Raw genomic sequence first — 55597 nt, forward strand, 5'->3', positions numbered from 1 at the left:
ATCATCCCGCCTGGCGAAGCGATCACGCTCTACCGGCAGGGTGACTGGTTCGACCTCTGCCGCGGCCCGCACCTGCCCTCCACGGGCAAGCTGCCGAAGGCGTTCAAGCTGATGAAGATGGCCGGCGCGTACTGGCGGGGCGACTCGAAGAACGAAATGCTCCAGCGCATGTACGGCACGGCATGGGCGAACGAGAAGGACCTGAAGGAACATCTCCACCGCCTCGAAGAAGCGGAGAAGCGCGACCACCGAAAACTCGGCCGCCAGCTCGACCTCTTCCACATGCAGGAAGAAGGCAGGGGTATGGTCTTCTGGCACGAAAAGGGTCTGACGCTGTGGCGCGTCATCGAAGCTTATGTGCGCCGCCGTCTCGAAGCCTCGGGCTATGTCGAGGTGCGCACGCCGCAGGTGCTTGACCGCACGTTCTGGGAAAAGAGCGGCCACTGGGACAAGTACCGCGAGAACATGTTCGTCTGCGAAACGGCCGAAGAAGAGACGCTCTCCCTGAAGCCGATGAACTGCCCGGGACATGTGCAGATCTTCAAGTTCGGCCAGAAAAGCTACCGCGACCTGCCGCTTCGCATGGCCGAGTTCGGCGCGTGCCACCGGTACGAGCCGTCGGGCGCGCTTCACGGGCTCATGCGCGTGCGGGCCTTCACACAGGATGATGCCCACATCTTCTGCCGCGAAGACCAGATCGAGGAAGAGACGGCGAACTTTATCAAGTTGGCGTCGTCCATCCATGCCGATTTCGGGCTGGAGCGCGATCACATCTCGCTCGGCACGCGCCCCGAACAGCGGGCAGGTTCCGAAGAGTTTTGGGACAAGGCCGAAGCGCAGATGCTGAACGCGGCGCGCGCCGCAGGCGTCGAGCCCGTCATCGCAGACGGCGACGGCGCCTTCTACGCGCCCAAGCTCGACTTCCAGCTGAAGGATGCCATCGGCCGATCATGGACGTGCGGCACGATCCAGCTCGACTACGTGCTGCCTGAACGTCTCGGCGCCGAATACATCGCCGAGGACGGACAGAAGCACCGCCCGGTGATGCTGCACCGCGCGATCCTTGGCAGCCTCGAGCGCTTCATCGGGGTCTTGATCGAGAACTATGCCGGGGCTTTCCCGATGTGGCTGGCGCCTGTTCAGGTCGTCGTGGCGGCGATTTCGGATGCGGCGGCGGACTATGCCGAGGAGGCAGCTGCCGAGCTGCGCAAGGCAGGTCTCCGTGTCGAAGTCGACAAGCGCAACGAGACGATCAACTACAAGGTCCGCGAGCATTCTCTGCAGAAGGTTCCGGTGATTGCCGTCGTCGGCGCACGGGAAGCGGAGGAGCGCAAGCTGGCGCTGCGCCGGCTCGGCTCCAACGGCCAGCAGATCATCACGTTGGACGAGGCGCTGGTTTCGCTGGCTGATGAGGCGCTGCCGCCAGATCTGAAGCGGGCGCGCTGAGACGCATACGGTGACAAGGCGCGGGGGCGGCGAGTAGGGTGCTCGGGCAATGAATTACGGGCCTGTCATCGCCGCCGCCTTCTTGCTCTGGCCCGTCATCGCGGCGCTGGGCGGGCAGGGCTTTGCGCCGTTGCTCGGCCTGACCGGGATTGCCGCCCTGTTCCTTGCCCGCCCGCACCTGACGCCGCCGCTGTTCGCGGCGCTCGGGTTTGCCTTCATTGTCTGGGCGGCCGCCAGCGAGTTCTGGGCGCCGGGCAATCGCCAGCTGATGTCAGGCAGTCTGACCGACGGCTCATTCTCAGTCGAATCGCGGGGGCTGTCCTTCATCGTGATCGCGCTGACCTCCGCTCTGACAATCGCAGGCACGCTGCGGGCGGCGCCATCGCCGCGCGCGTCGGGCATCGTCGCGGCGATGCTTGGTGTCCAGGCCGTGCTCGTTGTGCTGTCGCCTTACTTGTCGGGCTTTGTCCTTTCGGCCGTGTACGGAGAGGATGTGAAAGGCCTCCACGAAGGTGCTCAGAATGTGGGTCGCGGCGCCAACACCCTGGCGTTGGGCCTGCCGTTGCTGCTGCCTATGCTGGTGTTCGGCTGGAAGGTTCCGGGCGCGGTGCTGGCGGCGGCGCTGGCACTGGGGGCGGCCATCGCCTACAGGCTGCTCGGCTCTGATTCCGCACTGTTCGCCATCGGCGGGATGGCGTTCGCAATGGCTCTGGTGGCCGTCATGCCGCGCACCGGGTTCCGCTGGCTGTTCGGCGCCATCGCCGGCTACATCGCCGCAGCGCCCGTGCTGTTTGCCGCCCTCATCCGCGCGCTCGACGTCATCGCTCCGAACCTGCCGGATTCTTTCCGCTCCCGGCTCTGGTCCTGGGAGATCGTCATCGGACGGATGACGGATGCACCGTTCCTCGGGCACGGTCTCAACGCGACGCGCGGCTGGACGGAGACGTTCCAGACACGCCCGGACTGGCTTGCACAGTTGCCGGACTTCTGGGCGGGCTACCGGATCGTGCCGGGCCATCCGCACAACATGGCGCTGCAGATCTGGGCCGAGACCGGCATGATCGGCGCTGTGCTGGCGGCGCTCGGGCTCGTGGCGCTGGCCTTCCACCTCCCGCGCCCGAGCGAGCTGCGCCCGGAGATACGCTACGCGGCGGCGGGTCTCGCAGGTTCGGCCATCGCAATCTTCAGCTTTGCGTACAGTGTCTGGAATGAGGGCTTCTGGGCCTCCCTGGCGCTGGCAACAGCCGCCATTGTGCTCTGGCACCGTACGCTGGGGGAGCGGGACGCGTGAGCGGCTCGGTTGCCGCGCTCGTTGTCAGCTACCATACGGGCCCGCGCCTTGTAGAATGCCTCTATGCATTGAAGGGTGATCCGGATGTCAGCGAGATTGTCATCACCGACAACGGAAACCCTCCGGCCATGCAGGCATGGCTGGAACGGTTTGTCGCCGCAACGCCGAATGCCAGACTTGTCCGCTTGAACAATCCAGGCTTCGGAGCAGGGATCAATGCAGCCGCGCGGCTCGCGGCGAGCGACTATCTTCTCGCGATCAATCCGGACTGTGTTATCCGGCGCGGCGCACTGCAGCCGCTGATCGCAGCGCTGAACGGCGCGCCCGCGCCCGCCATTGCCGGCGGGCGGATCTTTGACCTCAAGGGCAGGGAAGAGCGCGGCGCCCGGCGCAAGACGCTGACGCTGGCCCGCGCCCTCGGGATTGGCCGCTGGACGCTGGAGCATGAGCCGCTGCCACCGGGCCCCATCGGCGTCGGCGCCATCTCCGGCGCTTTCTTCCTGATGCGGACGAAAGACTTTCAGATGCTGGGCGGCTTTGACGAAGGCTACTTCATCCATGTCGAGGATGTGGACCTTTGCCGCCGCGCGATTGAGGCTGGCGGCGCGGTCATCTATGTGCCGAAGGCGGGCGCGCTGCACTATGGGTCAACCTCGGATGTGCCCTCGGCGTTCGTCACGCAGCACAAGGCAAAGAGCCTCGCGCGCTATTTCCGGAAGTTTGCGAAAGGGCCCTTCGAGACGTTGGTCGTGGCACTTGCTGTTCCGTTTATTGGCCTGGCTCTGAAACTGCGGCGATAGGGAAGACGCCCCGGCGCTTGCGCCGGGGCGCTTGTCAGTACACATCAGGCCTGCGCGGGGCGCCCGGCGCCGCCATACCAGTCGATGTTGCGCGTCACGAACATCGTCAGGCCTATGGCGGCAAAGCTGGCGAGTGCGCCGGCGAGCAACGCAAAACCTTCCGCCCGCATCAGGCTGTAGAGCAGGGCGTAGATGCCGGTAAGGATGACGAGGGCACGCAGGCCATAATGCGCCGAACGGAACACGCTCATCGCGTAGGCCGAAGTCAGCAGCACCGTCATCGTCGCGGCGGCGGCGAAGGCCGGGTCAAAGCCGAAGCGTTCGGCGAAGGCGAGCAGCAGGAGATAGAACACGGCCTGCGCCAGGCCGACGAGGATGTACTGCGCCGGGTGGGCCCGTGCGCCGCTCATCACTTCCAGCAGGAAATACGCGAGGAAGACGAGGCCGACGAACATCGCGCAGTATTTCAGGGCGCGCTCGACGCTTTGGTAGGGGTTGGCCTCGCGCATGAAGCGCACTCCCATGTCGCGTGCGCCATAATGCGTGACAGCGCCGAGGTCGAGATCGGCGCCTGCGCCGGGAATACCGCGCGCGAGATAGGCAACCCGCCACTCTGCCTCAAAACCGTCCGCAGACTGACCGGAGGTATGCGATAGCGGCAATACCCCGCCATTGAAGCTCGGGTCGGTCCAGTTGCTGGTCATGCGCATGCGCGTGTCTTTGGCGAACGGGCCGACGGCGAAGCGTTCTGCGCCGGTGAGGCGGAGGTTGGCGGTGACGTTTATCGGGCCCTGCGCCACATCAAGACCGCCGACACGCGCGCCCGCCAGCGCCACGGCGGCACGCGGCGCGATGGCGAAAGCGCCGGGCTCGGCGCGGTTGGCATCGACCGGCTCAAGTACAAGCGGGCGTCCGTTGAGGCTCACCTCCGCAGCGTCGCGGATGCCGCGCGTGTCGCTGAGGCCGGTGAAGAGGCGGGCCTCGCTCCAGAGGGGTGTCGCATCGGACGGCACCGCGCCGCGCAGCGCCGCCGCATCGAAACGGGCGGAGAAACTCACCGACGCGTCAAACACCGGCACGAGGTAGAGCCCGCGCCGGCGTTCATCGACCTGCGTGTTCACGACAGCTTCGCCTTCTTCGGCATAGGCAATGGCGATGCCATAGGTCTTCTGACTGGGGCGCAGCGGATTGGGTGTGCGCTCGAACGGAACCGCCAGGACCGGTCCGAGGACAGATTGTTCGCCGCCGACGCCCTCGCTGACGGCAGCAGTGGCCTCGATCTGGCCAGTCGTGCGCTCGTGCACGATGCCGTAGACGAAGAGGGCAGGGATCGCCATCAGCAGCGCAAGGCCGCAGACGAGGATAAGCTTCAGGCCGGCGGAGCGCTGGGGCACGAGGCCGGACAGGGAAGGCGGCAATCGGCCCGCACCGTTTCCCGGCGAGGCAGTCGTAGGTTCTGACATGTTGTCTGTATCCTGATGAGTTGAGACATCGAGCCTCAGCCCATCGCCTGCCAGCGGGTCAGCGGCAGGGCGGCGCGGTGGCCACTTCGCGGACAATCTGGGAATCCTGAAGGCAGGCAAAGAAAAACCCCGGCCAAAAGGCCGGGGCTTTCCTTACGCGACACATCGTCAAACGCCGGAGCGTTTACACGAAGCCCTTGAACTTGTCCTTGAAGCGCGAGACGCGGCCGCCGCGGTCAAGCGACTTGCCCTCGCCGCCGGTCCAGGCCGGGTGCACTTTCGGGTCGATGTCGAGCACCAGGCGGTCGCCTGCCTTGCCGTAGGTCGATTTGGTCTTGTATTCGGTACCGTCCGTCATCACGACCGTGATGAAGTGGTAATCAGGATGGCCTTCTTTTTTCATGGCCTTGGCCTCTTTCCTTGGTCTGGTCAAATCGGGTTGACGCACCCGGGTGCGCTGGCATGTCTCAGCCTGAAATCGAAGTGGGCCGTATATGTGAAAGCCCAAGGCGCCGCAAGAGGCGCCGGCAGGGATTTGGCGGCTGCACCGGGCCTCACAAGGGAGTAGAGCTGCCAGATGGCCGATTCGGGCACCCAGATCACAGATGACCGCCGCACGACCCTGCCGGAAGGCGGGGAGGCGCTCGGCCGGCCCAAGGGGCGCAGCCTGAAGCCGCTGGCGCTGCTGTGGCCCTATGTTCGCCGGCACTGGATCACGGTGAGCGTGGCGCTGGTCTTCCTGATTGCCGCAGCGGCTGTCAGCCTGGCGATCCCTATGCTGCTGGGCCGGGCCGCCGATGCGGGCCAACGTGCCGGCACCGATGCGGCTCAGCTGCTGGCCCTGATCGACGAGGCCTTTCTCTGGGTTTTTGCCGCGGCGGTAGGGGCAGGCGTGCTTGGCGCGCTGCGGTTTTACTTCGTCTCCCGGTTTGGTGAACGCATCGCGGCCGATCTGCGCCGCGACCTCTATGCCCACCTGCTGCGTCTTTCGCCCGCCTATCATGCAAAAATGCGTTCGGGTGAGGCCGTTTCCCGCCTGACGGCCGACGTCACCCTGATCGAGAACTTCCTTGGCTCCTCCGCCTCGCTGGCGGCCCGGACGCTGATCACAACTTTCGGGGCGCTAAGCCTGATGATTGCCGTCAACTGGCAGCTCGGGCTGACACTGCTGGCAATGCTGCCGGTGGCGATCCTGCCGGTCATGGGCATCGGGCGGATCATCCGGAATATGTCGAACCGCGCCCAGTCCCGCCTCGCCGATGCCGGGGCCGAAGCGGCCGAGACGCTGGACGCCATCGAACTCGTGCAGGCCTACGGCCGGGAAGACCGGCAGCTCAACGTGTTCGCTGAGTCCATAGAAGCTACTTTCGCTGCCGCCATGAAGCGCACCAGTGCCCGGGCGCTAATGATCGTCCTTGTGTCGGTCCTGTTGTTCGGCGGGTTCACCGGTGTGCTTTGGCTCGGTGCGCGGTCCGTCGCGAACGGCGAGATGAGCTTCGGCGATCTCGCCACTATGGTCATGTATGCAGCCTATGCCGGCTCTGGCCTTGGCATGCTGGCAGAAGTCTACGGTGAAGTGATGCGGGCCGCCGGCGCGGCCGATCGGGCTGCAGAAGTGTTGCGCGAGACGCCCGAGATCGCCGCCCCCGCACACCCGAAACCGATGCCGGACGCAGGCAAGGGCGCACTGTCGTTCGAGAATGTCAGTTTCCAGTATGGCGCCGGTGATGCCTCGGCGCTTGTGGACTTTTCGCTGGACGTCAGGCCCGGCGAGTTCGTCGCCCTTGTGGGGCCCAGCGGCGCGGGAAAGACCACGGTGTTTCGCTTGGCGCTGCGCCTGTTCGATCCGCAAGGCGGCGCAATCCGCCTCGATGGCGTGGCATCCACCGAAGCCGACCCGCGCGACTGGCGCCGCCGTTTCGCTTACGCGCCGCAGGAATCGGCGCTGTTTACCGGCACTGCGGCCGACAATATCCGTTTCGGCCGGGATGATGCAGACAACGCGATCCTCGAACAGGCTGCGCGCATGGCAGAAGCCATGGGCTTCCTGGACGAGAAGGAAGGCCTCGCCACGCCGCTCGGTCAGAAGGGGCGCAGCCTGTCGGGCGGCCAGCGCCAGCGCATTGCGCTCGCTCGCGCCCTGGTGCGCGATGCGCCCGTGCTGCTGCTGGATGAAGCAACCTCTGCGCTCGATTCCGAAAGCGAAGCCGCCGTGCGCCGTGCCATCGAGAATGCCGCCACCGGCCGTACGACCCTGGTGATTGCGCACCGGCTATCGACGGTGCGCCGGGCAGACCGCATCCTCGTCATGGAACATGGCCGCATCGTCGAGGAGGGCACGCACGATTCGCTCGTCGCCAAGGGCGGACTTTATGCGCGCCTTGCGGAACTTCAGTTCACGGAGCGATAGCGGCCTAATGCTTCCGACGGGCGCGGTCGAAGGCGCCATCGAGCGAGAAGGAAAAGGCCAGCGACAGGATCAGCGGCACCCAGATCGGAAGCGTGCCGATGCCTGGGGCTTCCACGGCCCGCGCAATATGATCGTCAACACACCACCACAGAAGCCAGAGCCACATAGTCACCTCCATGAAGCAGTGGCCCAATGCCCTGCTTCATGGAGATAAGAATGCGGCGCTGCTTCGCAAGCTGCTCTATTCGGCGGCCTGCAAAGCCGGCTGCGATCCGGCTTTTGCTGCCGCCGTGTTGAACTGCATCACGCCGTCTTCGATCGGCAGCTCACGCAGGTTCTTGCGGTCGGTAAAGTAGTTCTGGTGCAGCTTCCACGGCGCCTCGGTATGCTGGCGCGGGAACTGGTCCATAACCCGCTGGAAGTAGCCAGACGAGAAGTCCACAAACGGTTCGGTCTCATTCGGAAAGTGGGCGAGGTAGGGCATTGCGGAGGTCGCGCCCTTCTCGTCCATCAAGTTCAGGAGACGGCAGACGTATTCGCTCGTCAGGTCGGCCTTAAGCGTCCAGGACGCGTTCGTGTAGCCGAAGGTGACGGCCAGGTTCGGCACGTTCGATAGCATTACGCCCTTGTAGTTGAGCAGCTTGCCCGGATCGACCTTGGCCCCGTCGATGGAGACGTTGACGCCGTTCATGAAGATCAGGTTCAGGCCGGTCGCCGTGACGATGATGTCAGCCTCCAGCGTCTTGCCGGATTTCAGCAGGATGCCGGTCTCGGTGAACCGCTCGATATGGTCGGTCTCGACGCTCGCCTTGCCGGATTTGAGCGCGTTGAAAAGATCCGAGTCCGGAACAAGGCAGAGACGCTGTTCCCATGGATTGTAGACCGGGTTGAAGTGTTTATCGACGTCGAAATCAGGTCCGAGTTCCTCGCGCACCATGCCGATCAGGCGGTCGCGCGCCTTCTGCGGATTTTTACGGGTCTGCCCGAAGAAGAATTGCTGGAACAGGACGTTCCGCCAGCGGATGATATTGTATGCCCATTGGGCGGGAAGGATTTTGCGCAGGAAGTTTGCGGCGCCGTCCACGGCGGGGCGCGAGACCACATAGGTCGGCGAGCGCTGCAGCATCGTGACATGCGCAGCTTTGTCCGACATCGCGGGGACCAGCGTCATGGCGGTTGCGCCCGAGCCGATCACGACAACCTTCTTGCCGGTATAGTCGAGATCTTCCGGCCAGTGCTGCGGATGGACCATTTTGCCCTTGAAGGCCTGTTCGTTCGGGAAATCAGGGCGGTAGCCCTGATCGTACCGGTAATAGCCGCCGCACATGAAGAGGAAGCGCGCGGTCGTCTGGCTGCGCTCGCCAGTCTTCACGTTCTCGCTGGTCACGTGCCAGACCTGTTCGGCGTTCGACCAGTTGGCAGCAACGATCTTCGTGTTGAAGCGGATATGCTGGCGTACGCCGTACTCGTCGGCCGTCTCATTGACATACTTGCGGATCGACGGGCCATCGGCGATGGCCTTAGCCTCAGTCCAGGGTTTGAAGTCAAAACCCAGCGTATGCATGTCGGAGTCTGACCGGATGCCTGGGTACCGGAAAAGGTCCCATGTTCCGCCAATGGCGTCACGGCCTTCGTAGATACGGTAGGACTTTCCGGGGCTCAGCTTCTTGAGATGCACGGCAGCGCCGATGCCCGATAGGCCCGCGCCGATGATGAGAACGTCGATATCTGATTTTGTCATGGCGCGGTTCATACCGCGATTTTTTGCGCTTGGCAAAAAATCCTGACGGGGGCGTCAGGTTATATTGGCCTGGCGTCCGAAGGCCCCGGCGAGGCGCAATTGTTCACGCACCAGCGGCACAATGTCTTCATTGCCCGCCAGGATCGAGCCCGTCGACATGACGTTCCCGCCGTCGATCTCTGAGACGAGTCCGCCGGCCTCGCGCACCAGCACGATGCCGGCTGCAATGTCCCAGGATTTCAGGTTGCGCTCCCAGAAGCCGTCAAACCGGCCTGCGGCGACCCAGGCCAGGTCAAGCGCGGCTGAGCCAAAGCGGCGGATGCCGGCGCAAGCGGGCGTCATGGCCAGCATTTCGCGCGCAAAGGCTGTGTGCGCCTCTTCGGCCTTGCCATGCCAGGGCGTGCCCGTGGCAATGACGGAGTCCGACAGTTTCTTGCGGGCGGCCACCCGCAGCTTGCGCTGTTCCAGCCAGGCGCCTCGGCCGGTTTCAGCCCAGAAAATCTCGTTCTTGGCGACGTCGAACACGACGCCGGTCAGGAGCTGCCCGTCGCGCTCGAGTGCAATCGAGACCGAATAGTGCGGCTGGCCGTGCAGGAAGTTCAGCGTGCCGTCGAGAGGGTCGACGATGAAACGGTTGGACTTGTCGGTGCCCTCGACGATCCCGCGCTCCTCCATGACGAAGCCATAGCCGGGGCGGGCCTTCATCAGGTGCGTGTAGATCATCTCCTCGGCGCGCGTGTCGGCGTTAGAGACAAAGTCGGCCGGGCCCTTCCGCGAAACCTGGAGGTTTTCGACCTCGCCGAAATCACGCGCAAGGCTGCGCCCAGCGGCGCGGGCGGCGGCGATCATGACGGCGCCAACGGGGGAGGGTTTTGACATGAGAAATAGCTCTTGCGCGCTTTTTGGGCGGAGGCGGGGGCGTAATCCCTTGTGCTCGCAGGGTCAAGGCGCTGAGAGTTAACGGGGCTCCAGGTCGTCCAGCAGGTCGTTGAAGGCTTTCACGGCGGCCGCCGGTCCGTCCGGATGGTTCCAGACCCCGCCAGAGACGGCGATGAAGTCTGCTCCGGCCGTCACCAGCGGCGCAGCGTTGGCTACGGTGATGCCGCCGATCGCGACACACGGGATCACCATCGCGGCCTGCCAGATCTGCAGCAGTTCCAGTTCCGCCGGCAGGGTGCCTTCCTTTGTCTGGGTCGGATAAAAGGCGCCGAAGGCGACATAGTCTGCACCCTCCTCACCGGCCTGCATTGCCTTGTGATAGCTGTTCTTCGCGGTGGCACCGACAATCGCGTCAGGCCCGAGAAGGCTGCGCGCGGCCTTCACCGGCATGTCATCCCAGCCGACATGCACACCGTCGGCGCCTAGTTCCCTGGCCAGATCAGGGGAATCGTTGACCAGGACAGCGACACCCGCCTCCTGCGCGAGGCCGGTGACCGCGCGGCCAAGCTCGCGCGTTGCCTGGATATCTATCAGGCCATCCGCGCCCTTGAGACGAAGCTGCAGCGAAGCCACGTCGCCGGCGCCGAGCGCGGCGTCCAGCGTTTTTGCAAAGGCGACCTTATCGGCCACCTGCGGCGGGGTGATCAGGTAAAGGCGGGTGCGCGGGCGGGGTGGAGGGGGTGTGCTCATGGGCGCTGCCTCTGAGGCGGAGGGCGCCGGAAGTCAACGCCGCACACATCTTGGAAACATCAATCGAAAGTTCTATAACAGAACTCAAAGAGCGATCGGATCTGACCCATGTCGAAGAAGTTGCCCGTCCGGGTATTCCAGCCTGTCTTCGGATTGTTCATGGCAACCTTCATGAGCTTCCTCATGTCAGGAGCCATCACGGCGCTGAACATCGGTTTTCCGGCAGACTTCGTCGGCCGGTGGATGCATTCCTGGGGACTCGCCTTTGTGCTCGCCTATCCGGCGATCCTGATCGTCGGTCCGATCGCCAGGCGCCTTGCCTTGCAGTTCGTGGAATCGCCCTTCGCCGCGCCTGCACCGCAGGCTAGCCGGCCGGTTTGAAGATCCGCTTCGTGCTGGCGGGGTTCTTTGCCAGCGCTGCGCCGCGCCGCATTGGGCGGGGCTCCAGGTCGCCCTTGCAGTTCGGGCACACACCGTCCAGCGGGCCGTCCATACAGTCATCACAGAATGTGCATTCGAACGAACAGATGAACGCACCCGGCTCGTCGGCCGGAAGATCGCAGTCACAGCGTTCGCAATTGGGACGCATCTCGAGCATGGATCACTCCTTCCAGCGCCCGCGGCCTAGCGCAACTCTCAGAAGTCGAACAGGTCGCTCAGGAAGCTTTCGCGCCGGCGCTTGCCCTTCTTGTACTTCCAGTCGTCGTCATCATCGTGACGGTCCCGGAAGCGGCCCTCGTCGCGGAAATGCTCTGGCGGGTGAGCTTCCGGATGCGGGGCAGGGGCAGGGGCCGGCAGTACGCTCGCCGACCGGTCGATAATCTTGTCGAGTTCGCCCCGGTCCAGCCAGACGCCCCGGCATTTCGGGCAATAATCGATCTCGACGCCGGAGCGGTCCGCCATGATCAGGGTTTCACCATCGGCAGGACATTTCATTGGCGGATGCTCCGGAAGCAATAAAGGCGCAGCCCTAGCGCTGCGCCTTTTCAGATGGGTTGCCAGGCTCTGCCCGCAAGAGGCAAAATGTCCCTTCTCTATTGGCTTTTCGCCGCGTCGATGAGCTTCTGCTCATACGCCTGCGGCGACCAATCACGGCCCAGGAAATCCCTGACCAGTTCGGCAGCCGGCTTGTTCGAGCCTTTCGACAGAACGAGGTCTCGGTAGCGCAGCGCGGTTTCCTTGTCACGCAGGCCATTCTTCTGGAATTCGGTGAACAGGTCTGTCGAGATCGCAAGCGACCATTGGTAGGTATAGTAGATCGCCGAATAACCATCGAGATGGCCGAAGCTGGCATAGGAATGGGTGTCCGCCAGCCGCTCGAAGGGGCTGAGCGCGGCGGCGCGTTCTTCCCAGATTGCGCCGAAGTCAACCTCAGCCGGCGGACGATTGTAGTAGTTCAGCGAAACACCGGCGAGTACCAGCTGGCGCAGCGTGTTCACGCCGGTGCCGAACTTACGCGCGGCGTTCATTTTTCCGACAAGTTCGCGCGGGATCGTTTCGCCTTTGGCGTTTGTGGCAAAGGTAGCCAGCGTGTCGTAGTCCCAGACCCAGTTCTCCAGCATTTGCGACGGGGCTTCGATGAAGTCCCATTCGAGGCCGCCCATGTGCAGGGACGCAAATTCCGGATTGCCGGAGACCATCATGTGGATGAGATGACCGAACTCGTGGAGGAAGGTCTCTACCTCTCGGTGTTCCATCAGGCCGGTCGTATGGTCCCCGGCCGGGAAATTGCAGATGAGAGACGCCACCGGCACGCCCTCACGCGTCGGGCCCACGCGGATCGGAAAGGCTGCGGCGTGCTGGAACTTGCCCTCGCGCGGATGCATGTCGAGGAAGAAGCGGCCAACCAGCGCGCCATCCTTGTACATCTCGTGCGCCGTGACGCTCTCATGCCAGATAGGCGCATCTGCCCAGTCCCGGATCTCGATCTCGAACAGGTCTTCCATCATCGAGAAGATCCCGGAACGGACATTATTGTAGGCGAAGTACTGGCGCACTTCCTGTGCATTGAGCGCGTAGTCCGACACGCGGATCTGTTCGGAAAGGTAGCGGCTGCTCCATTCACCCACGCTTGTGGCGGCGGGGTTCATTTGCTTCTGCTTCTCGAGAAGACGGCTGTACTCGATGCGGGCCGCTTCACGGCCCGCGGCTTCGACTTTGGACAGGAAGGCGGCGGCCGCCTCCGGCGAGCCGGTCATCTTGTCTTCGGTGATATAGGCGGCCCAGTTCGGATAACCGAGCGTCTGTGCGAGTTCGTAGCGCTTCTCCAGCAGGCGGCGCAGCGGCGCCTCGTTCTCCGGCCAGGCGCGGTTGGCGGAGACTTCCATCAGGCGCTTGCGAAGGCTTTCATTGGGCGAATAGCTGAAGATCGGCCCCATGTCCGGTGTATCGGTTGTGATCGTGATCTTGCCGTCCTCGCCCGGCGGGTGCGCGTCGATATAATCCTGCGGCAGGCCTTCCAGTTCGGCGGCAGACTCGAGTTTGATTGAACCCTGGATTTCCCGGAGGTTTCGGTTGAACTCGAGGCTGATCTCCGAAAGCTCGGTGTTCAGCGCACGGACCTTGTTGCGTGTCGCCTCATCCTTGTCGACACCGCTGCGGCGGTAGTCGCGGAGGTTGCGCTTCAGAACGGTGGCTTCGCTTTCGCTCAGACCAGCCGGATCAATCGACACCAGCCGGTCATAGATCGGACGCGACAAGGAGATGTTGCTGAACACGTCTGAGAATTTCCGGATGCACTCTTCGCCCGATTTGCGGATCGCCGGATCAGGGTTGGTCTCTGAGACGATACTGGCCTCTCCGCTGCCGATAGAAACGCCCACAGCCGTCAGAGTGTCGAGATAGACGAGATCGGCTGCGCTCGCGGGGCTGGTCCGGGTCTCGAGCGTCCCAATCATGTCATTGACCAGCGAAATCGCGCTGTCGCAGCGGGTTGCGAACACCTCGGCGCTGGCGGGCGCCACGCCGAGTTCGGCCAGCATGGCGCTGGCGCGTGACTCAAGGCTCGGCGCCGCGACCAGCGTTGCACGATCGGTCGCCGTAACCGGGGTGGTGCAGGCCGAAGCCGTGAACAGTGCGAGCGCGGACGCCGCTGAGGCGATGCGGTGCAGTTTCATGGAGAACCCTCTGGATTGAACGCGAACGAAAATGCCCGCCATCGGAATGGCGGGCACTATGGCTTTTGGATTGCCGGTTCGTCCAGAGAGAAGTCCTACGACTTCGACGCCTCGCAGATCGCGTCGACCGTTTCGCCGAGCACGGCGTCAAACTCCGAATTGGCCTGTTTCGCTGAAAGGCCTTCGGTCAGGGCGCGCGAGAAGCTGGCGATGATGCCGGTGTTTTCGCCAAGCTTGCGGCACGCGTCCACGCGGCTGTAGCCGCCCGAGAGGGCGACAACGCGCATCACGCGCGGATGGTCGACCAGCGGCTTGTAGAAATTCGCCTTCGTCGGCAGTGTCAGTTTCAGCATGACCTGTTGGTTGGCGGGCAGGGCGTCGAGATGGTTCAGAATCTCGGCGCGCAGGATTTCCTCGGCCTCGGCCTTGTCCGCGATGGAGATTGTCACTTCCGGCTCGATGATCGGCATCAGTCCGTGCGCGAGGATCTGCTTGCCGATCTCGAACTGCTGCGCAACGACTGCAGCGATACCGGCCGGGTTGGCTGCGTCGATGACGGAGCGCATCTTGGTGCCGAAGATGCCCTTGGCTACGGCGCGGATAAGCAGCGCGTCGAGGCCGGTGATCGGCTTCATCAACTGTACGCCGTCCTTGCCGGCTTCAAGGCCCTTGTCGACCTTCAGGAAGGGCACAACGCTACGCTTGGTCCAGAGATATTCCGCGGTCGGAATACCGTCGATGGCGCCGTCCATGGTGCGCTCGAACAGGATCGCGCCAATGACCTTCTCGCCGCTGAAGGCCGGGGACTTGATGATGCGGGCGCGCATCTCGTGGATCAGGCCGTACATTTCCTCTTCGGTGGACCAGGCGCCTTCCTCGATGCCGTACTGGCGAAGCGCCTTGGGGGTCGAGCCGCCCGACTGGTCGAGCGCAGCAATGAAGCCGGCTTTCTGCGACATCTGCCGCGCCATTTCTGCATTGCCCACGATCATTACCGTATCCGTATTCGCCATTGTCCCAACCTTCATTTCGAATTTGTCTTCTCAACCATCACGCTGCCCGGCAGGGCTCAGACCCCTGTTACGCTTTGAAACAGGAAAATGGCCGGAATTTGGGCCATCGTCACAAAGCGGGGGGTGTCCGTCAGCGGATCTTTCAGATTGCACTATATTCAAGTGGCATGCCGGAAAAGGCAGACAACGTTGCCATGCCTCAATCGAATTGCAGTCTGGTGCCAGGGCGGCCTGGCCGGTCAGCTTTTCAGCGCTTCGACGCCCGGAAGGGCCTTGCCTTCCATCCATTCCAGAAAGGCGCCGCCAGCCGTGGAGATGAATGTGAGGTCATCGGCCACACCTGCATGGTGCATGGCCGCGACGGTGTCGCCGCCGCCGGCGACGGCAATCAGTTTGCCTGACTTGGCGCGCGCAGCGGCCGCTTTGGCGGCCGAAACGGTTGCCCTATCGAACGGTTCCAGTTCGAATGCTCCGAGGGGGCCGTTCCAGACAACGGTTTTCGCGACATCCATCGCTGTTGCCAGGATCGCCACAGATTGCGGACCGGCGTCGAGAATCATCTCGTCATCGGCGACCTCGTCCAGGCCGCAGACGCGGTGGTCCGCGTGCGCCTTGAACTCTTTCGCCACAACCACGTCGCGGGGGAGGAGGATGTCACAGCCGGCCGCCTTGGCGATGGCTTCGATTTCTTTCGCGGTCTCGACGAGGTCGCGTTCGCAAAGCGATTTGCCGACGGAATGCCCGCGGGCGAACAGGAAGGTGTTGGCCATGCCGCCGCCGATGGCGAGTGCATCGACCTTGGTGACCAGGTTTTTCAGGAGATCTATCTTGGACGAGACCTTGGCGCCGCCGACGATCGCCAACACGGGACGCTGCGGACGGCCGAGCGCCTTGTCCAGCGCGTCGAGCTCGACCTCCATATTCATGCCCGCGTAAGCCGGCATGATTTCAGCGAGCACGGCGGTCGTCACGTGCCGGCGGTGGGCGGCAGAAAAAGCATCGTTGACGAAGATGTCGCCAAGGCTGGCGATTTCCTTCGCGAGCTCCATGTCGCCTTTCTCCTCGCCTTTGTAGAAACGCGTATTCTCGAGCAGGATCACGCCAGCGGGCGGTAGCTGCGCAATTGCCTTCTTCACATGCTCGCCCTTGCAATCGGCTACGAAGCTGACATTCGCGCCGAGCACCCTGGCGAACGCACCGGCCACCGGGGCGAGGCTCATCTCAGCCACGCGCTCACCCTTGGGGCGTCCGAAGTGGGCGAGCAGGACGACTTTTGCGCCTGCCGTGCGCAGGGTCTGGACCGTGTCGACTGCCGCGCGCAGGCGGGTATCGTCCGTAACCAGACCATTTTCCATCGGTACGTTGAAGTCTACGCGAACCAGCGCAACCTTGCCCGTGAGATTGCCGGCGTCGGAGATGCGTTTGAAGGAAGTCATTGTTGTCTCCGCTCACTCCCTGCAAAACCAGGAGCTTCGCCGCGTTGCAGGGAGCTGCCGCTTACCCCCGCCCTCGCGGGGGGGTAAGCGGGCAGATGTGGACTAGATCAGCTTCGCCAGCGCGATGGCGGTGTCGGCCATGCGGGTCGAGAAGCCCCACTCGTTGTCATACCAGGTCATGATCGACACAAAGTTGCCGTCCATTACTTTCGTCTGGTCGAGGTGGAAGATCGACGAGCGGTCATCGTGGATGAAGTCCGACGACACGTTCGGCACGTCGGTGACGCCGAGGATACCTTTCAGTGGGCCGCTGGTTGCTGCAGCAATGATGGCACCGTTCACTTCCTCGACGGTCGTGTTCTTCTTGGCGATGAACTTCAGATCGACGACCGAGACGTTCGGCGTCGGCACGCGCACGGAGATGCCGTCCAGCTTGCCTTTGAGTTCCGGCAGCACGAGACCGACGGCCTTGGCGGCGCCGGTCGAGGTCGGGATCATCGACAGCGAGGCAGCCCGGGCACGGTAGAGGTCCTTGTGCATCTGGTCGAGCGACGGCTGGTCATTCGTGTACGAATGGATCGTCGTCATCATGCCCTTGTCGATGCCGACAGCGGCGTTCAGCACCTGCGCGACCGGGGCAAGGCAGTTTGTCGTGCACGAAGCGTTCGAGACAACGAGGTGCTCTTTCTTCATGTTCTGGTGATTGACGCCGTAGACGACCGTGATGTCGGCGCCGTCAGCCGGGGCCGATACGAGCACGCGCTTGGCGCCGGCGGAAAGGTGGGCCGAAGCCTTGTCCTTCGACGTGAAGATGCCGGTGCACTCCATTGCGATATCGACGTCCAGCTCGCGGTGCGGCAGGTCTTTCGGATCGCGGATCGCTGTCACAAGGATCGGCTTGCCGTTGATGATGATCTTGTCACCGTCGACTTTGACGTCGGCCGGGAAGCGGCCATGCACGGAGTCAAAGCGCAGCAGGTGGGCGTTGGTTTCAACGGGGCCGAGATCGTTGATCGCCACGACTTCGATGTCGGTGCGGCCATGTTCGATGATCGAGCGCAGAACGAGGCGGCCGATCCGGCCAAAACCATTGATAGCAACACGAACGGCCATTTTTTTCTCCTGTGAGGCGAGGTTACTCGCACGTTTTGCAGCCATTTACTGGCGCCTGCCCCCCGCGTCCACCCGCATTCCGTGCGGCACCGCGCCGCGAAATTGACGCAGGGGAAGGAGAAAGCTGCCTGAGCCGCAGCCTGCAAGTTCTGTGCAAGCCCTGCGGGTGGACAGGCGGGCCGGGCGCGACTAGTGCCAACCCTTGTAAAGGGCGCCGCATGACTGACGCAGACACCCAGGGAATGATCGGCGGCCGGCCGGTGCTCGACTGGCTGCTTTTCGGCGCACTGTCACTGGTTTGGGCAGGGGCCTACCCGCTCACCCGCCTGGCGGTGGGCAAGGGGCTGGACACCGGCCTTCCTGCCGAATGGGTCCTGCCGGGCCGGCTGTGCATCGGCGCCTGTTTCCTCTGGATTGTCCTCCTCGCCACCCGCAAACACCTGCCACCGCTCAGCGACCGCAGGCGGTGGGTCTCGATCGTCGGCATGGGCATAGTCGGCTCGGTCATCCCGTTCTTTTTCATCACCACGGCGCAGGAGACGGTGAATTCCAGCCTGGCGGCGCTCTACACGGCCGCCTCGCCGGTTTTTGTGGCCATCGGGGCCAACCTGCTTTTCGCTGAGGAAAAGATGACCGCCCGCACCGGGGTCGGTGTCGCGCTCGGCTTCATCGGTGTTGCGGTCCTGTTTGGTCCGGACGCGATGGCCGGCCTAGGATCGGCCAGCGCGGTCGCGCAGGTCTTCCTGCTAATCGCAACGCTCGCCTATGCGATCTCCACGCTGATCGCGCGCGGCGCCCCGCCGATGGACGCCATCGCCTTCGCCACCGGCTACGCCACCGTCTCAGCGTTGACATCGCTGCCGCTGGTTCTCACCGTTGACCCCGCCACTGTCAGCGCCACCTGGGTGAACTGGCTCGGCGTGCTCGGCCTCGGCCTCGGCTCATCCGGCATCGCGCAGGTGCTCTACATGACCCTGATCGCCAGGGCGGGCGCTACCTTTGTCTCGCTGAACGGCTATGCGATCCCGATCATCAGTGCCGGGCTCGGCTGGCTGTTCTTCCAAGAGGTCCAGAGCTGGAACGCCGTTGCGGCGTTCGTGCTCATCCTTGGCGGCGTCTGGCTTGCACGCAGCGGCGGCCGGGGCCGGCTTGCCGTTCAGCGATAGGCGGCCACCGATTCGCGGACTTCGCCGTCCGGGTCGAACAGGAACGTCTCTGCCACCAGTTCTTCCCGGTGGTTCGTGTACAGAAGGGTGACGGCGTCGCTGCTGGTCAGCACGTTCTCCAGTTCGAAGAAAAGCTCCGGTGAGCGCTCCAGCGCCTTCGTCCAATAGTCGCGCAGCGCTGCTTTTCCCGAGATCGACACTGCCCGCGTGCCCATCACCAGCGCAATACGCGGCGAATGGAACACGACTGCGTCCGAGTAGTGCGCTAGGATCCGGTCGATGTCGCGGTCATTCCAGGCCGACATCCAGGCCCGCGCAAAAGCTTCCGCCCTGGCCTTGTCCAGCATCCCTGTCTCCCTCTTCCGAATCAGCCGCCGACATCTTGCATCGCAGGCTCTGTGCGTCCACCGTAGGAGAAGGGAGGCAGGCTATGATGAGGCGCGGCGTTCAGATCCTGCTGGCGGTGTTCTTCCTCGTCGCGGGCATCCTGCATTTCCAGCTCGATGACGCGTTCGCACGGATCGTGCCGCCGATGCTGCCGTTTCCCGTCGCGATCGTCTGGATCACGGGCGTAATGGAGATTGCTTTTGCAGTCGCTCTCATCGCCAAATGGCGCCTGCCGCTGGCCGGCCTGCTTCTGTCGGCCTACCTGCTCGCCGTGTTGCCGGCAAACATCTATATGGCCATCGCGCAGATACCCCTCGGCGACACAGCTCTCAGTCCGGTCGCTCTCTGGGTGCGTGTGGCTTTGCAGTTCCCGCTGATCGCACTCGTACTGTGGTGCACCGGGGCGCCGCCGTTCCGGAAAGCTCCGGACACGGACGGCTAGTCTCCGGTTCAGCCCTGGCCGTTGACGGCCAGCACATCCTCGACCGTACGCAGGCCCGGTTTCGGCGCGGTGACGAGCACCGCCATGTTGCCAGGCAGGTGTTTGTTGTCGAGCATCTTCTCGTGGGCGAGCGGAATGTCCGCCCAGGGGAAGACTTCTGACATGCCGGGATCGATGCGGCGGTTGATCACCAGCTGGTTGGCCTCGGATGCCTGTTTGAGGTTCGCGAAGTGCGAGCCCTGTACGCGCTTCTGGCGCATCCAGAGGAACCGGGCATCCATAGTCAGGTTGAAGCCGGACGTGCCGGCGCAGATCACCACCATGCCGCCGCGCTTCACAACGAAGACAGAGACGGGGAAGGTCGATTCGCCCGGATGTTCGAATACGATGTCGACGTCTTTCTTGCCCGTGATGTCCCAGATCGCTTTGCCGAACTTGCGGCTTTCTTTCATGTAGTCCGCGAATTCCGGCCCGTTGACCTTCGGCAGCTGTCCCCAGCATTTGAAATCACTGCGGTTGATCACGCCCTTGGCGCCGAGGCTCATCACATAGTCGCGCTTGTCTTCTGATGAGACCACGCCGATGGCGTTTGCGCCGGTCACCGCGCAGAGCTGAACCGCGAAGCTGCCGAGGCCACCCGAGGCGCCCCAGACCAGTACGTTGTCTGCCGGGGCGAGAACGTGCGGACGGTGGCCAAACAGCATCCGGTAGGCAGTGGCGAGCGTCAGCGTGTAGCAGGCGCTTTCTTCCCAGGTGAGGTGTTTCGGGCGCGGCATACACTGGCGCGCCTGCACGCGGCAGAACTGGGCGAAGCTGCCGTCAGGTGTCTCATAGCCCCAGATACGCTGACTTGGCGACAGCATCGGGTCGCCGCCATTGCATTCCTCGTCATCGCCGTCGTCCTGGTTACAGTGGATCACCACTTCGTCACCAGGCTTCACACGGGTCACCCGCTTGCCGACGGCCCAGACGATGCCGGCGGCATCGGAACCTGCCACCTGGTATTCGTCCTTGTGACTGTCAAAATAGGAAATCGGTTCGCCCAAGGCGGCCCAGATACCGTTGTAATTGACGCCGGCCGCCATGACGAGAACAAGGACTTCGTCGGAATCGATTTCGGGAACGGGGACCTGTTCGACCTTCATGGCCGTCATCGGCCGGCCATGACGTTCTTTCCGGATCGTCCAAGCGTGCATCATCTTGGGAACGTGGAATTCGGGCGGGATTTCGCCGATACCGTAGATGTCTTTTGTGACCCGGCCTGCCGTTTTGGTCGCCATCACTTTCCTCCGTTATGATCTCTATACGCTGCCCGGCACTCTTTCGGTGACTTCACAGCCCTGATTGGCGCGGGCACAGTGGCAAGTGTCATGCCGCAGCGCAAGAAAAATGTTGCGGCGCACAAACCCGTCCAGAATCTGAGGCCCCGCATATGCCTGTCTGCCCCGTCGTCCATCTAAATGGATCGTTTTTGCCGCTCGGCGAGGCGCATGTGTCGCCGCTGGACCGGGGCTTCCTGTTTGCCCACGCCGCCTACGAGGTCACTGCCGTCTATGGCGGCCGCTTCGTTGACCTGCCGGGCCATATCGCCCGTCTCATCCGCACACTGGAGGGGATTGCCATCCCGAACCCGCATGATGCCGCCGGCTGGGAGGCGCTGCACGCGGAACTGATCGTACGCAACAGATTGACCGAAGGCCTCGTCTATCTGGAAGTCACCGGCGGCGCTTATGACACGCGTGATTTCGCCGGGCCGGAAACCTTCGTGCCGACCGTTTTCGCCTATGCCGACGAAAAGGCCCTGATCGGCGAGAAGGCCCGCGACGGCATCAGGGCCGTGTTCCTTAACGATACACGTTGGAAGCGGCGCGACATGAAAACCACGCAGCTCCTCTCCCAGGCGCTCGCCTACCGCGCCGCCAAGGCGCAGGGCGCAGAGACCGCCTTCATGGTCGAGGACGGGTTTGTCACCGAGGCCGCCTCTGCGAACGCCTGGATTGTCACCAAAGCCGGCGAGATCATCACCCGCGATCTCTCGCCCGCCATCCTGCCGGGCATCACCCGCACCGGCGTCATGGCGCTTCGGGAGAAGGGCGGCTTTACCATCACCGAGCGCGCCTTCACGCCGGACGAGGCGGCGGGCGCTGCTGAAGTCTTCACGACCTCCGCCGGCGCCATGATCGCCCCGGTCACGCATCTGGAAGGCCGTGCCATCTCCGGCGGCGTGCCCGGCCCGGTCACCCGCAGGATCCAGCGCCTCTATTACGAAGCAATGGGCGCCGATATCTCTTCGGCGGCGCCCTGGGCTCTGGAGCGCGCCTGAAGCATGGCGCGCGCCTTCATCGTAAGGATGAGGGTGGCGAGGACGAGCGTGATAGCGTTTGCCAGGATGATTGGCAGCGCCGCCTGCAGGACGCCGTAAGCCAGCCATGCCGCCACACCGATTGTGAAAAGCGCATACATCGCCAGCGAGATGCCCTCCGTCTTGCCGGTGCGCAGCACAAGCAAGGCCTGCGGCACGAAGGAAAGCGTTGTCAGGAAAGCGCCGACGAAGCCGAAAAGGTCTGACATGGCATGCGTTCCCCAAACAGCTCCCCAGCCGTAGCGAGGATCGCGGGCGGCGTCACCGTGGATCGTTGTCGAGGATTTCGCCCTCGAGAATGACGGTTTCGGCCGGCGCGCTGCGGGGTGGCGGGTGGCCGGGCTCGGTACGCATCGGGGCGAGGGACGCGCTCAAGGCGTTGGCGAGCAGGGCGCCGCCCGCCGAGAGGCCGATGACGGCGAGGTCCGGCCAGCCGAGTTCACGCGACAGTGCCGTGTCCCGGAACAGTGCCAGCACGCCGAGGGTAACCACGAACAGGCCCGTCAGCAGGCCGAACCGCGCGGCGAGGCCGGTCAGCAACGTGCCCGCAGTCGACGGGATCTCGATGCCCAGCGCCCGCCCGAACCGGCGCCGCTCGATCAGGCTCACCGCCAGCATCGCCCCGGCCAGCGCCGCGACCGAAAGCCAGCCGCGCTCGAGGATCGCCATCAGCACCGCGCCCAGCGGAAAGGCCGCCAGCGAGCCGGCCCGCAGCGAGATGGCCGTCTTGAGTGTGGCCACGGGATCGGGGGCAGGACGGGTCACGAGCAATGTTCCGGAACTGGAGCAGAAGGTTTGGTCAGGATGTCGGGGTTCGCGGCTTGCATTCAAGCCGGGTGCGGCACAGTTTTGCCGGGCCTTGCCAGCAGGCAGCCCCTCAGCCATGTTGCGCCGCACAAAAGGGGAGGCAAAGCCGGATGAGCAAGCCCGATACAAATTACCAGCACGCGCCCGAAGAACCCTGGATCTTCCGGACCTATGCCGGCCATTCGACCGCAAAGAAGTCGAACGAACTGTACCGTCTGAACCTCTCCAAGGGCCAGACCGGCCTGTCGATCGCTTTCGACCTGCCCACCCAGACCGCCTATGACGCCGACCACATCCTGTCGAAAGGCGAAGTCGGCAAGGTCGGCGTGCCGGTCAAACACCTCGGCGACATGCGCCTCCTGTTCGACCAGCTGCCGCTGGAGCAGATGAACACCTCGATGACGATCAACGCGCCGGCCGCCTGGATGCTGGCGCTCTACGTCGCCCTCGCCGACGAGCGCGGCGAAAGCCGCAAGAAGCTGCGCGGCACGACCCAGAACGACATCGTCAAGGAATACCTCTCCCGCGGCACCTATGTGTTCCCCCCGGAGCCTTCCCTGCGGCTGATCGCGGACATGGTCAGCTGGTGCTATGTCGAAGTTCCGAAATGGAACCCGATGAACGTCTGCTCCTACCACCTTCAGGAAGCCGGCGCGACACCCGAGCAGGAACTCGCCTACGCGCTCGCAACGGCGATCGCCGTGCTCGATACGGTCAAGGCCGGCGGGCAAGTTCCGGAATCAGACTTTGAGACTGTCTTCGGACGGATTTCCTTCTTCGTGAATGCAGGAGTCCGTTTCGTAACAGAACTCTGCAAGATGCGCGCCTTCGTCGACCTCTGGGAAGAGATCGGCCGCGAGCGCTACGGCGTTACCGATCCGAAGGCACTGCTCTTCCGGTACGGGGTGCAGGTGAATTCCCTTGGCCTGACCGAGCCGCAGCCGGAAAACAACGTTTACCGCATCCTCATCGAGGCGCTCGCCGTCACGCTGTCGAAACGTGCCCGGTGCCGCGCCCTGCAACTGCCGGCCTGGAACGAGGCCATGGGTCTGCCGCGCCCCTGGGACCAGCAATGGTCGCTGCGCCTCCAGCAGATCCTCGCCTACGAGACCGACCTGCTCGAGTTCGAGGACATCTTCGACGGCAGCCACGTCATTGACGCCAAGACGAACGAGTTGAAGGAAAAGGCCCGCGCGACACTGGCCAGGATTGACGCGCTCGGCGGGGCCAAGGACGCGATCGGCTTCATGAAGGAAAGCCTGGTCGGCGCGCATATCGACCGCATCCGCGCCATCGAATCGGGCGCCCTGAAAGTCGTCGGCGTCAACAGCTATACGGAAACGGAAGAGAGCCCGCTCGGCTCAGGCGACGGCGCCATCATGACGGTCGATCCCGCCGAGGAAGCCGCGCAGGTCCGCGACCTCAAGGCCTGGCGCGCCGGCCGCGACGGCAAGGCCGCCGAAGCCGCGCTCGCCGCCCTGCGCGCCGCCGCTGCCGAGAACCGCAACATCATGGAGCCGTCCATCGCCTGCGCGAAGGCGGGCGTCACGACCGGGGAGTGGGGCACCGTGCTGCGCGAGGTGTTCGGCGAATTCCGCGCGCCCACAGGCGTCGCGCTCGTCGTCGGCTCCGATGGCGGCGAAGACATCGAAACCGTGAAGGCCGAAGTCGCCCGCGTCTCGAAGGCACTCGGCCGTACACTGACCTATGTGCTCGGCAAGCCCGGCCTTGATGGCCACTCCAACGGCGCCGAGCAGATCGCGGCACGCGGCCGCGCTGTCGGCATGGAAGTCGTCTATGAAGGTATCCGCTTCACGCCGTCGGAAATCGCGGCGCAGGCGAAAGCGGCCAATGCACACGTTGTCGGCCTGTCGATCCTTTCGGGTAGCCACCTCGATCTCGTTCGCGAGACCATCTCGCAACTGCGCGCTGCCGGTCTCGGCGATGTGCCGGTCGTCGTCGGCGGCATCATCCCGCCGGAAGATGCCCGCGCGCTGAAACAGATGGGCATTGCCCGCGTCTACACGCCCAAAGATTTCAAGATCACGGAGATTATGAGCGACGTAACGAAGCTCGTCGAGAAGGCCTGGCTGGTAAAGGGCTAGGCGCCCTTCGCCAGTTCTGAAGCGATCCATTCATCAACGACCTTGTCGAGAATGCCGAGTGGCATGGCGCCGTTGCCAAGTACGGCTTCGTGGAACTGCCTCAGATCAAACTTGTCACCCAGCGCCGCTTCCGCCCGCGCCCGCGCCGCGAGGATCGAAAGCTGCCCCGTCTTGTAGGCCGTTGCCTGTCCCGGCCACACGACATAGCGCTCGATCTCACGCACGACTTCGTCTTCGGACTGCCCGGTCTTTTCCTTCATGTAGACGATGGCCTCTTCGCGCGACCATTTCTTTGCGTGCATGCCGGAATCGACAACCAGCCGCACAGCGCGGAACATTTCCGCCTTGAGCCGGCCAAGGTCCCCCAGCGCGTCTTCGTCATACATGCCCATATCGGTCGCGGCGATCCGCTCGGCGTACAGGGCCCAGCCTTCGGTATAGGCTGTGAACGGACTGAATTTCCGGATCATCGGCACGCCGGTGATCAGCTGCGCGGCGGAGATCTGGAAATGGTGGCCGGGCGCAGCTTCATGGTAGAGCAGGGTGGGCAACGTCCAGCGCGGATTGTCGGTGGTGGTTTTCTGGTTGATGTAGAACCGGCCAGGACGAGAGCCGTCCAGTGCGGGCGGTGTATAATATCCGCCGGCTGAAGAATCCTGCGAGTATTCCGGGACACGGACGATCTCCAGGGGTTGCGGCGGCAGGGTGACGAAGTAGTCGCCTGCCTTGGCCATCACCTGCTCGTTCAGTTGCACGAGGTAGTCCAGCATCTCCTGACGGCCGGCCTCATCATTGGTGAAATTGTGGGCCGGATCGGTCATCAGCGCTTCGACGCGTTCTGACTGCGTGCCCTCGGTCAGGCCGGCCGCTGCCAGGATGGCGCCGACTTCCGCCTCGATCCGCGCCACTTCCGACAGGCCAAGCGCGTGGATTTCCTCGGCGCTCATGTCTGTTGTCGTCTGTGACTTCAGCGCCGCAGCGTAGATCCGCTCGCCGTCCGGGATGCGCCAGATTCCGGCATCATGCGTGGCTTGCGCGCGCATGTCCTGCATCAGTGCAATCATCGCCTCGTAGCCCGGGATGACGCCGCTTTCCACCGCTTCGGTAGTGTCCGCCAACAGCGCGGCCTTCGTTTCGGCTGTCAGCCCTTCGACCTTGTCGAGGCGCGCCGGCAGGCTGGTGACCAGGATGTTCCCGTCAGCGCCACCTTCAATGAACGCCTTCATGCCGGCAATCGACTTGTCGATGACGAAGTCCGGCGGAATGACGCCGGCCGCGCGGTCGTCTTCGACACGCGCGCGCACCTCCTCCAGCACGCGGCCGAACTCCCGCACGCGGCTCACATAGCGTTCTGCGCTCTTTTTGCTGACGATCACATGGGTGTCCGTCAGGAACCGGGGCATGTCGACCGTCACCCCGGAAATCTGGTTCACGCGGTAACCGCCGTGTTCGAACTCCGCCTGCCGGATCAGCTCATCGAAGAACCAGGCGACGATTTCGTAGCTGAGCAGTTCCTGTCCCTTGAGGCCCTCGGGTCCGTACTTGTCGAGGCCCGCGCGGGCGCTGCGCAGCTTCGCCAGCTGTTTCTGTTCGCCCGCCTCGGTGTAATCGCCCAGCTTGCCGGAGTGGAAATCCAGCGGCGTGTTGTCGATCAGGCCCAGCTGCGTCATCAGCTCGGGCGTCTCCATCGCGAAGGAGATCGTCGCCTTGTTTATATAGTTGTTGATGCCGACCGGCTTCCACCAGAACCAGGTATAGAGGCCGAAGGCGGCAACGATCAGCAGGCCGAACAGCCCTGCGAGAATTTTCAGGAAAAGGCGCATGGATCAACCTCCGCAGGCGTTCGCGAGGCCTTGCCTAGCCTCTCTCTGCGCTGGCGTCACCCGGCAGCGTTCAATTGCCGGAAGCGGCGTCGCGGAAGGCCTGCAACATAGCCAGGGCCTCGAGCTGTTCAGGCGGCAGGTTATCCACCGGCGGGCAGCGCGGGTCGGTATTCTGGATCGCCTTCACCATCACCGGCGTCAGGGGGATCGGGTCGCAGCCATGCGTCTGCTCGCAGATCAGATCGAACTCCGGCTTCGCCTTCTCATGGCAGGCGAGGCAATTGCCGCCGAACTGGTTGACCACATCGTCCGCCCCGCGCACGCGGATCGTCGCGCCTGCAGCCGTCACGTCCAGCTCGAAGAATTCCCAGTCCCTGGTCGCCGCGTTGAAGCCTGCCTCGCGCTTGACCATCACTTCGCCGGGCACCAGCTGCACGACCGAACCAGCCGGATAGACCGATCCCGTTTCGGACTCGGCGGCGGCAATGGTGCCGTCAAGGTTGCCGAGCAGGTTGTCGACGAAGAAGCCGCGCACGGGGTGCATGTCGCGGATGCATTTGAAGTCGGCTTCGGTGGGTTCGAAGGGCGCAGGGGCAGGTGCCTCCGCGGCGGCCGCTTCCACCGGCGTTTCAACTGGCGCCGGTCCGGACTGGCCGCAGGCAGCCACTATCATGGCGCCTAAGCAGACAAAGACAGGACGCAGAAAGCGAGCAGTAACGGTCATGGTATTCCCCCCGGCATCACGCCTTGCCGCATCCGAAGCTACGCCAACGACCTTCGCCGTAAAGATGTCACCCGGCGTCAGCGCGTGCTGAACAGGCGGCCTTTTTCGGTAATCAGCACGATCGCCAGAGACACGGCGCCAAGCACCGCGAAGCCCAGCATCAGCGGCACGGTCGAACCATCGAACCGCGAGCCGATGAAAGCGCCGATCAGGGCCGAGGCCAGTGTGGTGGCAAAACCGTAAGCGGCAGAGGCCGTCCCGGCGATCCGGCCGAGCGGCTCCATCGCGAGCGCAGAGAAGTTGGAACCCATCAGGCCGAAGCAGCCGAACGCGAGCGCAAACAGCGGGAAGAACACCGCGAAGTTTTCGCCGAACAGCATCGTCGAGATCGCAAGGCCTGCCGAAATCGCCGTGAACACGATCAGCGCCGTATGGCTGATCCGGCGCATGCCGAGCTTCTCGACGAGACGCGAGTTCGTGAAGTTCGCCAACGCCATCACGCCCGCCACACCGGCGAACCAGTAGACAAACGTGTCGCCCTTTTCGAACACTTGGCGGAACACCTGCTCAGACGAGGCGATGAACGCGAACAGCGCGCCGAACACGATGCCGGAGGCGCACATGTAGCCGAAGCTCACCGGGGAGCGCAGCACGCTCATATAGGCGCCAAACGCGCTCGCGAGGTTCAGGGGCCGTCGGGCCGCCGCCGGGAGCGTCTCGGGCAGCCGGGCCAGCGTCCAGGCCAGCATGATGGCGCCCCAGATCGCCAGCCAGATGAAGATGCCTTCCCACGGCGCAAACAGCAGGATCAGCTGGCCAAGGCTGGGCGCGAGGATTGGCACGATCATGAAGATCGTCATCACCAGCGACATGAAGCTCGCCATCGCGCGGCCCGCGAACAGATCGCGCACCACCGCCGAAGCGACGATCCGTGCGCCGGACGAAAAGACGCCTTGCAGGAAGCGTGCGGCGAGCAGCAACCAGAAGTCATGGATCAGCACGCAGACAAGCGAAACGATGATGTAGCCGATCAGGCCGATGAACAGCGGCGCGCGCCGTCCGAACCGGTCGGTGATCGGGCCCCAGACAAGCTGCGGCGCGCCGAAGCCGAGCACGTAGGCAAAGATGATCAGCTGCTGGCGGTTGTCGATGGCCCCGCCTTCGTTGGTCAGCCCGGTCGCCGCCGCGATCTGCGACAGCGCCGGCAGCATGATGTCGATCGCCATGGCGTTCAGTGTCATCAGGCCCGCCACCATGCCGACAAGCTCCGCTTTGCGCATCCCGGTCGGGGGCGCCATTGCGGCAACGGTCGTTTCGGTATCGGCCATGAGGAAATGCGGTGTCCGGACGAATATGGAACGGCGCGTTCTGAACCCCTGAGGCGGCCTTGCCTAGTGCCGATTGGACATAGCTTGCATGAAAAAGCCCTGCGCCGGTGCGCAGGGCTTCGTCAGGTCGTCAGGTGCCGGATTGTCAGGCTGCCGGGCGCTGGATCGAGCCCGTGAGGTTGAAGATCACCTGGCTGGCATCGAAGTAGGCGACATCGTCCGGTTTCGGACCCTTGCCCATCACGATCTCGGCCGAGGCGACATAGCTCGTGCGCTCGCGGTACTCCGAAGGCCCGCCCCAGAAGGGATCATAGGCACCCCAGCGCGAGTAATAGGCCGGACCGGGATAATAGCGCCGGTAGGGATCATGGAAGTAGGCCGCGCGGGGGCCGAAATAACGGTAGTCCAGGTAGAAGTGATCGTAGAACGGATCATAGGCCGAGGGCGACCCGACCAGTCTGGTGGTCGCGTCCGTATCCCGGCGAACGACGCGGAAATGGTCATACCCGCTCTGCTTCGTCAGCTCTGCGGCGCGGTAGAGAAGGTAGGTTTCCACCGTCTTGCGGTCGGTCAGCGAGTTGCCCTCGAACTGGACCTGAAACCGGTTGTCCTCGATCTTCTGTTCCGAATAGCCGCTGTCACTGGCAGTCAGCGCCTGCTGGTAAGGCGTGGCCGTGGCGCAGGCGCCGAGCAGCGCCAGTCCGGCAAATGCGGCGGCAAGGGTGAGCCGTTTCATGAGGGCAGCCTCCGTTAGCTTCTATACCCTATCATGTGGCCACTCGAACCTGAATGCCAGCCAACAGGGGGCATCACTTTTGTGTGAGGCGCCGGGCGACGGCGCCGCTGTCGATGAACAACAACGCGACAGTCACGAGATAGATCCCGGCGACCGCCGCCGGAAGCACGGTAAACCGTCCCTCGGGCATGTATTGCCAGATACCGAAGGCGACGACCGCCCGCACGATCACGTGGAACAGGAAAGGCAGAGGCCGGCCATAGCTCCAGCCAAACACGGGCCAGTGCCCGGACATGCCAATGGCGAGGATCAGAGGCGTCAGCGCATTGAAGTTCCACATCGCGGCAATCGCCGTCGGCCAGAAGAGCAGCATCGCGCCCATCGCCATGAAGACGGCGCCCTGGTCGGGCACCTTCACTTTCATGAACCGGTTGCCGAAGATCGCCGCGAGGGCGACCGCCACCGGGAAGATCGCGCCGGACATCACCGCCGCCAGCAGCGACCAGTTGGCGGGATCCATCCGCAGGCCCAGCCAGGCCAGCACGCCCCAGTAAGCTGCGCCGGCCAGCGGCACAGGCCAGCCGCCCCGCGCTTCGGCATAGGCGGCAAGCCGTCCGGCTTTCAGGGCGGCATTGAGTTCGGCGACGGTCATGGGGACCTGATCCTTTCATGCAGACATCAACTTTGAAATACAAAGTTGTTTGCGAAAGATCAAGACCTGCGACCGGCGAAATTGCGCGGGCCGCGCCTCAGACGCCGACCGCCAGCATCGCCTTGTAGGCCGGACGCGCCGTCACCTTCTCCAGCCAGGCCTTCGTCGCCGGCCGGTTCGCGAGGCCGCCCTGCGCGTCGGTCATCACGATCTGGAAGCCCATCAGGCAGTCGGCCGCCGTGAACGTGTCCCCGGCAAAGTAGGGATGCTTCGAAAGGTGCGCCTCGATATACCCCCCAACCTTATCGCGCTCCCCGGCGATCATCTGCGCCACCGGTCCTTCGGTGATGCCCGCCATGCCCGTGTACAGTGCCAGCAGGCCCGGCAGGAACACGGCGCCCTCGGCCGCGTGGACCCATTCGAGGTAACGCGGGAAATCCGGCGAGTCCGGCTTCGGGTGAAGCTTGTGGCCGGAATCATGTTTCGCCAGCAGGTATTCTGTGATCGCGCCCGTCTCGGCGATTACGACGCTGCCATCCTCCAGCAGCGGGGACTTGCCGAGCGGGTGGATTTTTTTCAGGTCGGGCGGCGCGAGGCGTGTCGTCTCGTTACGCTTGTGATGGATGATCTCGTGCGGAACGCCCAGCTCCAGGAGGAGCCAGACGATGCGCTGCGAACGCGAAGCGTTGAGGTGGTGAAGTTTCAGGGCCATCGAAAATTCCTCTGTATCCGGACAAAAAAGAAGCGGCAGCTTTCAAGGGCTGCCGCTTCGGTCGATTTACGGGCGCGCCAGATCAGGCCGCAGCGTAGCCGATGACAGCTTTCACTTCGAGGAATTCCTCGAAGCCGTGCTCGCCCCACTCGCGGCCGTTGCCCGACTGTCCGTACCCGCCAAACGGTGCCGAGAAGTCAGGGCGTGCGCCGTTGACCTGAATCTGGCCGGCGCGAATACGGTTGGCGATCGCGTTGGCTTCCTTCTCCGGGCCCTGCACATAACCGGCGAGGCCGTAGACGGTGTCGTTTGCCATCGCCACGGCTTCATCCACCGTGTTGTAGGGCAGGATGCAGAGCACCGGCCCGAAGATTTCCTCGCGGGCGATGGTCATGTCGTTGGTCACATTGCCAAACACGGTCGGGCGGGCGAAGTAGCCCTTGTTGAAGCCCTCCGGGCGTCCCGGGCCACCGGCGACAAGGGTTGCGCCCTCTTCGATGCCCTTCTGGATCAGGTCCTGAACCTTCTGGTACTGGTTGGCGTTCGAAATCGGGCCGATGGCGCCCGGCGTCGCTTCTGCCGGCATCATCACCTTCACGGACTCTGCGGTTGCCTTGGCAATCGCGAGGGCCGCGTCATGCTGGTCTTTCTGCACGAACATGCGGCTCGGCGCGTTGCAGCTCTGGCCCGTATTGGTCATCATCGACATCACGCCGCTGGAGACGGCTTTGGTCAGATCGGCCGTCGGCAGAACAATGTTCGGGCTCTTGCCACCCAGTTCCTGCGCGACGCGCTTGACAGTCGGGGCGGCGGCTTGGGCGACGAGCACGCCGGCGCGGGTCGAACCGGTGAAGCTCACCATGTCGACATCCGGGTGCGCGGAGAGCACCGAGCCGACGCCCGGGCCGTCGCCGTTGACGAGGTTGAACACGCCCTTCGGCACGCCGGCTTCATGCAGGATTTCTGCGAAGATCATCGCATCCAGCGGCGCGATTTCCGAAGGCTTCAGCACCATCGTGCAGCCCGCGGCAATCGCCGGGGCTACCTTGCAGGCGATCTGGTTCAGCGGCCAGTTCCAGGGCGTGATGAACGCGCAGACGCCGATCGGCTCCTTGCGCAGCAGCGTCGTGCCCTTCAGTTCCTCGAACTTGTAGGAACGCAGGATCGCCGCCGTTGTCGCAAAATGTCCCATGCCGGCCGGCACGTGTGCGCCATTGGCAAGCCACATCGGGGCGCCCATCTCGCTTGAGATCGCTTCGGCGAGTTCCGGCATGCGCTTCTGGATGCCGGCCGTGATCTTGTCGAGCAGGTCGGCGCGGTATTCGACCGAGGTCTGCGAGAAGCTCGGGAAGGCGGCCTTGGCAGCGGCCACGGCCTTATCTGCATCGGCTTTCGAGCCAAGCGAGATGACGGCGAAGTTTTCTTCGGTGGCCGGGTTTTCGACTTCCAGGCGGCGCGGCGTCACCGGGTCAACCCATGCGCCGTCGATGTAGAATTTCAGGTACTCTTTCATGGGCCGGGGCCTCCCTTTGGCTCGTCTGATTAGGCTCAGAGATGACTATAGGAGACGCAACGCGTTTTCGCCACTACTGACGCGAGGGGAGGCGACCGCCTACAGCTTGGCCCGCGTCCACCCCCGCCCGGCCATGCAGGTGACGAAGTTCGCTTCAACATTGTAACTGATCTGGTTGCAGGCCGCGACGGCGGTGCGGAACGGCTGGGCGCCGGCATGGCCGGTCCAGTTCTTTTCCGCCGGCCCGGTCGCGCAGGCAGACAGGGCAAGGGCGGCAGCGAGCATCACGAGGCGCATGGGATTACCGTTTCCGTGTTCCGAAAATGCCGCGCAGGACGTAGCGTACCACTTCCCGGCTGGCGGTGCTGGCGGCGTTGTTGACGGCGCGTTCGGATGTCGTCATCCGGCGCGAGCGGGTCGTGGTCTTTCCCTTGGCTTTCGTTTTGGCAGCGGCTTCCTTTTCCTTGGCTTCGATCTTGGCAAGTTTCTCGGCCTCCTTGGCGGCGGCTTCCTCGCGCTTCAACAGGATCTCGTAGGCCGACTCCCGGTCGATCGTCTTGTCATACTTGCCGAAAACGGGGCTTGTCTTCTGCACTTCGGCGCGCTCCGCATCGGTCGCCGGGCCAAGCCGCGAGGAAGGCGGCCGGATCAGTGTCTTCTGCACCATCGTCGGCGCGCCCTTGGCTTCCAGGGTCGAGACCAGCGCTTCGCCGACGCCCATCTCGGTGATCGCCGCCTCGGTCTTGAAGGCCGGGTTCGGACGGAACGAGGCGGCAGCGGATTTCACCGCCTTCTGTTCGGTCGGCGTGTAGGCGCGCAGCGCGTGCTGCATCCGGTTGCCCAGCTGCGCCAGCACGCTTTCGGGCAAGTCGCGCGGGTTTTGGGTGACGAAGTAGACGCCCACACCTTTCGAGCGGATCAGGCGCACGACCTGTTCGATCTTCTGCATCAGCGCAGGGGGCGCGTCCGCAAACAGCAGGTGCGCCTCATCGAAGAAGAACACCAGACGCGGCTTCTCCGGATCGCCGATCTCGGGCAGCTCCTCGAACAATTCCGACAGAAGCCAGAGCAGGAACGTGGAGTAGAGTTTCGGCGAATTGATAAGCTTGCGCGCATCGAGAATGTTGATGTAGCCGCGCCCGTTGGTCGTTGTGCGCATGAAGTCCGACAGCTCGAGTGCCGGCTCGCCGAAGAAGCGCTCCGCGCCGTCGCGTTCCAGCACAAGCAATTCACGCTGCACCGCCGACAGGGACGCCGGCGCGACGTTGCCGTACTTGCGGCTCACTTCCGTGCGCACCGTGTCATCGCCGAGGCTCACCAGCAGCTTGCGCAGGTCTTTCAGGTCGAGCAACAACAGACCGTTATCGTCGGCATACTGGAAGGCAATGTTCAGCACCCCTTCCTGCACGTCGGTCAGACCCATGAGGCGCGACAGCAGCAGGGGGCCCATTTCGGAAATCGTCGCGCGGATCGGATGACCGCTCTCGCCAAACACGTCCCAGAACACCGTCGGGGCGCCTTCATACTTCAGTTCGCCCATGCCGATCTGCTGCGCCCGGGCGGTCAGGCTCGCATGCGCCTTGTGCGTCTCGCTGCCCGGCATGCAGATGCCCGACAGGTCGCCCTTCACGTCGGCGGCAAACACAGGCACCCCGGCGTCCGAAAAGGCCTGCGCCATGATCTGCAGCGTCACGGTCTTGCCTGTGCCGGTCGCTCCCGCCACAAGGCCGTGCCGGTTGGCCACTTTCAAGATCAGCGACTGGGCCGCATCGGGATGGCCGGTGCCGTTTGCATCCGCCCCGCCCAGGAAAATCGTGTCGCTCATGTCCGGCCCTTCATTCTGAAATCCTTGCCAAGGCTAGCCATCTGCGCGGATTCGGCAAGCAGCATCACCCGTTGACTGCGCTTGACCGGGCGCCCGGGCACGCCCAACCTCCGCGCCAGATTCCCGGAGACACTACCCCATGGAGCGTTCTGCCAAGGTCGGCACCTGGATCATCGCGACCGGTGTCATCATTGCGCTGCTGTATTTCGGCCGCGAAATCCTGGCGACCTTTGCGATGGCCGTGTTCCTGTTCCTGATCATCGAGGGCTTCGCCACGATGCTCGACAACACCAGCAAGGCCGTCAACATGCGCACGGCCCGCCTCATGGCGGTCCTGATTGTCACCGGCGGTTTTGTGGGCTTCATCGCGCTGATGGCCAACGGCATGGCCGAGTTCGGCCGCCACGCCGAGGAGTACGAAACCAAGATCAATGGCCTTGTCGCCGATGCCTATCAGGCTGTCGGCATGAGCGACTCGCCCACGCTGACCGAACTGATTTTCAACGAACAGGGGGAGCGGTTCTTCGCCACCATCGCCAATTCCGTCAGTGGTCTGTCCGGCGATATCGTTCTGATCCTTATCTACGTCGCCTTCCTGTTTGCCGCTCAGTCCGGCTGGTCGCACAAGCTCGACAAGATCTTCACCTCGCCTGAACGCCGGGAACAGGTCCGACAGATCGGCGACGATGCGCGCGTCGGCATCGAGCGTTATCTCTGGGTCCAGACGGTGATCTCAGCTGTTATAACCACGCTAAGTTACTTCTCGCTCCTGGCACTGGGTGTCCAGAACGCACTCTTCCTCTCGGCGCTGATCTTCGTACTGAATTATATCCCCACAGTCGGCTCAATCGTTGCCGCGCTGGTGCCCCCGCTGTTTGCGCTGGTCCAGCCCGCCGTCCCCGGATGGGTGCCCGGACTGGCGCCGCAGGACTCCTATATCTACGCGGCTCTCGTATTTGTGATCGTCAGCTTCTGGCAGTTCTCGATCGGCAACTTCGTGCAGCCGCGCATGATGGGCGACTCCCTTAACCTGTCCGCGCTGATCGTCCTGCTAGCCCTGGCCATCTGGGGCGTCCTGTGGGGAATCCCGGGGATGTTCCTGTCGGCGCCGCTGACCGTCCTGATGATGATCCTGCTGGCGCAGGCGAAGGACACGCGCTGGATCGCCATTCTTCTGTCAGCTGATGGCAACCCAAGAATGAACTCAATTAAACCACCAGAGCGTGCGACCGCAGGAAGCAGTTCCTGAATTGCACCGTTTCGTGTAATGAGCGCGTACAAGGGCGATGGGCCTTGGGCGGCCGTGTGTAGAATCGTTAACTTTTTTTAGACGGGTTCCGCATTGATATCGGGGTTCGTACGACAACATTACAAATTCAGGCTTCCGCGTGCGTCCCCCCACCCAGCCTGCGGAAGTTTCTGAAGGGCCCGCCGGACATGTCCCCGTTCGGCGGGCCCACTTATGTCCGCCCCCCGCACAGTCCATTTGGAGGCTCTGCTGCCGTTGACGCAAACGGCAGGCATCCTTTCTGCAGCCTGCCCGATTCTTCACCACACGGCCCCAGCAGTATTCTTGAAGCGGTAACGCCCCGGCGTTAGACCCGGTGGAACACGTTTCCCTTAGGTGAGTCGCTTCCATGACACGTTCCGCCGCCGTTGCCGGGCCTGAGGGTCAGGTTCTTGAGCAGATCCTGCAGGAGGCACGGGGCGAGGACCTCACCGGCCTCACGCAGGCCGACATCAAGGCGCTCGCCAAAGGCCTCTGGACCTGGGCCGCAGACCTCCCCGCCGGCCAGCAGGACGTCCGCGTCATCGCGCATGTCAATGGTGCCAGGGGTTCGCTCGGCCGCGCCGTTCTGGAAGCCGCCGGCCCGGACATGCCTTTTCTCGTCGACTCCCTGCTCAACGAATGCGCCGCGCAGGGCCACGAAGTAAAAACCCTCTTCCACCCCGTCGTCACCCTGGCCGACGGCCGGATGATCTCGGTCATCCAGATTCACCTGTCGCTGCTCACTCCGGGGGAGGCGGACCTGCTCGAAGCCGGCGTGCGCGCCACCCTCGCTGATGTCCAGCGTGCCGTCTCCGACCACCGCGCCATGCAGGCCCGGATGCGCACTGAGATGAAACGCCTTGCCGGCCTGCAACACATTGCCACCGTCGAGCGCGACGAGGCGGTCGCCTTTCTCGAATGGCTCCTGAAGGAGCACTACGTCTTCCTCGGCAGCCGCGAGTACGATTTCGCCACCGACGAGGCCGGCGGCGTGCTGCCGGCCGAGCCGATGATGATCGACGGCTCCAACCTCGGCATCCTGCGCGATGAGAACCTCAACGTCCTTTCGCCCGACAGCGAGCCGCTCGTGCTGACACGCGAAGTCGGCGAATTCCTCGCCCATCCCGCGCCCCTGATCATTGCCAAGTCAACGCTCCCCACGCGCGTCCACCGCCGTGTGCCGTGCGACTATATCGGAATAAAGAAGTACGACGCGCAGGGCCGCGTGAACGGCGAGGTTCGCTTCCTCGGCCTGTTCACCGCAGAAGCCTATGATGAGACCGCGCGTTCGATTCCCTTCGTGCGCCGGCGCGTTCAGAAGATCATGGCTGCTTCCGGCGCCGCACCTGGCGGCCACACCGAGAAGGCGCTCGCCAATCTCATCGAGACCTGGCCGCGCGACGAACTTTTTCAGACCCGCTCCACCATCCTCGGCCCGATGGTCATGGGCGCCCTTCACCTGATCGGCCGTCCACGGACGAAAGTCTTCCTGCGCCGCGACGAGTTCGACCGGTTTGTCACAGCCCTGGTCTTCGTGCCGCGCGAATCCTACGACACCGCGCTGCGCCAGCGCATCGGCGCCGTGCTGACCGAAGCCTACCGGGGCGAACTGCGCTCCTTCCAGCCCTATTTCGACTCCGGCCCGATGGCGCGGGTGCATTTCGAGATCGGCCTCTCGCCCGGCCATCCGGAACCCGACGCCGCCGAAATCGAAACCCGGATCGCCGCGCTCGCCCGCACCTGGGACCAGGGCTTCCGCGACCTGCTGATGAGTTCCGATCTCACCGGCGGCGACCGGGAAGGAGCACGCGCCTTCATTGGCGCCTTCAACGCCGCCTACCGCGAAGCCTTTGCGCCGGATGAAGCCCTGCGGGATGTGACCAGCATGGCCGCGCTCAGCGCCGGCCGTCCAATGGTAGCCCGCGCCTATCGCCGCGACAGCGACGAGCCCACGAAGGTTCGTGTAAAGATCTTTGCGCGTGACGGCGCCATCGCGCTCTCGCGCTGCGTGCCGGTGTTCGAGAATCTCGGCCTCTTCGTGCACTTCGAAACCGGCTATCCCGTGCGCCCGCCCTTCAAGCCGGTCGCTGATGCGCCGGAGGTCTACTGGGTCCATTCCCTCGCGATGGAGTCGGCAGACGGCCAGCCGCTGGCGCTGCAGGGTCTCGCCCGCGCGCTGGAGGATGCCTTCATCGCCGTCTGGAGTGGAAAGGCCGACAATGACAAGTTCAACCGGCTCGTGCTTACCGCCGGCGCGAGTTGGCGCGAAGCCGCGCTGATCCGCGCGCTCGCCGCCTATCGCCGCCAGAGCGGGCTGGACCAGCCGCAGGACGTGCAGGAAGCCGCTGTCGCGCGCTATCCGGCTGTCACGCGCCTGATCCTTGACCTCTTCACCGCCCGCTTTGATCCGCAGGCGCACAAAAATCTCGACGCGCGCACCAAAGCCTGCGCCGATATAGAAGCAGAGTTCGAGGAGGCTATGAAGGGCGTCGTCAGCCTCACGGACGATCTCGTGCTGCGCCGCCTGTTCAATCTCGTGCGCGCACTGCAACGCACCAACTTCTACCAGACGGACGAACACGGCGCCGAGCGCACCTGGATCAGCTTCAAGGTCGCCAGCCGCGAACTCGCGGACCTCCCGGAGCCGAAGCCTTTCCGCGAAATCTTCACGTCCAGCCCGAAGGTCGAAGGCGTCCACCTGCGCTTCGGGCCTGTCGCACGCGGCGGCCTGCGCTGGTCGGACCGCCCGTCGGACTATCGCACTGAAGTCCTCGGCCTCGTAAAGGCCCAACAGGTCAAGAACGCTGTCATCGTGCCGGTCGGCTCGAAAGGCGGCTTCTATCCGAAACAGCTGCCGCCGCGGAACGATCCGAACTGGTTCGAAAGCGGCCGCGACGCTTACAAGGAGTTCATCACGGCGCTGCTCGGCCTCACCGACAATCTCGTCAAGGGAAAGCTCGTGCCCCCGCCGCAGACCGTCATATGGGACGGCGAGGACCCTTATCTCGTCGTCGCCGCCGACAAGGGCACCGCGACCTTCTCCGATACTGCCAACGCGATCAGCCTCGAGAAGGGCCATTGGCTCGGGGACGCCTTCGCTTCGGGCGGATCGGCAGGGTATGACCATAAGAAGATGGGCATTACCGCCCGCGGCGCCTGGGAAGCGGTCAAGCGCCACTTCCGCGAAAAGGGCCGCGACATCCAGAAGCAGCCTTTCACGGTCATCGGTGTCGGTGACATGTCCGGCGACGTTTTCGGCAACGGCATGCTGCTCTCGCCCGAGATCCGTCTCGTGGCGGCGTTCAACCATATGCACATCTTCCTTGATCCCAACCCGGACGATCCGGCGAAATCCCTCGTCGAGCGCGCCCGCATGTTCGCCCTGCCGCGCTCCACATGGGCTGACTATGATGCAAAGCTCATCTCGAGAGGCGGCGGCATCTTCGAACGCGCTGCGAAATCGATTCCGCTCTCGCCCGAAGTGAAGGCGCTCACCGGCCTCTCGAAAGACGCCGTCACGCCCGACGAACTCCTGAACGCCCTTCTGAAGGCTGAAACCGACCTCCTCTGGTTCGGGGGCATCGGCACCTATGTGAAGTCCTCCGCCGAATCCCACGCCGATGTTGGCGACCGCGCCAATGATGCGATCCGCGTCAATGGCCGCGACCTCAGGGCGAAGGTTATCGGGGAAGGGGCCAACCTCGGCATGACGCAGGCCGGCCGCATCGAGTTCGCCCTGGCTGGCGGGCGCATCAACACCGATGCGATCGACAACTCCGCCGGTGTCGATTCGTCCGACCACGAAGTGAACATCAAGATCCTCGCCGCCGAAGCCATCCGCCTCGGCGACCTGAAAGAGGCCGCCCGCAACGACCTTCTCGCCGAGATGACTGATGATGTTGCTGCACACGTCCTCGCGCACAATTACGACCAGTCGAACGCGCTCACCCTCGCCAGTGCCACCGCGCTCGAAGACCATGACGCGCTCGAGCGCCTGATGGTCTATCTCGAAGAACGCGGCGTCCTGAATCGCGCCCTTGAAGGCCTGCCATCCACAACCGGCATGCAGACCCGCAAGGAACAGGGCCAGGCCCTCACGCGCCCTGAACTCGCCGTCCTCCTAGCCTGGTCGAAGATCGTCCTGTTCGACGACATCGTCGCCTCTGGCCTGCCAGATGATCCCTGGTTCGAGCCTGTCCTTAAGGCCTATTTCCCATCGCCGATCGACGGCTTCGAGAAGGCCATGAAAGGCCATCGTCTCCGCCGCGAGATCATCGCCACGGTCATTGCTAACCGCACGCTGGATTTCTGCGGCCCCGTCGCGCTGCTCCGGCTGCGCGAACTCACCGGCGCGGCTCCCGCCGAAGCCGTCCGCGCGCTGGAAGCTGCCCGCGAAGTGCTCGATCTCGCAGGCTTCCGGCGCGAAGTCTTCGCACTCGACACGCTGGTTCCGGCTGATCTGCAGACAGCGCTTCAGCTCGAAGCCGTCCACGCCGCCAGCGAAGCTGCCGGCTGGTTCATCCGCGCCACAGCCGGCAAGCCGGTAGGCGACGCCGTCAAGCAGACCCACGCCCCGCTGAATGAGCTGAAAGCCGCCCTGCCTGCCGTGCAGTCGTCCTTCCCGGCCTCGCGCATTGAGCGGGATGCACGCGCCTTCATCAAGCGCGGCGCGCCGGAAGCGCTCGCCCACTGGGCTGCCGCGATGAGCTATTTCGCCCAAGGCCTCGTCATCGTCGATGTCTCGCAGCAGGCCAGGAAAAAAGTGCCGGAAACGGCCGCCGCCTTCTACGCCATCGGCGACGCTCTCCGGCTCGACCGGTTGCGCGCCTCGGCCCGCGAAGGCCTCGTCAAAGCACCCTACTGGGACCGCGTTGCCGGCCGCCGCCTGATCTCCGAACTCGTCCGCCTGCAGGCTTCCGCTACCGAGGAAGCGCTCCGTGCCGGCGACGCCGACACCTGGCTGGAGGCGCGCGGCGAAAGCCGCCGAAAGGTGATCAGTACTCTGACGGAGCTCGGCAAGGACCGCGCCTGGTCCTTCGCCAAGTTCGCCCTGTCAACGGACGCTGTGCGCCAGTTCATGGGCCGCTGAGGCCGTTCAGTCAGTATTCAGCGCGGCCGGCCCAGTCTCGGCTCGTCTTGAAGCGGGGATGCACATGCAGAACTTCCTGATGACCGCTGCCGGCGCTGTGATGCTCGCTGGCTGCTGCCTCCTGCCGGACGCCGGGCCGGTGCCGGAAACTGCGCCCGAAACCGCACTCTCTGCGGCCGCCGCAGAGCTCCCGGTCAATCCAAGCATCAGGTGGGGGTCCACCGGCACGGGCCTTTATATCTACCACAATGTCTCAGGCGACTGCGTCTGGCTCGAGCATACGCACGGCCGAAACGGCGCCTGGGGCCTCTGGCGCCTTCCGCTCGGGGCGGTCTCGTCTACCGGCCCCGAAATGGCGGACGGCGAAGGCTTCGCCATAACCTTCACCTGCACCGACGGCAGCGCCTGTATCGAGGCGGGCGCTTTCGATAAAACCCCTGACCGCACCAGCGCCCACACCATCCCCTTCGAAACCGAGCAACGCGCCGAGCGCTACTTCTCCGAGGTTGCCAGTCTCGACAAGGCCTGCCGCATGCTCAAGTAATCTGCCCTTCGCCCCGCGCGCGCAGACTGCTATCCACCGATCATGGCCGAAACGCCCGCCGCCCTCGAATCGACGCTGAAAGCTGCCGCCCGCGCGCTCGGCTTTGACGCGGCCGGCATCGCCCGCGCCGACGAGGCCTGGGAGGCCGGCGCCCGCCTCGCCGAGTTCGTCGCCAAAGGCCGCCACGGCGAGATGCGCTGGATGGAAGACACGCTCGCCCGCCGCAGCGCCCCCACCGCCATGTGGCCAGAAGCCCGCGCCGCCCTTGTCGTCGCCATGAATTACGGCCCGGACCACAATCCCCTCGACACGCTCACCCAGCGCCAAACCGGCAACATCTCCGTATACGCACGGGGCAGGGACTATCACGACCTCATCAAGTCCCGCCTGAAACAGCTCGCGGGTGAGATCGCCGCGCTCACCGGCGCGGATGTGAAGGTCTTCGTCGATACCGCCCCGCTGATGGAAAAGCCGCTCGCCCAGAAGGCTGGCCTCGGTTGGCAGGGCAAGCACACAAACCTCGTCAGCCGCGATCTCGGCTCCTGGTTCTTCCTCGGCATCGTCCTCACCAGCGCGGCCCTCGTGCCGGATGCCCCGGAGGCAGACCATTGCGGCTCCTGCCGCGCCTGCCTCGATATCTGCCCCACCGCCGCTTTCCCTGCGCCCTACCAGCTCGATGCCCGCCGCTGCATCTCCTACCTCACCATCGAGCACGCCGGCCCCATCCCGCGCGAGTTCCGCGCCGCGATGGGCAACCGCATCTATGGCTGCGACGATTGCCTCGCCGCCTGTCCCTGGAACAAGTTCGCCGCCGCCGCTTCCGAATCAGCCCTCTTCGCCCGCGCCGAGCTGAAGACACCGGGCCTGGTCGAACTTGCCGCGCTCGATGACGCGTCTTTCCGCGAAATCTTCTCCGGCTCCCCGGTCAAGCGCACGGGGCGGGAGCGCTTCGTGCGCAATGTCTGCATCGCCCTCGGCAATTCGGGCAATCCGGAGCTCTTGCCGGCCGTTTGGCCGCTGCTGGATGATGCCAGCCCCCTCGTGCGCGGCGCTGCTGTCTGGGCGCTCGCCCGCCTTGATGCTGCCGGTTTTGCTGAAGAAAAGGCGCGGCGCCGCGCATCCGAACATGATAGCACGGTGACCGAAGAATGGGATCTCGGGGCATGAGCGACAACACATCCAACACCGCGGCGTCCGCCTATTACGGCACGGACGCCGCCCCGCCGCCGCAGAAGCCGAAGCGTCACGTGCCCCTCTGGCGCCGCCTCCTCGTCCGGGTGATCCAGGCCGGCATCGCCCTCTTCCTGCTGTTCCATCTCTACGCCCTCGTGCTGCGCGTCCTGCCGGTCCCCGGCACCATCCTGATGACCCAGCGCGCCGGGCAGGGCGAGGACGTGCGCAAGGATTGGACCAGCCTTGACAAGATCTCACCCCATCTCGTCCTCGCCGTCATCGCGGCAGAGGATGCAAAGTTCTGCGAACATGGCGGCATCGACTGGGAGGCCATCGAAAAGGCCCGCGAGTTCAACAGGCGCAACAAGGGCGAGCGTCGCCGCGGCGGCTCAACCATAAGCCAGCAGACCGCCAAGAACGTCTTTTTCTGGAATGGCGGCGGAATGCCCCGCAAGGCCGGCGAAGCCTGGATGACCTATGTCATCGAAACTGTCTGGGGCAAGCGCCGCATCATGGAAGTCTACCTGAACGTCGCCGAATGGGGCGACGGCCTGTTCGGTGCGGAGGCCGCTGCTCAGGCCCGCTTCGGCAAGTCCGCCGCTGATCTGACGCCGCTGGAGGCTGCGCGCCTTGCCGCCGTTCTTCCCTCCCCGAACAAATGGAGCGCCGACAAGCCTGGCCCCTATGTGCGCAAGCGCACCGGCTCCATCCAGTCGCGCATGCGCGTCGTCGCCAATGAAGGCTACGCCGCCTGCGTCCTCGGCGACGAGTTCCGCTCGTCCCTGCCGAAACCCGAGAAGGGCGAAACCCCGCGCCCGCCGCCGGTGTTCGAAGAGATCCCCGAAGCGCCCGAGGAAGGCGAGGAAGCCATCGGCGCCGTCCCTGCTGACGGCGCGCCAGCGGTAAACGAGAACGACGTCCTCAACGACATCCTCAACTCCGCCGACGAAACCTTCAACGCGGCCCCGCCGGCAGACCCTGCCGCAGAACCCGCACCTGAAGCCGCGCCACCGGCAGAAGCGCCTGCTGCCGATGCCGCCACAGACCCAGCCTCCGAACCTCCGCCTGCGGACGAAGGTGGCCCCACGGTCCTGACCCCGCAATAAGGCTGGAATTCAGGGTAGAAGTCTTTACCGGCCCCTGAATCCCGTCCCTACTTCTATCCTCAGCCACCTTGCCGACCCGGCGAACGCCGGGACCCGGAGCGCCAGATAAGGCGGGCGTTCCGTTTCAACCGGCCGTCCTTGCGGCCTAGACCGGATCATACGGGAACACGCTCGCCGTCGCGCCGAGGTCGGTGAAGCTGCCATTCATCGCGGGGAAGCAATGGTCGATCAGCGATTCCGGTGTCCAGCCTTCGAGGCGCGCCAGCGTCTTCACTGGACGCGGCTGATCAAACAGGATGACCTCGTTGCCCCGTACACCGAAGATCTGCCCACTGACATGGGCCGCCGTATCGGCGCAGAGCGCAACGGCCAGCTGCGCAACCTGGTCGGCGCGCATGCCGTCCTTCATCCGTTGCACGCGCTGCGCGCCGGCCTCGTCCTTCACCGGGATCGAGGCGATCATCCTCGTCCAGGCGAAGGGCGCGATGATGTTGGAGCGCACGTTTTTCGCCGCGCCTTCCATCGCGATGATGCGGCTGAGGCCCGCAATGCCGAGCTTGGCCGCGCCATAGTTGGCCTGGCCGATATTGCCGATCAGGCCGGTGGTCGAGGTAAACAGCACATAGGAACCGGCCTGCTTGTCGCGAAAATGCTCGATCGTGGCGCGCGTGACATTGAACGACCCATGCAGGTGAACATCAATGACGGCCTTCCAGTCGGATTCGCTCATCTTGTGGAACATGCCGTCGCGCAGGATGCCGGCAGGGTTGATCACCGCATCGAGCCGGCCGAACGTGTCGAGCGCCTGCGTCACCATGCCGGCCACCGCGTTATAATCGGTCACGCTCTCGGAGTTGGACACGGCCTCGCCGCCAGCCTTGCGGATTTCCGCAGCGACAGCCTCTGCCGGCCCGGCCGAGCCTTCCTCGTCGCCCTTCAGGCTGCCGCCAAGATCGTTGACCACGACCTTGGCGCCCTGGCGTGCCGCCAGCAGGGCGCATTCCTTGCCGATGCCGTTGCCGCCGCCAGTGACCAGCACCACTTTTCCTTCCAGAACGCCCATGGTTTTCTCCCTTTTGTCTCGCGGCGGGACACTATCGCCCCCGCCACGCCCCGCAAGGGCAGGGCGCCAAAAAACCGGTGTGAAAATCAAGGTTTGAAATGCACGCAGCGAAGGGCTAGCTAGCCGCCATGACACGTACGTTCCAAGCCATCATCTGGGATTTCGGCGGGGTTTTCACCTCGTCGCCCTTCGAAGCCTTCAACCGCTACGAGGCCGCCTCTGGCCTTCCGGTCGATTTCATCCGCACGGTCAACTCCATCAATCCGCTGGAAAATGCCTGGGCCAAACTCGAGCGGTCGGAAGTTGATGCGCAAACGTTTGACCAGCTGTTCCGCGCCGAAGCCGCCGCCCTCGGCCATGATGTCCCGGGCCGCGACATTCTCGGTCTCCTGTCGGGCAGCCTGCGCCCGCGGGTCGTGAACGCGCTGAAAGTCTGCAAGACAAAGGGCAAGGTTGGCTGCATCACCAACAACGCGCCGATCGGCAAGGGCGCCTCGATGACGAGCGACGATGGCAAGGCGAAGGAACTCGCCGCGGTATTCGACTTGTTCGACCACCTGATCGAAAGCTCCAAGCTTGGCATCCGCAAGCCTGATCCGCGCATCTATGCGCTGATGTGCGAGGCCCTCGATGTTGATCCGAAAGCCTGCGTCTACCTTGATGACCTCGGCATCAACCTCAAGCCGGCGCGCGAGATGGGCATGGCGACCATCAAGGTCACCAGCGAGGACCAAATGCTCACCGATCTGGAAGCCGTGACCGGCTATGCGCTGCGCTAGCTTCGCCGCCCTCATCGCCGCCTTTGTCCTCGCCGCGTGTTCGCCGGCTGAGGAGGAAGTCGTGCTGGCGCTTCCTCCGGCCCCGGACGACCGCTTCACCGAAGTACCCGAGGCACCTCAGGTGGTGGAGGTCAGCAGGGCCGCCGCGAAGACGCGCGACGAGCTGATCCACGAAGCCACCAAAGGCTCGCTGCGCGGTCTCGGCGTGATCGCGTCGCGCAATCCGGAGTTCAAGTCGAATGTCGGCGGCCAGTCGCATGACCGGTTCTGGGATCTTCTCCGCCGTACGGGCGTTGATCCGAACCGTAAACTCCGTGAACTGTTTGAACAGCCGGCTGGACTGCGCGAGATCGACGGCCAGCGCTGGTATGTCTGGCCGGACCTCGCTGCGAAAGACGCCGCTGACTTGATCCCGGAAAAGCTGACTTTCCAGGACCGGCGCCGGCTCGAGGAGCTGATCCGCGAAGACGGCATCGCGAAGATCCGCGCCGGTGAAGGCTATCCCGGCATGCGCACTGCCATCGCCGAAGACGGCACCTGGATTTATTTCGTACTCGGACAGGACGGGGAGGAATGAGTATGAGCAAGAAAATCGGCGCTGCTGCAGCCGCGAAAGCCCTGAAGGGCTGGCAGGCTCTGGATGAGGAGCGCGACGCAATCCGCAAGAGTTTCAAGTTCGCCGATTTCAAGACTGCCTTCGCCTTCATGTCGGGCGCGGCGCTGAAGGCTGAGCAGATGGATCACCATCCCGAATGGTTCAACGTCTACAACAGGGTGGACGTGGTCCTGACAACGCATGACGCTGACGGCGTGACTCAAAAGGACCTCGAGCTCGCCGGCTTTATGGACCAACTGGCCGGGCGGCTGGGCTAGGCTTTCCACCCGCTCCCATAAAGATCTCTGCGCCGATCATTGAGGTTCTGGACCGTTCCGCGCAGGCGCGCTTCGGCAAGGTCGGCGAGGGACAGGTCGGCGACGATCATCGTCTCGGCATTCGGCTCAGCTTCGGCGCGGACGCCGTTCCATGCGAAGGGCAGGTCGCACGGTGTCAGGACGGCGCCCTGAGCATAATGGACATCCATGTTGCCGACATTCGGCAGGTTGCCGCAAACGCCCGACAGGATGACATAGATCTGGTTCTCGATGGCGCGGGCCGCGCAGCAATACCGTACACGGAGATAACCGTTCCGGTCGTCGGTGCAAAAGGGCACGAACAGCATCATCGCGCCCTGATCCACGAGATGGCGGACCTGTTCCGGGAACTCGCTGTCATAACAGATCGCGATACCTATGGGGCCGCAATCGGTTTCGATTACCTTGTTCTCGCTTCCGCCGGTGACGCCCCAATAGCTGCGTTCGGAAGGCGTCGCGTGGATCTTCTCCTGCCGGTGCAGGCTGCCATCGCGCAGGGCAGCGTAGGCGATGTTCCGGATATCGCCGGAGGCAGTGCGGGTCACATGCGTGCCGCCGATCACGTTGATCCGGAAACGGACGGAAATGCCTTTCAATAGCGCCTCGAAACGGGGCGTGTATGCAGTCAGGGCGTCTATGGCTTCCTCAGGGCTGAGCAGCGTAGATGCGAGCGAAAGGGTTTGTAGCGTATAGAGTTCCGGAAATGTGATAAACTGCGCCTCATATTCGCTCGCGACGCGCGCATAATAGGTGATGCGATCTTCGAAATCCTCGAGGCTTGCGATGCGGCGCATCTCGAATTGGACCGAGGCGACGCGGACACGTTCGGACAGGGCGGGATGGGTCGGCATTCGGCGGTCCTATCGGGTCTCGGTCGGCAGGCGCAGGATGGCGCGCAGGCCGCCGAGGGGGCTTTTCATCAGGCGGATGTCGCCGCCATGGGCGCGCGCGGTATCGCGTGCGAGCGTGAGGCCAAGGCCGGTGCCCGGTGCATTCTGGGTGCGGGCGTCGTCAAGACGCGAGAAGGGGCGGAAGGCCTCTTCATGCCGCTCCGGCGGAATGCCTGGGCCGTCATCATCAACGGCGACTTCTGCCCAACGCGGCCCGTCGACGAGCACAATCTGAGCCTTCATCGCAAACTTCAGCGCGTTGGAAACAAGGTTTGTCACCGCGCGCTTGATCGCCAGCGGATGGCCCATGACGATTACCTGTGAAGGGCCGGTCACCGGTATATGCGCGCCAAAGCTTCCGGCAATCTCGCGCACCATTGCGCCCAGATCGAAGAGGGCAGCCTCGTCGGCTTCCTCGCCGCGGGCAAAGGCGAGGTATTCGTCGAGCATCATCGCCATGTCGTCGAGGTCGGATCTTGCCGCGTGCAGATCGTCCGAATCCGGCATCATCGCGAGCGCGAGTTTGAGACGCGTCAGGGGCGTTCGCAGGTCATGGCTGACGCCGGCGAGCATTGCAGTGCGCTGTTCGGTGAAGGCGGTGAGGCGCTCTTTCATGTCGATCAGTGCGCGTGCGGCGTCGCGCACTTCGGTCGCGCCGGAGGGATGGAAGTCCGGCAGGTCGCGGCCACGTCCGAAGGCGCGCGCGGCTTCGGAGAGACGCAGGATCGAGCGAACCTGCTGGTTCAGGAAGCCGACCGCGAGGGCCACCATCAGCAGCGAGAAGGCGATAACCCAGACGATGAAGATGTGCGAGTTGATCATGAAGGCGCGCTTGCGGTCGATAATGATCTCTCCGGCGCCGTCATTGACGGGGAAGCGCAGGTGCAGCCGCGAGTCGTCGCGCGCAAGGCCGACGAAGACCGGGACGCCAAGCCGCTCGGCGAGTTCGGACTTCAGAGCCTCATCATAGGCGAAGTTCTGCTTGAGGTCCGTTTCCGGAATCGTCTGTGCAGAAAGGGAGCAGGTGAACCAGGTGTCCAGCTGCATCTGGATGCGCGTGTGATCGCGTGCGCTATAGTCCGGATTGAGGCAGGCGGCGCGGATGAGGTTGGCGTCGCGCGTGATGGCCTGGGCGAGCTTGCGATTCACTTCGGCCACCTGGCTGGAATAGTAATACCAGGTCATCAGCGACAGAATCAGCAGCACTGGCATCAGGATGATCAGCAGGCTTCGGGCATAGAGCCCGCGCGGTGTAACGTCCCTGAGGCGTGGTCTGGGCATGTCAGTCGGGCATCAGGCGGTAGCCGATGCCGCGCACGGTCTGGATATGCACCGGTTCTTTCGGGTTCGGTTCGATCTTCCGTCTCAGTCTTGTCACCTGTACGTCCACGGAGCGTTCGAGGCCGGCCGAGGTCAGCTCGGCGAGGTCTTCGCGGCTGACGGGTTCGCCGGCATTGCGGGCCAGGACAGTGAGCAACTGCAGTTCGGCGTCGGTCAGGCGGATGCGTTCATCGCCGGATTTGAGTTCGCCGCGCGCGGCATTGAAGACGAGACCGGACATCTCGACCTCGTCCGGCGGCGGGGCGGATTTCTGCGAGCGGCGCAGGATTGCCTCGCAGCGCAGGACAAGTTCTTCCGGCTCGAAGGGCTTGGCGAGATAGTCGTCTGCGCCGAGGCGGAGGCCCTCGATCCGGTCGCTGGTCTGGCCGCGCGCCGTCAGCAGCATCACCGGCGTTTCCCGAGCGGGTCCTTTGCGGATGCCGGAGAGGAGGGAGAGGCCGTCCTCGCCCGGCATCATGATGTCGAGGATGGCGAGGTCGAAGGCGAGGTTTTCCATCAGGCTGCGGGCGGTCGCGGCGTCTGGTGCTGCGCTGACGCGGAAGCCCTTCAGCGTCAGGAAACGCTTGGTCAGGTCGCGGATGCGGTCGTCATCATCAACGATGAGGATGTGGGCTGGCTCTTTCATCGGGACCTACTTCACCAGCGCTTCGAGCAGGAAGCGGGCGCCGGCGACGGCTTCGGGGCCGCTGGCCCGGAAGGCGAGGCGCAGGCGCTCGCGCACCTCGATGGCCAGGGGGGTGGTCAGGGTCACGCCGGCGTCTGAAAGGGTCAGCTTGCGGCGCCGGGCGTCGCTCGTCTCACGGGCACGCTCGATCAGGCCGCGCTCGTCCAGCTTGCCGATCAGGCGGGCAAAGGTGGGCACCGTCATGCCGAGTCCGCTGCGCAATTCGCTGACCGTCAGGCCCGGCCGGTAGCGGACGGCCATGAGAATCTGCAGCTCTGGCTTGCTCAGACCGGCCTTCTTGCGCGCGCTTTCAGCTGCCCTAGCGAGCACAGAAGCCCCTGAAATCAGGAGACCTGCGCTGCGGTCCAGCTCCTGATCGGTCAGGAACAGCCGGGGGTCGAAAGGCCGGTTCAGGTTGACGGGCGATGCCATAAGTCGGAAATGAACCCGAATACGCAGAAAGTTCAAGCGAGGAGCGTTCCAATGGCTGCCATCCCCTACGATGACCGAGACGGATACATCTGGATGGACGGGGCGTTCGTCCCCTGGCGCGAGTCCAAGGTTCACGTCCTGACACATGCGCTCCACTATGCTTCGGCCGTGTTCGAGGGCGAGCGGGCTTATGGCGGCAAGATCTTCCGGTCGCTGGACCATTCCAAGCGCCTTCATCGCTCGGCCGGCATCATGGGCTTCGACATCCCGTTCAGCGTGGACCAGGTCGAGCAGGCCAAAAAGGAGGCGCTGGTGAAATCCGGCCTCGAGAGCGCCTATGTGCGGGCGATTGCCTGGCGCGGCTCCGAGATGATGGGCGTCTCGGCCCAGAACAACACGATTCACCTGGCCGTGGCCGTCTGGCACTGGGGCGACTATTTTGCCGACAAAATGAAGGGCATCCGCCTGACGCATGCCCAGTGGCGGCGTCCGGCTCCCGATACGGCGCCTTGCGAGGCAAAGGCGGCCGGCCTCTACATGATTTGCACCCTGTCGAAGCACGCGGCTGAGAAGGCCGGCTACCAGGATGCGCTGATGCTGGACTACCGAGGCCAGGTGGCCGAGGCGACCGGCGCAAACATCTTCTTCGTGCGCGACGGCGCGCTGCACACACCGACGCCGGATTGTTTCCTGAACGGGCTGACCCGGCAGACGACGATCGCGCTGGCCAAAGCCCGGAAGATCGAAGTGATCGAGCGGGCAATCTTCCCGAACGAGCTGCCCTCATTCACCGAATGCTTCATCACCGGTTCGGCGGCGGAACTCACCCCTGTCGCCGAGATCGGCGAGCATCGCTACAAACCGGGTGCGATTTCTGAGGCGCTGGTGAATGACTATTCGGCGCTGTGCAACGGCAGGCTGGAACTCGCCCTCTAGGCAGTTCCCCTGTCGCGCCGCGTGGCGGCGGCGTAGGATGCTGCCTCCTGAGCGTGAGGGAGGTCACATGATCATCGAAGCCGTCGTCAGTCTGGTGAACACCGTGCTGCACAGAACCGGCAATGCCGGCAAGGCGGAGCAGGCGGTTGATGCCTTCCGCTCGCGCCGGCCGCTCGTGCCCGACGCGAACGCGAAGATCGACGCCGAGACCTCGCAGGGCGACCGGCTCTCGGATGCGATCGCGCGGATCGGCGGCTCCTGGCCGTTCATCACCGGCTTTGTGCTGTTCCTGATCCTTTGGATCGTGGGCAATGGCGTATTGCTTGGAACGCAGGACCGGTTTGATCCCTACCCGTTCATATTTCTGAACCTCGTCCTGTCGATGGTGGCGGCGCTGCAGGCCCCGATCATCATGATGAGCCAGAACCGCCAATCGGCGAAAGACCGGCTGGTGGCGAACACCGACTATGAAGTGAACCTCAAGGCGGAGCTGGAGATTCTGGCCCTGCACGAGAAGATCGACCGGCTGGAGGCGCAACAGGCGGCGATGCTGGCGCACCTTTCCGCGATGCGCGGCGCGCCAGGCTGAGGCGGGCGGTCAGGTCAGGATGTCGCTGGCCGGGACCCTGGCTTCGCGCCGGGCGATGAAGTGGGTCTCGAAGGCGACGACGAGGCAGGCGGCAATGATGATGGCGGCGCCGGCATAGACGCGCCAGCCGGGAATCTCCTGGAAGAAGACATAGCCGAGCAGGGCCGACCAGATCAGGCCGGTATACTCGAAGGGTGCAAGCGTTTGCGCCTTCGCCTTGGCGTAGGCGAGCGTCATCATCCACCAGATACCGATGCCGAGGAAGGCAACGCCGATCATCGGACCCCAGGAATGCGCTTGCGGCGTCCACTGGGTGAAGAGGAGCATGAAGGGCAGCAGGAAGAGCGCGGGGAAGACGTTCATGAACGTGACCAGCGTCAGGCTGTCTTCCTCCTTCGTCCGCAGGCGGAGGAGCACGATGTTGAGCGCATAGAGCACGGCGGAGATGAGGATCGCGCCCGTGCCATACAGCCGGTTGCCGTCCGCCGGGCCGCCGGCGGTTTCGGCGGTGGCGGCCAGGGCTGCGCCGGCAAAGCCGACGAGAGAGGCGCCGATGGTCACCGGGCTCATCTTTTCACCAAGGATGACGCGTGCGATCGGCGCAATCATCAGCGCGGCTGTGAAGCCCATGACGACGGCTTCGGCAAGGGCGATCTGCGTCAGCGAATAGAAGAAGGCGAAGGCAGAAATGACCTGTGCGAGGGAGCGCAGGGCGTGGAAGCGGATGGCGGGCAGGGCGGGGACGGGCCGGCGGCTGGCGGCGAACAGCGCAACCATGATGACCGAGCCGAGGATGTAGCGCCAGGCAGTGGCAGTCAGCACGCTGGTGCCGCCCATCATCACATGTTTCATCACGGCGTCGACGCCGCATCCGAAGATGACGCCGAAGCAGACGAGCAGGATGGGATGGGGCAGGCGCATGACCGGCGTGGAGTGGAGCCGCGCGGGCCCCGCGTCAAGCCGCGATCACGCGGCCGAGTTCATCCCCAGCCAGACGCAATAGCCGACATAGGCTGCCAGCATGAGCCCGCCCTCGACCCGGCCGATGCGCCAGCGGGACATGGCCGTCATGAACAGCAGCACCGTAGCGGCGATCATCACCCAGATGTCGAGGCTGGCGATCTGAGGCGGCACCGGGATCGGCTTCACCATGGCGGTGACGCCGAGGATGCCGAGGACGTTGTAGATGTTGGAGCCGACGATGTTGCCGAAGGCGATGTCGCTGTGCTTGCGCAGGGCGGCCATGACCGAGGTGACGAATTCCGGAAGCGAGGTGCCGACGGCGACGATGGTGAGGCCGATGATGGTTTCGGAGACGTTGAAGTCGCGCGCGATGTCGATGGCGCTGGTCACGAGGAAGCGGGCGCCGAGGATGGTGAGGGCAAGGCCCCCGATGACGAAGACGAGGTCGAGCGCAATGCCGGCGGGCGAAGGCTTCGGCGCGTCTGCCATGGTGCCGGCGGCCGCGTCCGCGGCGGCATTGGACTGGCGCTCCTGCCGGAAGGCAAAATAGACGTAACCGCCGAGCGCGGCGACGAAGACGGCGCCGAGGACCGGTGTCAGCTGGCCGTAGAGGACCGCGCCCAGACACATCAGTGTGGAGAGCGCAAGGACGATGCCGTCGCGTTTGAAAGTCCCGCGGGCGACCGCAATCGGGAAGATGATTGCCGAGATGCCGAGAATCAGAAGGATGTTGGCGGTATTGGAGCCGACGATATTGCCGACCGCAATGCCCGGTGAGCCGGCGAAGGCTGCCTGGAGGCTGGTGACGAGTTCGGGCGTCGAGGTGCCGAAGCCAACGAGGGTCAGGCCGATCAGCAAGGGCGAGACGCGGAACTTCTGGGCGATCTGGACAGCGCCGCGCACCAGCAGTTCGCCGCCGGCGACAAGAAGGACGAGGCCCAGCAGCAGGAACAGGATGGTCATGATTCGGTTTTCCCTAGGGCACCGGCCCTCGGAGCAGGGATGTGGCGCATCCCGGAGCTGACGGAAAGCCCGGATTCGGGATTTTTTCAGCCGGCCAGGTATCAGCCCGCCTCTTCACGGACCCGTCGAAGCGGACCAAACTGCGCAGCCAGGGCCTTGGAGGCGCATGTGGATAACCCAATCAGCCCGCCCGATTTCGCCGCCGTGCTGCGCAGCGTGGCCTCGCCGATCGTCGTCTATGACCGGGAGTTCCGGTTCACCTATGCCAACCCGGCCTTCTGCCTGTCGGTGCACAAGACCTGGGAGGAACTCGAGGGTCGGCGGGTCGGTGAGGTGTTCCCGGAGGCGCCGGAGCGGACGCAGGAGATCATCGCGCGGTTCGCCCGTGTCTGGGCGGGCGAAACCATGCGCTCGCCCGGCCAGCCCTACCGCTTGCCGGGACCGGACGGGCGCCTGAAGGAACGCTACTGGCGCTCGGTCGAGACGCCGCTCTACGGGCCCGACGGGACGGTGACGCATGTCGTGCAGGCGGGTGAGGACATTACTGAAGCGATCGGCCTGAAGCGGCAGAAGGACGCGATTACTTCAGAACTCGAGCACCGCCTGCGCAATACGCTGGCGATGGTCGGCTCACTGGCGATGTTGACCGGGCAGCACACGCCGACGGTTGAGGCGTTCATCGACTCCTTCACCGACCGGCTGGAAGCGATGAGCCGGAACCTGACAATGATCTCCGACCATCATTGGGAAGGCCTGCCCTTCCGCACCATCCTGGAGGCAGAGCTGGCGCAGGTCGTCTCGCTCGACGATCCCCGTGTGCGGGTCAGCGGGCCCGACCTGATGCTGTCGGTGCAGGCGACCAAATGGACGGCGCTGCTGGTGCACGAGATGGTGACGAACGCCGTTCGGCATGGGTGTTTCTCCGTACCCGGAGGAACGCTGTCCGTCAGCTGGCGAGTGGACGGCGACGTGTTCACCTCGGACTGGGTCGAAACCGGGCGCCGGGAGCAGGGCGAGCCCACGCGCAAGGGTTTCGGCACGCAGCTTCTTACGCTGACGCCGGGTATAAGGTTCGACCGGGTGCTGGAGGAAACCGGTCTGCGCCAGCGGACAACCGCGCCGGCGGGGATATTCACGATGGGCGGCTGACGGGTTGCCTATTGTGCTGCGGGCCTGAACGACAGGGCCTGCGTGATGACAGCGCGGACGTGGGCAGGCTTGAAGGGTTTGGGGATCAGGAAGGTTGGCTCGCCGGGTCGCCCGGTCAGCAGGCGCTCGGGGAAGGCCGTGATGAAGATCGCCGGAATGGGCAGCGAGCGGCGGATTTCAGCGACGGCTTCGGTGCCCTGAGAGCCGTCCGCAAGATGGATGTCAGCGATCAGCAGGTCTGGCTTGACCGTGAGGGCATGCAGGACGGCGTCCGCAGCGGTGGACGTCACGCCCGTAACTGTGTGGCCGAGCGCGGCGGCGATCTGGGAGAGGCTGGCGCCGATCAGCAGCTCGTCCTCGATGATGCAGATGCGGCGGCTTTCGGCAGATGCGTGGCCGCGCTCGGCATCCTCGAGCAGGCCAGCCAGGTCTTGCGGTGCGGCGCCGAGCACGGCGGCGGCGTCGGGCAGGCTGAAACCTTCCATCGCGGTGAGCAGCAGCGCCCGCCGGGCGAGGGCGCTGCCAGTCTCGCCGCCGGGGACAAGCGCCTTGTCCAGCGCGGCAAACAGCGAGACGCGGGTAACCTGCGCGGGCGCGGCGTCCACCAGGGTTTCAAGCATGCGCTCTACCGCGCGGTCACCTTGTGCCGCATGGCCGGTAACCGCGCGCGCATAGCGTCGCAGGAAAGGCAGCTGATGTTCCAAACCGTCAGAAATATCCAATACCGGCCCCGGCTGTCGCGAATCGGACTGTGCACAGATTCTGAACTGCCGCAACGCCGGCGCACGGATCGCCCGTTGTTGCTGCAGGGGCGACCTGGAGAGAATCGGTTCGTATGCGGAGGGACGGGGCGAGGCCCGATTGTCTGGTGGGCCAGCCCGTGATAGCCTTAGATTGGGAGGACGCGCGAGTGACGAGAGCATGGCTCTTGCGCTTTGGCAGACCTGGCGGGGGCACCGGGAGTGCACCAGGCCGGGCGGGATGGCCGCGTGGCTAAACCGCTGCAGCCGCCCGCGCCGGTCGCCCTCCATGCGCTGGCCTATGTAGCCTTGTCCCTGCAGCTGCCCCTGAACCTTGCGGATGACTGGGACATCGTCTTCTCGGGCTTGCTGTTTGCACCGCTGCTGGCAGCCTGGCTGGGTGCGCGGTTCGGGCGGCGGGGACTTGCGCCGTTGTGGATCTCAGCGCCGCTGACGGTGCCGGACTGGTCTCTCGGGTTCGGCTATACTTTCATGTTTCAGCTTGGCTTCGGCGCGGCGCTCTTTGCGCTGTGCGTGCTGGTGACGCTGGTGTTCGCCGCAAAGCGCGAGGCGGGCGGGGAGGCCGCGGCGGCGCCGGCGCCGGTATGGATGGGCGTATCCGCTGCGGTGCTGGCGGTGGCAGCGGGGTATGCCGAGGCGGGCCTGTCGCTCGCAGAGAGCCGGGTGAGCATCGGCATCGATGCGCCCTGGGCGATGGCGCTTGCCGCGTTCGGTCTGGTTGTACTGCGGCGGTGTCCGCCAGGGCTGGCGGCGGTAGCCGTCATCGTGGCAGCAGCGGTAGGATATGCGCTGAACCGCGCCGCCGATCTCTACTGGAGCATGGACGGCGGCACGTATGCGCTTGCCTGGGATGTCTCGGCGGGATGGGGGATGCGCGCGCTCGAAGCCGGGAGTTTCGGACTGGCGGCAATCCTGGCAGGAAAAATCGTGCGC

54 protein-coding genes (2 of these 54 cut by a window edge) are annotated in these 55597 nt (G+C 64.3%); 21 read left to right on the forward strand and 33 right to left on the reverse strand.

Annotation, left to right across the window (positions count from 1 at the left end; translation table 11 throughout):
• The 3 genes in view from thrS to Q0C17_RS11465 are tightly spaced (at most 49 nt apart) and all read left to right on the forward strand, a layout consistent with a single transcriptional unit that may run on beyond the window.
• A protein-coding gene (gene thrS, locus Q0C17_RS11455; RefSeq protein WP_291206148.1) for a threonine--tRNA ligase crosses the window boundary here: on the forward strand, window positions 1–1446 show its 3' portion. 486 nt of this gene lie to the left of the window's left edge; the window shows 1446 of its 1932 coding nt (coding positions 487–1932); the start codon falls outside the window, past its left edge; its stop codon occupies window positions 1444–1446.
• A 49-nt stretch (window positions 1447–1495) separates the two neighbouring features.
• On the forward strand, window positions 1496–2737 hold the full coding sequence (locus tag Q0C17_RS11460; protein ID WP_291206151.1) for an O-antigen ligase family protein: 1242 nt from the start codon (window positions 1496–1498) through the stop codon (window positions 2735–2737).
• A complete protein-coding gene (locus Q0C17_RS11465; RefSeq protein WP_291206154.1) occupies window positions 2734–3537 on the forward strand; it encodes a glycosyltransferase family 2 protein in 804 nt (267 codons plus the stop codon). The genes Q0C17_RS11460 and Q0C17_RS11465 overlap by 4 nt, the downstream gene beginning before the upstream one ends.
• Before the next feature lie 44 nt (window positions 3538–3581).
• On the opposite strand, the gene creD is transcribed toward Q0C17_RS11465, so the two are convergent.
• Together creD and rpmE are read right to left on the reverse strand one after the other, a co-directional pair.
• Window positions 3582–5000 carry a cell envelope integrity protein CreD gene (gene creD, locus Q0C17_RS11470; RefSeq protein ID WP_291206157.1) on the reverse strand — a complete coding sequence of 473 codons (1419 nt, stop codon included), beginning with the start codon at window positions 4998–5000 and terminating at the stop codon, window positions 3582–3584.
• Between the two features lie 184 nt (window positions 5001–5184).
• On the reverse strand, window positions 5185–5403 hold the full coding sequence (rpmE, locus tag Q0C17_RS11475; protein ID WP_291206160.1) for a 50S ribosomal protein L31: 219 nt from the start codon (window positions 5401–5403) through the stop codon (window positions 5185–5187).
• Between the two features lie 174 nt (window positions 5404–5577).
• Between rpmE and Q0C17_RS11480 the strand changes: the two genes are divergently transcribed.
• The gene (locus Q0C17_RS11480; protein WP_291206163.1) at window positions 5578–7410 is read left to right on the forward strand and encodes an ABC transporter transmembrane domain-containing protein; all 1833 of its coding nucleotides are present in this window, start codon (window positions 5578–5580) and stop codon (window positions 7408–7410) included.
• Between the two features lie 4 nt (window positions 7411–7414).
• Here Q0C17_RS11480 and Q0C17_RS11485 read toward each other — a convergent pair whose 3' ends face one another.
• The 4 genes from Q0C17_RS11485 to thiE form a co-directional block, all read right to left on the reverse strand.
• Window positions 7415–7576: a hypothetical protein gene (locus Q0C17_RS11485; protein ID WP_291206166.1), complete on the reverse strand. Its 162-nt coding sequence runs from the start codon at window positions 7574–7576 to the stop codon at window positions 7415–7417.
• Between the two features lie 75 nt (window positions 7577–7651).
• Window positions 7652–9151, reverse strand: a complete 1500-nt coding sequence (locus tag Q0C17_RS11490) for an NAD(P)/FAD-dependent oxidoreductase (protein ID WP_291206169.1) — start codon at window positions 9149–9151, stop codon at window positions 7652–7654.
• Between the two features lie 54 nt (window positions 9152–9205).
• Window positions 9206–10030 carry an inositol monophosphatase family protein gene (locus Q0C17_RS11495; RefSeq protein WP_291206172.1) on the reverse strand — a complete coding sequence of 275 codons (825 nt, stop codon included), beginning with the start codon at window positions 10028–10030 and terminating at the stop codon, window positions 9206–9208.
• A gap of 78 nt (window positions 10031–10108) precedes the next feature.
• Window positions 10109–10780, reverse strand: coding sequence for a thiamine phosphate synthase (thiE, locus tag Q0C17_RS11500; RefSeq protein ID WP_291206175.1), 672 nt, complete (start codon window positions 10778–10780; stop codon window positions 10109–10111).
• Window positions 10781–10888: 108 nt separating this feature from the next.
• On the opposite strand from thiE, the gene Q0C17_RS11505 reads away from it, so the two are divergent.
• Window positions 10889–11161 (forward strand): DUF2798 domain-containing protein, encoded by a 273-nt coding sequence (locus Q0C17_RS11505; protein WP_291206179.1) that lies wholly within the window; start codon window positions 10889–10891, stop codon window positions 11159–11161.
• Here the strand turns inward: Q0C17_RS11505 and Q0C17_RS11510 are convergent.
• From Q0C17_RS11510 to gap, 6 genes are all read right to left on the reverse strand, one after another.
• Window positions 11145–11378 (reverse strand): DUF1272 domain-containing protein, encoded by a 234-nt coding sequence (locus tag Q0C17_RS11510; RefSeq protein WP_291206182.1) that lies wholly within the window; start codon window positions 11376–11378, stop codon window positions 11145–11147. The two genes, Q0C17_RS11505 and Q0C17_RS11510, sit on opposite strands and share 17 nt — an antisense overlap.
• A gap of 38 nt (window positions 11379–11416) precedes the next feature.
• Complete coding sequence (locus Q0C17_RS11515) at window positions 11417–11716, reverse strand: zf-TFIIB domain-containing protein (protein WP_291206185.1); 300 nt, start codon at window positions 11714–11716, stop codon at window positions 11417–11419.
• A gap of 98 nt (window positions 11717–11814) precedes the next feature.
• Window positions 11815–13896: a M3 family metallopeptidase gene (locus tag Q0C17_RS11520; protein WP_291206188.1), complete on the reverse strand. Its 2082-nt coding sequence runs from the start codon at window positions 13894–13896 to the stop codon at window positions 11815–11817.
• 95 nt (window positions 13897–13991) lie between these two features.
• Entirely contained in the window at window positions 13992–14882 is an 891-nt protein-coding gene (locus Q0C17_RS11525; protein WP_366914818.1) for a fructose bisphosphate aldolase, read from the reverse strand.
• A 266-nt stretch (window positions 14883–15148) separates the two neighbouring features.
• Window positions 15149–16345 (reverse strand): phosphoglycerate kinase, encoded by a 1197-nt coding sequence (locus Q0C17_RS11530; protein ID WP_291206194.1) that lies wholly within the window; start codon window positions 16343–16345, stop codon window positions 15149–15151.
• A 102-nt stretch (window positions 16346–16447) separates the two neighbouring features.
• Entirely contained in the window at window positions 16448–17458 is a 1011-nt protein-coding gene (gene gap / locus Q0C17_RS11535) for a type I glyceraldehyde-3-phosphate dehydrogenase (protein ID WP_291206197.1), read from the reverse strand.
• A 218-nt stretch (window positions 17459–17676) separates the two neighbouring features.
• On the opposite strand from gap, the gene Q0C17_RS11540 reads away from it, so the two are divergent.
• A complete protein-coding gene (locus tag Q0C17_RS11540; protein WP_291206200.1) occupies window positions 17677–18624 on the forward strand; it encodes a DMT family transporter in 948 nt (315 codons plus the stop codon).
• Here Q0C17_RS11540 and Q0C17_RS11545 read toward each other — a convergent pair.
• Window positions 18615–18971 (reverse strand): nuclear transport factor 2 family protein, encoded by a 357-nt coding sequence (locus Q0C17_RS11545; protein ID WP_291206203.1) that lies wholly within the window; start codon window positions 18969–18971, stop codon window positions 18615–18617. The two genes, Q0C17_RS11540 and Q0C17_RS11545, sit on opposite strands and share 10 nt — an antisense overlap.
• A gap of 86 nt (window positions 18972–19057) precedes the next feature.
• Between Q0C17_RS11545 and Q0C17_RS11550 the strand changes: the two genes are divergently transcribed.
• Window positions 19058–19453: a hypothetical protein gene (locus Q0C17_RS11550; protein WP_291206207.1), complete on the forward strand. Its 396-nt coding sequence runs from the start codon at window positions 19058–19060 to the stop codon at window positions 19451–19453.
• 8 nt (window positions 19454–19461) lie between these two features.
• Here the strand turns inward: Q0C17_RS11550 and ccrA are convergent, their stop codons facing one another.
• Window positions 19462–20733: a crotonyl-CoA carboxylase/reductase gene (gene ccrA / locus Q0C17_RS11555; RefSeq protein ID WP_291206209.1), complete on the reverse strand. Its 1272-nt coding sequence runs from the start codon at window positions 20731–20733 to the stop codon at window positions 19462–19464.
• Between the two features lie 152 nt (window positions 20734–20885).
• Between ccrA and Q0C17_RS11560 the strand changes: the two genes are divergently transcribed.
• Entirely contained in the window at window positions 20886–21776 is an 891-nt protein-coding gene (locus tag Q0C17_RS11560; protein ID WP_291206212.1) for an aminotransferase class IV, read from the forward strand.
• Here Q0C17_RS11560 and Q0C17_RS11565 read toward each other — a convergent pair.
• Both Q0C17_RS11565 and Q0C17_RS11570 read right to left on the reverse strand, forming a co-directional pair.
• Window positions 21716–22024 (reverse strand): SemiSWEET transporter, encoded by a 309-nt coding sequence (locus tag Q0C17_RS11565; protein ID WP_291206215.1) that lies wholly within the window; start codon window positions 22022–22024, stop codon window positions 21716–21718. The genes Q0C17_RS11560 and Q0C17_RS11565 overlap by 61 nt on opposite strands.
• A gap of 52 nt (window positions 22025–22076) precedes the next feature.
• A complete protein-coding gene (locus Q0C17_RS11570; protein ID WP_291206218.1) occupies window positions 22077–22580 on the reverse strand; it encodes a hypothetical protein in 504 nt (167 codons plus the stop codon).
• Between the two features lie 152 nt (window positions 22581–22732).
• Between Q0C17_RS11570 and Q0C17_RS11575 the strand changes: the two genes are divergently transcribed.
• Window positions 22733–24727 carry a methylmalonyl-CoA mutase family protein gene (locus tag Q0C17_RS11575; RefSeq protein WP_291206221.1) on the forward strand — a complete coding sequence of 665 codons (1995 nt, stop codon included), beginning with the start codon at window positions 22733–22735 and terminating at the stop codon, window positions 24725–24727.
• Here Q0C17_RS11575 and Q0C17_RS11580 read toward each other — a convergent pair.
• From Q0C17_RS11580 to Q0C17_RS11620, 9 genes are all read right to left on the reverse strand, one after another.
• Entirely contained in the window at window positions 24724–26550 is a 1827-nt protein-coding gene (locus tag Q0C17_RS11580) for a DUF885 family protein (RefSeq protein WP_291206224.1), read from the reverse strand. The two genes, Q0C17_RS11575 and Q0C17_RS11580, sit on opposite strands and share 4 nt — an antisense overlap.
• Before the next feature lie 70 nt (window positions 26551–26620).
• Window positions 26621–27274, reverse strand: coding sequence for a hypothetical protein (locus Q0C17_RS11585; RefSeq protein ID WP_291206227.1), 654 nt, complete (start codon window positions 27272–27274; stop codon window positions 26621–26623).
• Between the two features lie 77 nt (window positions 27275–27351).
• Window positions 27352–28602 carry a multidrug effflux MFS transporter gene (locus Q0C17_RS11590; RefSeq protein ID WP_291206230.1) on the reverse strand — a complete coding sequence of 417 codons (1251 nt, stop codon included), beginning with the start codon at window positions 28600–28602 and terminating at the stop codon, window positions 27352–27354.
• Window positions 28603–28747: 145 nt separating this feature from the next.
• Window positions 28748–29338: a hypothetical protein gene (locus tag Q0C17_RS11595; protein ID WP_291206233.1), complete on the reverse strand. Its 591-nt coding sequence runs from the start codon at window positions 29336–29338 to the stop codon at window positions 28748–28750.
• A 73-nt stretch (window positions 29339–29411) separates the two neighbouring features.
• A complete protein-coding gene (locus Q0C17_RS11600) occupies window positions 29412–29990 on the reverse strand; it encodes a hypothetical protein (protein ID WP_291206236.1) in 579 nt (192 codons plus the stop codon).
• Between the two features lie 97 nt (window positions 29991–30087).
• Entirely contained in the window at window positions 30088–30702 is a 615-nt protein-coding gene (locus tag Q0C17_RS11605; protein ID WP_291206239.1) for a glutathione S-transferase family protein, read from the reverse strand.
• 82 nt (window positions 30703–30784) lie between these two features.
• Entirely contained in the window at window positions 30785–32215 is a 1431-nt protein-coding gene (locus Q0C17_RS11610; protein ID WP_291206241.1) for an aldehyde dehydrogenase family protein, read from the reverse strand.
• A gap of 99 nt (window positions 32216–32314) precedes the next feature.
• Entirely contained in the window at window positions 32315–32512 is a 198-nt protein-coding gene (locus Q0C17_RS11615) for a hypothetical protein (RefSeq protein WP_291206243.1), read from the reverse strand.
• A 4-nt stretch (window positions 32513–32516) separates the two neighbouring features.
• Window positions 32517–34040, reverse strand: a complete 1524-nt coding sequence (locus tag Q0C17_RS11620; protein ID WP_291206245.1) for a helicase HerA-like domain-containing protein — start codon at window positions 34038–34040, stop codon at window positions 32517–32519.
• Window positions 34041–34179: 139 nt separating this feature from the next.
• Here Q0C17_RS11620 and Q0C17_RS11625 point away from each other — a divergent pair, with 139 nt between their 5' ends.
• The 5 genes from Q0C17_RS11625 to mtgA all read left to right on the forward strand — a co-directional run bounded on the left by Q0C17_RS11625 (window position 34180) and on the right by mtgA (window position 43222).
• The gene (locus tag Q0C17_RS11625; RefSeq protein ID WP_291206248.1) at window positions 34180–35289 is read left to right on the forward strand and encodes an AI-2E family transporter; all 1110 of its coding nucleotides are present in this window, start codon (window positions 34180–34182) and stop codon (window positions 35287–35289) included.
• 388 nt (window positions 35290–35677) lie between these two features.
• A complete protein-coding gene (locus Q0C17_RS11630; RefSeq protein WP_291206250.1) occupies window positions 35678–40399 on the forward strand; it encodes an NAD-glutamate dehydrogenase in 4722 nt (1573 codons plus the stop codon).
• Between the two features lie 64 nt (window positions 40400–40463).
• Window positions 40464–40943, forward strand: coding sequence for a hypothetical protein (locus Q0C17_RS11635; protein WP_291206253.1), 480 nt, complete (start codon window positions 40464–40466; stop codon window positions 40941–40943).
• Window positions 40944–40985: 42 nt separating this feature from the next.
• The gene (gene queG / locus Q0C17_RS11640; RefSeq protein WP_291206256.1) at window positions 40986–42110 is read left to right on the forward strand and encodes a tRNA epoxyqueuosine(34) reductase QueG; all 1125 of its coding nucleotides are present in this window, start codon (window positions 40986–40988) and stop codon (window positions 42108–42110) included.
• The gene (mtgA, locus tag Q0C17_RS11645) at window positions 42107–43222 is read left to right on the forward strand and encodes a monofunctional biosynthetic peptidoglycan transglycosylase (protein ID WP_291206259.1); all 1116 of its coding nucleotides are present in this window, start codon (window positions 42107–42109) and stop codon (window positions 43220–43222) included. Before queG ends, mtgA begins: the two co-directional genes overlap by 4 nt.
• Before the next feature lie 145 nt (window positions 43223–43367).
• Here mtgA and Q0C17_RS11650 read toward each other — a convergent pair whose 3' ends face one another.
• Complete coding sequence (locus tag Q0C17_RS11650; RefSeq protein ID WP_291206262.1) at window positions 43368–44285, reverse strand: SDR family NAD(P)-dependent oxidoreductase; 918 nt, start codon at window positions 44283–44285, stop codon at window positions 43368–43370.
• 128 nt (window positions 44286–44413) lie between these two features.
• On the opposite strand from Q0C17_RS11650, the gene Q0C17_RS11655 reads away from it, so the two are divergent.
• From Q0C17_RS11655 to Q0C17_RS11665, 3 genes are read left to right on the forward strand one after another with little or no spacing between them, the layout of a single operon-like run.
• A complete protein-coding gene (locus Q0C17_RS11655) occupies window positions 44414–45064 on the forward strand; it encodes an HAD-IA family hydrolase (RefSeq protein WP_291206265.1) in 651 nt (216 codons plus the stop codon).
• Window positions 45051–45641, forward strand: coding sequence for a hypothetical protein (locus Q0C17_RS11660; RefSeq protein WP_291206268.1), 591 nt, complete (start codon window positions 45051–45053; stop codon window positions 45639–45641). Before Q0C17_RS11655 ends, Q0C17_RS11660 begins: the two co-directional genes overlap by 14 nt.
• Entirely contained in the window at window positions 45638–45937 is a 300-nt protein-coding gene (locus tag Q0C17_RS11665; RefSeq protein WP_366914814.1) for a 4a-hydroxytetrahydrobiopterin dehydratase, read from the forward strand. The genes Q0C17_RS11660 and Q0C17_RS11665 overlap by 4 nt, the downstream gene beginning before the upstream one ends.
• Here Q0C17_RS11665 and Q0C17_RS11670 read toward each other — a convergent pair.
• The 4 genes from Q0C17_RS11670 to Q0C17_RS11685 are packed head-to-tail and all read right to left on the reverse strand — an operon-like array spanning window position 45934 to window position 49303.
• Window positions 45934–46827 carry a carbon-nitrogen hydrolase family protein gene (locus Q0C17_RS11670; protein WP_291206274.1) on the reverse strand — a complete coding sequence of 298 codons (894 nt, stop codon included), beginning with the start codon at window positions 46825–46827 and terminating at the stop codon, window positions 45934–45936. The genes Q0C17_RS11665 and Q0C17_RS11670 overlap by 4 nt on opposite strands.
• A gap of 9 nt (window positions 46828–46836) precedes the next feature.
• Complete coding sequence (locus Q0C17_RS11675; RefSeq protein WP_291206277.1) at window positions 46837–48147, reverse strand: ATP-binding protein; 1311 nt, start codon at window positions 48145–48147, stop codon at window positions 46837–46839.
• 1 nt (window position 48148) lies between these two features.
• Window positions 48149–48832: a response regulator transcription factor gene (locus tag Q0C17_RS11680; protein ID WP_291206280.1), complete on the reverse strand. Its 684-nt coding sequence runs from the start codon at window positions 48830–48832 to the stop codon at window positions 48149–48151.
• 6 nt (window positions 48833–48838) lie between these two features.
• Window positions 48839–49303, reverse strand: coding sequence for a MarR family winged helix-turn-helix transcriptional regulator (locus tag Q0C17_RS11685; RefSeq protein ID WP_291206283.1), 465 nt, complete (start codon window positions 49301–49303; stop codon window positions 48839–48841).
• A 51-nt stretch (window positions 49304–49354) separates the two neighbouring features.
• Between Q0C17_RS11685 and Q0C17_RS11690 the strand changes: the two genes are divergently transcribed.
• The gene (locus Q0C17_RS11690) at window positions 49355–50239 is read left to right on the forward strand and encodes a branched-chain amino acid aminotransferase (RefSeq protein WP_291206286.1); all 885 of its coding nucleotides are present in this window, start codon (window positions 49355–49357) and stop codon (window positions 50237–50239) included.
• Between the two features lie 67 nt (window positions 50240–50306).
• Window positions 50307–50828 carry a DUF1003 domain-containing protein gene (locus tag Q0C17_RS11695; protein ID WP_291206288.1) on the forward strand — a complete coding sequence of 174 codons (522 nt, stop codon included), beginning with the start codon at window positions 50307–50309 and terminating at the stop codon, window positions 50826–50828.
• Between the two features lie 9 nt (window positions 50829–50837).
• On the opposite strand, the gene Q0C17_RS11700 is transcribed toward Q0C17_RS11695, so the two are convergent.
• Together Q0C17_RS11700 and Q0C17_RS11705 are read right to left on the reverse strand one after the other, a co-directional pair.
• Window positions 50838–51749 carry a DMT family transporter gene (locus tag Q0C17_RS11700; protein WP_291206289.1) on the reverse strand — a complete coding sequence of 304 codons (912 nt, stop codon included), beginning with the start codon at window positions 51747–51749 and terminating at the stop codon, window positions 50838–50840.
• 45 nt (window positions 51750–51794) lie between these two features.
• Window positions 51795–52754, reverse strand: coding sequence for a calcium/sodium antiporter (locus Q0C17_RS11705; protein WP_291206292.1), 960 nt, complete (start codon window positions 52752–52754; stop codon window positions 51795–51797).
• 168 nt (window positions 52755–52922) lie between these two features.
• Between Q0C17_RS11705 and Q0C17_RS11710 the strand changes: the two genes are divergently transcribed.
• Entirely contained in the window at window positions 52923–53903 is a 981-nt protein-coding gene (locus Q0C17_RS11710) for an HWE histidine kinase domain-containing protein (protein WP_291206295.1), read from the forward strand.
• 8 nt (window positions 53904–53911) lie between these two features.
• Here Q0C17_RS11710 and Q0C17_RS11715 read toward each other — a convergent pair whose 3' ends face one another.
• Window positions 53912–54607 (reverse strand): response regulator, encoded by a 696-nt coding sequence (locus tag Q0C17_RS11715; RefSeq protein ID WP_291206298.1) that lies wholly within the window; start codon window positions 54605–54607, stop codon window positions 53912–53914.
• 285 nt (window positions 54608–54892) lie between these two features.
• Between Q0C17_RS11715 and Q0C17_RS11720 the strand changes: the two genes are divergently transcribed.
• Window positions 54893–55597: the 5' portion of a hypothetical protein gene (locus tag Q0C17_RS11720; RefSeq protein WP_291206301.1), read on the forward strand. It continues 579 nt past the right edge of the window; the window shows 705 of its 1284 coding nt (coding positions 1–705); it begins with the start codon at window positions 54893–54895; its stop codon lies beyond the right edge, outside the window.

Source organism: Hyphomonas sp. (assembly GCF_022844445.1).
Lineage (GTDB): Bacteria > Pseudomonadota > Alphaproteobacteria > Caulobacterales > Hyphomonadaceae > Hyphomonas.

Bases quoted from the DNA above. Each gene is read 5' to 3' on its own strand.
- Q0C17_RS11510 (WP_291206182.1), bottom strand. From the start codon at position 11,378: ATGCTCGAGATGCGTCCCAATTGCGAACGCTGTGACTGCGATCTTCCG.
- Q0C17_RS11580 (WP_291206224.1), bottom strand. From the start codon at position 26,550: ATGCGCCTTTTCCTGAAAATTCTCGCAGGGCTGTTCGGCCTGCTGATC.
- Q0C17_RS11605 (WP_291206239.1), bottom strand. From the start codon at position 30,702: ATGGCCCTGAAACTTCACCACCTCAACGCTTCGCGTTCGCAGCGCATC.
- Q0C17_RS11650 (WP_291206262.1), bottom strand. From the start codon at position 44,285: ATGGGCGTTCTGGAAGGAAAAGTGGTGCTGGTCACTGGCGGCGGCAAC.
- Q0C17_RS11565 (WP_291206215.1), bottom strand. From the start codon at position 22,024: ATGTCAGACCTTTTCGGCTTCGTCGGCGCTTTCCTGACAACGCTTTCC.
- Q0C17_RS11630 (WP_291206250.1), top strand. From the start codon at position 35,678: ATGACACGTTCCGCCGCCGTTGCCGGGCCTGAGGGTCAGGTTCTTGAG.
- Q0C17_RS11505 (WP_291206179.1), top strand. From the start codon at position 10,889: ATGTCGAAGAAGTTGCCCGTCCGGGTATTCCAGCCTGTCTTCGGATTG.
- rpmE (WP_291206160.1), bottom strand. From the start codon at position 5,403: ATGAAAAAAGAAGGCCATCCTGATTACCACTTCATCACGGTCGTGATG.
- Q0C17_RS11680 (WP_291206280.1), bottom strand. From the start codon at position 48,832: ATGAAAGAGCCAGCCCACATCCTCATCGTTGATGATGACGACCGCATC.
- Q0C17_RS11695 (WP_291206288.1), top strand. From the start codon at position 50,307: ATGATCATCGAAGCCGTCGTCAGTCTGGTGAACACCGTGCTGCACAGA.
- Q0C17_RS11550 (WP_291206207.1), top strand. From the start codon at position 19,058: ATGAGGCGCGGCGTTCAGATCCTGCTGGCGGTGTTCTTCCTCGTCGCG.
- Q0C17_RS11495 (WP_291206172.1), bottom strand. From the start codon at position 10,030: ATGTCAAAACCCTCCCCCGTTGGCGCCGTCATGATCGCCGCCGCCCGC.
- Q0C17_RS11600 (WP_291206236.1), bottom strand. From the start codon at position 29,990: ATGACCGTCGCCGAACTCAATGCCGCCCTGAAAGCCGGACGGCTTGCC.
- mtgA (WP_291206259.1), top strand. From the start codon at position 42,107: ATGAGCGACAACACATCCAACACCGCGGCGTCCGCCTATTACGGCACG.
- Q0C17_RS11480 (WP_291206163.1), top strand. From the start codon at position 5,578: ATGGCCGATTCGGGCACCCAGATCACAGATGACCGCCGCACGACCCTG.
- Q0C17_RS11615 (WP_291206243.1), bottom strand. From the start codon at position 32,512: ATGCGCCTCGTGATGCTCGCTGCCGCCCTTGCCCTGTCTGCCTGCGCG.
- creD (WP_291206157.1), bottom strand. From the start codon at position 5,000: ATGTCAGAACCTACGACTGCCTCGCCGGGAAACGGTGCGGGCCGATTG.
- Q0C17_RS11690 (WP_291206286.1), top strand. From the start codon at position 49,355: ATGGCTGCCATCCCCTACGATGACCGAGACGGATACATCTGGATGGAC.
- Q0C17_RS11660 (WP_291206268.1), top strand. From the start codon at position 45,051: ATGCGCTGCGCTAGCTTCGCCGCCCTCATCGCCGCCTTTGTCCTCGCC.
- Q0C17_RS11675 (WP_291206277.1), bottom strand. From the start codon at position 48,147: ATGCCCAGACCACGCCTCAGGGACGTTACACCGCGCGGGCTCTATGCC.
- Q0C17_RS11590 (WP_291206230.1), bottom strand. From the start codon at position 28,602: ATGGCCGATACCGAAACGACCGTTGCCGCAATGGCGCCCCCGACCGGG.
- Q0C17_RS11620 (WP_291206245.1), bottom strand. From the start codon at position 34,040: ATGAGCGACACGATTTTCCTGGGCGGGGCGGATGCAAACGGCACCGGC.
- Q0C17_RS11705 (WP_291206292.1), bottom strand. From the start codon at position 52,754: ATGACCATCCTGTTCCTGCTGCTGGGCCTCGTCCTTCTTGTCGCCGGC.
- Q0C17_RS11670 (WP_291206274.1), bottom strand. From the start codon at position 46,827: ATGCCGACCCATCCCGCCCTGTCCGAACGTGTCCGCGTCGCCTCGGTC.
- Q0C17_RS11700 (WP_291206289.1), bottom strand. From the start codon at position 51,749: ATGCGCCTGCCCCATCCCATCCTGCTCGTCTGCTTCGGCGTCATCTTC.
- Q0C17_RS11490 (WP_291206169.1), bottom strand. From the start codon at position 9,151: ATGACAAAATCAGATATCGACGTTCTCATCATCGGCGCGGGCCTATCG.
- thiE (WP_291206175.1), bottom strand. From the start codon at position 10,780: ATGAGCACACCCCCTCCACCCCGCCCGCGCACCCGCCTTTACCTGATC.
- Q0C17_RS11585 (WP_291206227.1), bottom strand. From the start codon at position 27,274: ATGACCGTTACTGCTCGCTTTCTGCGTCCTGTCTTTGTCTGCTTAGGC.
- Q0C17_RS11665 (WP_366914814.1), top strand. From the start codon at position 45,638: ATGAGTATGAGCAAGAAAATCGGCGCTGCTGCAGCCGCGAAAGCCCTG.
- Q0C17_RS11595 (WP_291206233.1), bottom strand. From the start codon at position 29,338: ATGAAACGGCTCACCCTTGCCGCCGCATTTGCCGGACTGGCGCTGCTC.
- gap (WP_291206197.1), bottom strand. From the start codon at position 17,458: ATGGCCGTTCGTGTTGCTATCAATGGTTTTGGCCGGATCGGCCGCCTC.
- Q0C17_RS11560 (WP_291206212.1), top strand. From the start codon at position 20,886: ATGCCTGTCTGCCCCGTCGTCCATCTAAATGGATCGTTTTTGCCGCTC.
- Q0C17_RS11485 (WP_291206166.1), bottom strand. From the start codon at position 7,576: ATGTGGCTCTGGCTTCTGTGGTGGTGTGTTGACGATCATATTGCGCGG.
- Q0C17_RS11460 (WP_291206151.1), top strand. From the start codon at position 1,496: ATGAATTACGGGCCTGTCATCGCCGCCGCCTTCTTGCTCTGGCCCGTC.
- Q0C17_RS11685 (WP_291206283.1), bottom strand. From the start codon at position 49,303: ATGGCATCGCCCGTCAACCTGAACCGGCCTTTCGACCCCCGGCTGTTC.
- Q0C17_RS11635 (WP_291206253.1), top strand. From the start codon at position 40,464: ATGCAGAACTTCCTGATGACCGCTGCCGGCGCTGTGATGCTCGCTGGC.
- ccrA (WP_291206209.1), bottom strand. From the start codon at position 20,733: ATGGCGACCAAAACGGCAGGCCGGGTCACAAAAGACATCTACGGTATC.
- Q0C17_RS11625 (WP_291206248.1), top strand. From the start codon at position 34,180: ATGGAGCGTTCTGCCAAGGTCGGCACCTGGATCATCGCGACCGGTGTC.
- queG (WP_291206256.1), top strand. From the start codon at position 40,986: ATGGCCGAAACGCCCGCCGCCCTCGAATCGACGCTGAAAGCTGCCGCC.
- Q0C17_RS11575 (WP_291206221.1), top strand. From the start codon at position 22,733: ATGAGCAAGCCCGATACAAATTACCAGCACGCGCCCGAAGAACCCTGG.
- Q0C17_RS11515 (WP_291206185.1), bottom strand. From the start codon at position 11,716: ATGAAATGTCCTGCCGATGGTGAAACCCTGATCATGGCGGACCGCTCC.
- Q0C17_RS11655 (WP_291206265.1), top strand. From the start codon at position 44,414: ATGACACGTACGTTCCAAGCCATCATCTGGGATTTCGGCGGGGTTTTC.
- Q0C17_RS11545 (WP_291206203.1), bottom strand. From the start codon at position 18,971: ATGCTGGACAAGGCCAGGGCGGAAGCTTTTGCGCGGGCCTGGATGTCG.
- Q0C17_RS11610 (WP_291206241.1), bottom strand. From the start codon at position 32,215: ATGAAAGAGTACCTGAAATTCTACATCGACGGCGCATGGGTTGACCCG.
- Q0C17_RS11530 (WP_291206194.1), bottom strand. From the start codon at position 16,345: ATGACTTCCTTCAAACGCATCTCCGACGCCGGCAATCTCACGGGCAAG.
- Q0C17_RS11540 (WP_291206200.1), top strand. From the start codon at position 17,677: ATGACTGACGCAGACACCCAGGGAATGATCGGCGGCCGGCCGGTGCTC.
- Q0C17_RS11520 (WP_291206188.1), bottom strand. From the start codon at position 13,896: ATGAAACTGCACCGCATCGCCTCAGCGGCGTCCGCGCTCGCACTGTTC.